This is a genomic window from Streptomyces aureoversilis, assembly GCF_042657885.1.
GTDB lineage: Bacteria > Actinomycetota > Actinomycetes > Streptomycetales > Streptomycetaceae > Streptomyces > Streptomyces aureoversilis.
Genome location: NZ_JBHSKJ010000007.1, coordinates 55,836 through 110,165, shown reverse-complemented (window position 1 = coordinate 110,165; position 54,330 = coordinate 55,836). Strand labels below are relative to the sequence as shown.

The following is a 54,330-nucleotide window of genomic DNA, read 5'->3' as shown; positions in this document are numbered from 1 at the left end:
GTCGGCTTTGCCGTCGTTGTTGATGTCGGCGAAACGGACCTTGCTCCCCGGAGCCCCGGTACCCGTGGCGATCACGCCACGGTTGGTCCAGTCGTCCTTACCAGGGGCAGTCTTGTTGATGTACGCCCGCACGGCACCCTTGTCATCCACGACGAGGTAATCCGTCTTGCGGTCGCCGTCGACGTCGGCGAAGCGGACCTTGCTCGCGGGTGCGCCGGTGCCGGTGGCGATGATGCCGCGGTCTTCCCATTTATCCTTGGCGTCGTCGCCCCTGTTGATCCAGGCGCGGACGGCGCCGCTGTCCTCGAGGACGATGTAGTCGGCCTTGCCGTCGCCGTCGATGTCGATGTGGGAATCGACGGGTGCTTCGGTGCTCACCGGCGGGGTGACGCGCTGACGAATCCAGTCGGCGATGTCGTCGGTGCGGGTGTCGACGGCGTTGGTCCGGGCTTCCTTGGGGTCGGTGCCGATGCATCCCCCCTGCCACGAACGGCTGTTGATGCCGACAAGTTCGAAGCGACCGCCGACGTCACGGAAGGCCGGTCCGCCGGTGTCGCCCTGGCAGATCGCGGCACCGTCGGACTTGGCGGCGAGGCCGATCGTCGTGGCCTTGATCCCTCCGATGGCGAACTTCGCGTAGTGCAGACGGTCGGGGACCCACTCGCTCTTGGTGCGGCCGTAGCCCGTGACCCACACGTCCTGGCCCTCCACGGGGGCGTTCGCGGGGAGGCTGACCGGAGCGATGCCCGTGACGGGCTTGTCCAGCTTGGCGAGCACCAGGTCGCGGTCCTCGCGGGGGACGAGTTCGACGACGTCGGCGGTGGTGCCGGCGCCACGGCTGAGGTCGGGGCGGCCGATGACGGCAGCCGCTTTGAGACTCGAGCCAAGAGGACCGGCAGGAACCTTTACGCCCTGAGCAGGGTTGTCGACGAAGCAGCTGGCGGCTGTTGCCAGCCACTGCGGCGCAACGAGGGCGGCCGAGCAACTGTGCTTGAGGCTCTGTCCGGTGCCGTCGGTGGTGTCGGCGATGGTGATGTCGAGCTTGGCCGTGAAGGCGAATGAATCATTGACGGGCTGGCCCACGACGGCATGGGCGGGAGCGGCCGTCAACGTGCCCGCAGCGGTGGCGGTTATGAGCAGTCCGGCGACCCACGCAGCGCGTGGACGTCTGGCAGACATGTCGTTATTCCTTCCTGGGAATGTGCGGCTCGGTCGGCGTCACTCCGATGAGCCCGGCCCCTTGTGCTGGGGTGCCGTACGCGCGGAGGCACGCGTGCTGTACGGGTTGGTGAGGGATTCGAGCGCCGAGAGCTTGCCCGCGATGTTGTAGCTGTCCGGGTGGCTGTACATGCGTACTTCTTCGAGGCTCGCCTTGAGTTTCTTACGCATCCACAGCCCCAGCGGGCGTTCGACATAGCGATGGACGAGCCATGAAGCGATCAGCAACACCGTGAGCAGAATCGCCAGGATGACGTAGGGGTGGAGACGGCGTTCCGTGTGCCGTATGAAGATCCAGCCTATGTCTTCGTGGAGCAGGTAGAGCGGGTAGGTGAGGGTCCCGGCAGTGGGCAGCCAACCCCAGGTGATCCAATTGGTGAGACCGGTTGCGACTGCCGCCATGACGGCGAAGATGACGGCGAGGAGGATCAGGGCGGGCCACACTGGTGCCTTGAATCCCGCGTAGTACTGATTCGCCTTGTGGGCGGCGACCAGGAAGTGCTGGCCGAGCAGGAAGCAGCCGAGCACGATGGACCACAGCAGTGCGTTCGGCTTAAACCGGTAGATGAGGTAGAGCGCGATGCCGGCGATGAAGTACCAGCAGTTCTCGGGCATGACGACGGCATCGAGCAGGTTGTTGTGGACCTTGGAGGCGAAGAGCCCGGCCACGACCCAGACGAGGCAGAAGATCACCAGGCGCCGGTAGGTGAGCCCCTTGCGAGCGACAAGGATGAAGAGGAGGTAGAACCGCACCTCCACCCACAGGGACCAGTAGACGCTGTCCACGCGGTCGACGTTCAGCGGGTCCTGGAGCATCGTCAGGTTGACGGCGAGGTTGCTGAGGGTGGGCACGTCCCGCACGCCCGGAGACAACCAGAGTGCGAAGGCGGTGGCCAGGACGGCGAACCAGTAGGCGGGGTAGAGGCGCGTCATCCGCGAGATCGCGAAGTCGCCCACGCTCTTGCCCCAGCAGCTCATGCATATGACGAAGCCGCTGATGAGGAAGAAGAGCTGGACCCCGAGCCATCCGTAGTAGCTGAAGAGATAAGTGCTCGGGAAGTGTTCCTTTACCGAGGTCGTCCAGCCGGTGCCGTCATAGGCAAGGAGATGGAAGGCGACCACCATCAGAGCCGCGATAAGACGCAGCCCGTCCAGGGCGTAAAGCCTGGACTTCGCCCGCGGGTCCTCTGCCGGCCCGCGATCGGGTTCGCCTCGTCTGGCGAAAAACATGCGTTCCTACCTAGAGCTGACTTGAATCAGCAGTGTCTTGTCGATTGGGGAGACATCTGTTCACAGCGTTCTGTGGCAGGCATCAGATGCGGACCTTGCTGCCGGGCTCTCCGACGCCGGTGGCGAAGGTGCCGCGCTCGGTCCAGCTGCCCCGGCCGTCACCGAGGTCGTTGATCCAGGCTTGAATGACGCCGTCGTCCCGGAGGACGAGGTAGTCGGCTTTGCCGTCGGCGTTGATGTCGGCGAAGCGGACCTTGCTGCCGGCTTCGCCGACACCGCCGGCGAAGCCGTCGTATTCGCTCCAGCTGCCGCGCCCGTCGGTCCCCTTGTTGATCCAGGCCCTGACGGAGCTGTCGTCCTGGACGGCGAGGTAGTCGGCCTTGCCGTCGCCGTTGACGTCGGCGAAGCGGATCCTGTCCTCGGGTTCACCCACGCCGCCGGCGAAGGTGCCGCGTTCGAGCCAACTGCCCTGGCCCGTGCCGCCGTTGTTGAGCCAGGCCTTGACGACCCCGTACTTCTCGACCACGAGGTAGTCGGCTTTGCCGTCGGCGTTGATGTCGGCGAAGCGGACTCTGCTGCCGGGTTGGCCGACGCCGGTGGCGAAGGTGCCGCGCTTGATCCAGCCGCCGTGGTCGTTCCCGCCGTTGTTGATCCATGCCTGGACGGTTCCGTCGTCCTGGAGGACGAGGTAGTCGGCTTTGCCGTCGTTGTTGATGTCGGCGAAGCGGACCTTGCTGCCGGGCTCTCCGACGCCGCTGGCGAACACGCCGCGCTCGGTCCAGCTGCCGTGGCCGGTGCCGCCGTTGTTGATCCAGGCCTTGACGGAGCCGTTGTCCTGCACGACGAGGTAGTCGGCCCTGCCGTCGCCGTCGATGTCGACCCTGTAGTCACCGGGCGGGGGAGCCGGGCGGTCCGGGGCCGGCTTGATGTCCACGCGCTGCTGGATCCAGCCGTCCTCCGCCGCCCGGGCCACGCCGGCGGCGAAGGCGTCGGCCATCTTGGCGTAGCCGCTGTCCTTGGGGTGGAGGTCGTCGGCGAGGTCGTTCGTGGTGACCGCACCCATGTCGACGTATCCGACGTGCCGACCCTTGCTCTGCCGTTCGGCGACCAGCTGCGGGAGTGCGGCATTGAACCGCTCGATGTGCTTCTGCGCCCTGGCGTCCGTGGAGGGGACCAGGGAAGAAACCAGCACGGTCATGCCGGGAGCCTGCTCGGTGATTTTGTCCATGAGCTCGCCGAGGCGGCGGGGGGCCGTGTCCGGGCGATAGTCGTCGTGCAAATCGTTCGTGCCGATGTGCAGGAGCACCACGTTCGGCGCCGCCGCCGGCAACCACTGGTCGATGTTGGCGGTGAGGCCGCTGATCCTCCAGCCCCAGTGCCCCTCGTGGTCACCGTCGGGCAACGTGCCGTGCCGCTCGGAGCCCACGAAGTCCAGCTTGCCCGCGTGCGGGGCCAGCTGGTTCCACAGGTCGGCGCGGTATCCGGCCTCGTTGGAGCTGCGGGCACCGTGGGTGATCGAGTCGCCCAGGGGCATCACGGCGAGGCGCGGGACCTTCCAGTTCTTGGCGACGGCGGTGCCCGCGGAGGCGGCGGCCGGCGGCTGACTGGGAGCCTGCGGCCCCGGCGACGGCGACGGTGCCGCCGGCGGCGGTGGCGTGGAGGGCGCGGCGAAGGCGAGCTGTGTGCCTGCCGTGAGCACGCCCGCGGTCAGTAACGCAGTCAGCGCGCGGTGGGTTTTCGTGAGCAAGAAAATGGCTTTCTGTCGTCTGCTTCCCCGGCCGGAACAGCGGATTCTGGCGCGGGGACACGGGAGGACCCGTCCACACGAATTGGAGGGGGCTCCGGGTAAGGAGTGGGCCCGTTCGGCCGGGGGCTTGCCGCGGTACGAGCCGCGGCAAGCCCCACGGGCAAGCCGGCCGAGATCGTCGGCGGCCGAACAGGGAAGGTCTTGCTGGCATGACAGCCGGCGCGCTGTTCCGGCCGGCCGGGCGGAGGTCGTCGAGCCGTCCTACTTGAGGAGCTCGGCCTCGCCGTGCGTGCCGCTCGCGTCGACGGCCGGGTACAGGCTGAGGTTGCCGTCTTCCCAGCGGACGAGAACGTCGTTGGGACGGGCGTTGTCGACGAACGCTCCGCCGGCGAGGGCCTTGGTGAAGCGCCAGGCGGAGTTCTCCGGACGGATCTTGATCTCGTCGTCGAAGGGCTTGGTGGTGCTGACGCCGCGGTAGATGCTGGCGGAACCGTTCTCCCAGCGGACCAGGAGGTCTGCGGTGCCCTTGCCGGTGAACTCCCCGGCGGTCATCTGCATGATCTTCGTCGCGGCGGGGGTCGCCTTCAGCAGCTGGACCTCGCGCTTGAGGCCATTGGTGCCGACGTCGGTGTGGAGCGCGAAGGAGCCGTCCTTCCAGCGGATGAGCAGGTCATCCCGCTGGGCGTTGGCGGTGTACCGGCCGACCGTCATCTCCATGACGTTGTCCGCCCATGAAGCGCTGGCAGGCTTGAGTTCCTCTTCCTTGCTGAAGCCGTTCTGGTCGACGTGAGCGAACGACGTCACCTGTCCGGTCTTCCAGCGCACCACCAGGCCGTCCGAACCACTGCCGCTGAAGTTGCCTGCTGCGATGGACTTGGCGTAGAACCAGCTCTTCCCCGGCATCTTGTGCTCGGCGGTGAACGGGTGCTCCGGGTCCTTGCCATCGGCGCCCTGGAAGAGGCTGGCCGTGCCGTCCTCCCAGGTCACGAAGAGGTCCATGCGCCGGTTGCCACCGGGCGAGCCACCGGTGAAGTAGCCGGAGACCAGGTTCGTGGCCTTCTTCCAGTCCTTCCCGCGCAGAGGCGCGGGAGGGGAGGTGATGCCCTGGATCCACCCGGTGAGGTCGTCGGTGCGGGCGTCGATGGCGTTGGTCCGGGTCTCCTTGGCGTCGGTCCCCTGGCATCCCCCCTGCCAGGAGCGGCTGTTGACGCCGATGAGCTCGAAACGCCCGCCGACGTCGCGGAAGGCGGGTCCGCCGGTGTCGCCCTGGCATATCGCTGCGCCGTCGGTCTTGGCGGCGAGGCCGACCGTGGTGGGCTTGACCGCCCCGGTGGTGAACTTGGCGTAGTGGAGGCGGTCGGGGACCCATTCGTCCTTGGTACGGCCGTAGCCGGTGACCCAGACGTCCTGGCCCTCGATGGTGGTGTTCGCGGCGAGGCCGACGGGGGCGATGCCGGTGACCGTCTTGTCCAGCTTGGCGAGGACGAGGTCGCGGTCTTCGCGGGGGACGAGCTCGGTGACGTTGGCGGTGGTGCCGGCGTCGTCAGCCAGGTTGGGACGGCCGATGACGGCGGGCTTCGGCTTCTCGAGCTTGCCGGCCGGGGCCTTCGTGCCCTGAGCGGGGTTCTCGACGAAGCAGCTGGCCGCGGTGATCAGCCACTGCGGCGACACGAGCGCGGCGGAGCAGCTGCGCTGGCCGTCTATGTCGATCTTGGCCGTGAAGGCGAATGAATCATTGACGGGCTGGCCCACGACGGCGTGGGCGGGGGTGGCCGTCAGCGTGCTCGCCGCTACGGCTGTTAACAGCAGACCTGGTATCCACGTGGCGCGCGGACGTCTGGCAGACATGTCGTATTCCTTGGTCGTGATGCGCGGCTCGTCCTGCGGGACAGGCCGGAAGGAAGGCTTGCTCTGGCTGAGAATTTCTAGCCGTATGACGCCTGCCGGCGGGCACATCGTTTGTTGTCGGGCATGACGCGCACGGCTTGATGTCGGCGCCCGTCAGCCGGTGACGCGTAGCTCTAGCAGAAGGGCGCGCTGGCGGGTCTTGCCTGCCTGACCGAACGGCTGGAATTCGTTCTTCGCGACGTCGATGGAAGAGTCCTTGCCGTCAGACCTGATCGTGGCCTTGACGGGGTGGTCCTTTGTCCAGATGCCGAAGGCATCGGCGATCTCGACGGCGAGGTAGCCCTGGCGGCCCTTGACGCTGAAGCAGAAGTCCTTCTGGCCGACGAGAGAATCGATCTTGATGTCGTAGGCCGCACAGTCGGTGAGCAGGATGCGGCCATCGCCCTTGCCGAGGACGATGCCCTTTTCCTGGGAGATCTTTGCACCGTCGGGGTACTGGAACGTTTCGATTGCGAATGGCATCTCATCGTCGCCGGCTGCCGTGGGTGCGGTCCGGGGAGGCGCAGGTTGTGCGACCGATATTGGTGCAAATCCGGCACATGAGGCAATTAGTGCAATGGTGCTGGCGGTGAGGATCTTTCGGGCATGGGGTATTGCCATGATTACCTTCCGGTTCGGGAGTGATGCTGATGTTACGCCCCGTGACGCCCGCGAGTAAAGTGTATGTATGATGCCGTCAACATAGCGTCAGTTGGCGTTACAACGGGGGGAGTTGTGGCGGGATGGGGGCAGGCGGTCTACCTGGTGGACACCTGCCGATTCGTGACTGCGCTCAACTGTGTGCCAGCTGCGCCGAGCCCGAATCGATGAGAGAGGGACCGCCTGGATGAGGCGAAGACTGAGCTCCGGTGTCGGAGCACCAGGAGACGGTGGGGGCGCGCGGGCCGGGGGAAAGAAGTCGTTACGGCTGCGTGAAGCCTGTGCCGCGGCGCTTCCCATTGCGCTTCTTGTTGGCCTTCTCGGCAGTACTCCGGCCGTTGCGGCTGATGACACAGACGAATCACAGTGGCGTCGGTTATGGGAACGCGGTCTGACGGTCAGTCTGTGGACGACTGGTGGCGTCGGCATCAAGAGGGCAGCTGAGGATGCGCTGCTGGGCACGGACGAGGACGTCAAGAAGTTTCTCGCGGCCAAGGACGGCATCGAGCACGATGATGACCGCATCGATGTAAGCCGCGTCTTCGGTGTGGGTGGGCCCGCAGTGCGCGAGGCTGCGAAGAAGGCACTGCAAGGCACCCCGGAAGACTTGCGGGCGTTCTTGAAGGACGGCTGGAAAGCCCCTCTGGAGGACGACCAGAAGGTGGAGGCCGCTCGGGTCATCTACTTCGGGGGCTATGGGGTCAAGGAGGCCGGTAAGGCTGCGCTGAATGGGACCCCTGCCGACATCGCCAAGTTTTTGGAAGTCGGGCAGTACGAGGCCCGCGAGACGGACGATAAGGTGCTCGTCGCGTCGATCATCGGTGAGGGCGGACCGAATGTGAAGGCTGCGGGCAAGCTCGCGATGCAGGGCACGCCTGAGGACAGGGTCGAGTTCCTTGAGGTGGGCCAGTTCACGGCCCGTAACCGGGATCAGGAGCACGCCACCATCGCGGATCTCACCAAGCAGGCTGAGCAGGCGGGGCTGCGGGCTGAGCAGGCGACTGAGGCGTCCCAGAAGGCGTCTGCACGCGCGGTGACGGCTTCCGAACAGGCAAAGGAGTCCGCACAGACGGCAGCCAGGGAAACCAAGGCGGCTAAAAATGACTCTAAAAAGGCCGCCGTCAAGGCCCAGCAGGCCGCGGACGCGGCACGGGCCGCCGCCGCCGCTGCCCAGCAGGCCATCGGCGCGGCCAGTGCTGCCAACCGCTCCGCCCGTGTTGCTGCCCTTGCCGCAGCCCAGACCGCGAGCGCGGCCAACGCCGCGGCTGAGGCTGCTACCCGGGCGTACAACGCCTCGATTGCCGCGGCCGGCGACGCCGGCAAGGCCGAGGACGCCAAGAACTACGCAAAGCAGGCACGTGAAGCGTCTGGCCTTGCGAAGAAATCGGCTGATGCTGCTCAGCAGGCCGGTAAGGCGTCCTGGGCTGCCGGGGAAGCGGCGAAGGCGTCACGGAGCGCCAGCGCCAATGCCGATGCCGCAGCCGATGCCGCCGATGAGGCGAGTGGATATGCGGACGCGGCAGGTGTTCACTCGGGTGAGGCGAAGGCGGCGGCCGCGGAGACTCGCCGGCATGCGCGGGAGGCCAACCGCGCCGCCAGTGCTGCTGAGTCACTGGCCCGCAAGTCCGCTAACGCCGCCTATGCGGCTCGGGACGCTGCCAACTCGGCGGCGGGCCATGCAAACAAGGCCGCGGATGCTGCAGAAGATGCCGCCAAGCATGCGGGTGAGGCTAAGGACGCGGCCACTGAGTCCGCCAAACAGGCCGATGCGGCGAAGGAAGCAGCGGAGGCCGCCGCTACGGCAGTCGCCACTGCTAAGAACGTCTTCGCGATCGCGCGGGAAGTCGAAGCGGAAGACCTCGCCACCCGCACCGCGGCTGCCATCGAGCGCGCCAAGTCCGACAAGGAACAGGCGCAGAAGTTCACATCTGCCGTCGCTGCCCAGGCGGTGGAGGCCAGGGGGCTTGATGTCACAGCCAAGGCCTTGGCCGCGGAAGCGGGCAAGCCGGATGTCGATGTCAAGGCGACTGTGGCCAAGGGCCGGGAGCTCGCTCTGCAGGCGCTGAAGACCCGTGGCCCCTTTATGCAAGAGGCTGCCAGCTCCGCCTTGGCCGGCAGTGATGCCGGCGTCCTGGAATACCTGAGGAGCGGTTGGGAGAAGGCGGGTGAGGACGAAACTCGTCAGCAGGTCGTTGACCTGTCCCTCCAGAGCCCCTACCAATCCGTCCGCACGGCTGCCCAGGAAGCGCTCAAGGGCAGCGATCAGCAGATCAGGGACTTCTACACCACCGGCCAGTACACGGCGGGATTTACGGACTACAGAGTCCGTGTCGCCCAGATCAACTCCGCCGGTGGGCCTGTAGTGAAGGAGGCATCGAAGACTGCTCTCGGCAGCAAGGACCCTAAGGATCTGCTCGCCTTTATCGCCAACGGCCAGTACGTGGCCCAGAACGACGACGAGCGCGTCCTGGCCGCCGGGCTCTTCAACGACAGTGGCCCTGAGGTGAAGGCCGCTGCCAAGATCGCACTGTCAGGACCGGCGGATCAGCTGCACTATTTCGTCCAGGCCGGCCAATACATGGCCGACCGCAAGGATCAGCTGGCTGCCACCCATATTGCGCAGCTCCAGGTCCTGATCGACCAGGGCTCCAGGGTCGCGGCAAAGGCCCAGGAGAACCGTTGGATCGCGGCCAAGGCTGCAGCCGTCGCCAAGGGTGCGTCCGCCGACGCGCAGAAGGCCGCCGAACAGGCTCAGAAGTCGGCCGATGATGCTAAGGGCTATGCCGCAGACGCTGACAGGTCGGCCCGTCAGGCGGAGAACTACGCTGCCAGGGCAGCGAAATCCGCCACCACCGCACGCAACGCCGCGGACGCTGCTGACCGTGACGCAGTCGCGGCGACTGAGTCCGCAACACAGGCGGAGTTCTCTGCCAACTACGCCAGGGACTCGGCCAGAGAGGCGACGGGGTATGCCAACGACGCTCGCGACTCTGCCTTGGATGCTGGGAAGGACGCCGAGCAAGCCAAAACCTTTGCTTCCGAGGCGTGGAAAGACGTCCTGAAGAAACGGCAAGCAGAGCAGGCCGAAGCGCAGCGTCTGGCCGAAGAGAAGCGCAAGCAGCTGGAGAAAGAACGGAAAGAAAGAGAGAAGAGGGTATGTCACACGACCCCGCTCCGCGCCGGTAACGAGCTGAGCGGCCTTGCCTGTATGCGTGGGCCGGGTGAATGGACCGTGGACAAGGAGCTGCCTGACCCGACGCTGACTAAAGTCGTCTGGACGGTCACCGGTCTCAACGACATCAAAGACTGCATCGAGAATCCATCGCTGGGTAAGTGTGCGACGGCCGTCGCTATGGCCCTGCCTATGGGCAAGGCATTGAAGGCTGAGAAGATTGCCGCTGAGGGGGTCGAAGGTGTCGTCAAGGCATCGCGGGCTGGGAAGAGTAATGGTGGACTTGGCGCGTTGGTCGGCGTGACCAAGCCGGACCCTGCCGCTGATGCTCTTGCCCAACGACTTGGGGGTGTGTCGCGAGTCCGCTTTGCGAACGATCCATCCGGGAGGGAGTATGACGCGATCAGTGACCTGTATGTTGCGCAGTCGAAGCCGACAGGCTTCCGCATGGGAAGCGCGTTTCGAAACCAGGCAAAGGCGACCTTTGAGGCGGCCCTTCAGTCCAACCGGAAGCCTTACTTCCACTTTGAAGGGCCTCCAGAGGCCGGCGTCATCGGCAAACTGCAGGAGTACGGGCGTCGCTATGGCGTTGAGCCTGTAATTGACGTGGAACCGCTGGGGTGATGGGAATGTACGAATTTCATGGGTGGTTCGGTATTGCCGAGTCGCCCGAAGAGGCTGATGCGGGTTCGCTCTCGGAGGGTTTGGCTGATCTGCGGGATCGCATCTCTGGGATTCGCTGGGTGACGGGTGAGGTCAAGCTGGCTGCCTATAATGGGCAGTATTTTCTCGCTGTCGATGGCCTGGTTAATCGTCGCAGGGACGAAGCTCAGGAGCTGGATGCCCTTTTGGGGTATGTCGCCGATCGATTCCGGGGTGCGTGGGGTCTCCTCTATGAGCGTTCGGACGATTTTACCGACCCGCCTGGGCCTGGGGCTTTCCGTGTTCGTGTCATGGCAAGAGGTGTAGTGCAGTATCGCCTCGATCCTTTCCTTTCCCCGTGTCGACCGGTAATCGAAGACTGATCTCCTCGCCGAGGTAAGATCCAATTGCCGGATTCAAATTCTGACGCTTCGGCCCGCCGGGATACCCGGCGGGCCGAAGCGTCTCCTCGAACGTCTCCCGCAACAGGCGCGTGCCGTTGGCTCTGGTCTACTCGAGGCCGTGGGTCTCTGGTGGGGTGTCGTCAGGCGCTCTCCATACGATGCGGCCTCGATGTGGTTCGAGGTCTTGACGGGGGATCCGCCTGGCGGCTCAGCTTAGAGTTCATATGTTGTATGGATGGCCGGGCTCCAGGGTTGTGGTCCGGTTGAGGGGACGGCCGGCGTGCCGTGTCCGGCTAGGCGGGAGTGGATGGGCGTGGAGACTCCGGGGTCGCAGTCGTCGCTGCACCGGGCCAACCTCGAGCGGGTCGTGCGCGCGGTGCGCAGGGCGGGGTCGCTCACGCAGGCGGAGATCGCCCGGGCTACCGGGCTGTCGGCCGCTACCGTCTCCAACATCGTTCGGGAGCTGAAGGACGGCGGGACCGTCGAGGTCACGCCCACCTCTTCCGGGGGGCGGCGGGCGCGGAGTGTGTCCCTGTCCGGGGATGCCGGGATCGTCGTCGGTGTTGATTTCGGGCACACCCACCTGCGGGTCGCGGTCGGGAACCTTGCCCAGCGCGTGCTTGCCGAGGATGCCGAGCCCCTTGATGTGGATGCCTCCGCCGCCCAGGGGCTCGACCGGGCTGAGCAGCTGGTCAGGCGGTTGATCGACGACGTCGGGATCGATCCTCGGAAGATCATTGGCGTGGGGCTCGGCGTGCCCGGGCCCATCGACGTCGAGACCGGCACCCTGGGGTCCACCGCCATTCTGCCGGGGTGGGCCGGGACCAATCCGCGGGATGAGCTCGCGGAGCGGCTCAGCGTGCCCGTTCACGTGGACAATGATGCGAATCTCGGGGCCCTCGGCGAGCTCGTGTGGGGTGCCGGGCGCGGGGCCGCCGATCTTGCTTACATCAAGGTCGCCAGTGGTGTCGGGGCGGGCCTCGTCATCAACGGGCAGATTTACCGCGGGCCTGGGGGCACTGCGGGTGAAATCGGGCATATTACGCTGGACGAGTCCGGGCCCGTCTGTCGCTGCGGCAACCGTGGGTGTCTTGAGACCTTTACGGCTGCCCGCTACGTGCTGCCGCTCCTCCATTCGGCCCACGGCACCGACCTCACCGTCACCCGCATGGTCCAGCTCGCCCGCGAAGGCGACCCCGGCTGCCGACGGGTGATCTCGGACGTCGGGCGGCATATTGGTAGTGGTGTCGCCAACCTCTGCAACCTCCTCAACCCCCGCCGCGTCGTGCTCGGCGGCGATCTCGCCGACTCCGGCGAGCTCGTCCTCGCGCCCATCCGCGAATCCGTCTCGCGCTACGCGATCCCCAGCGCCGCACGGCAGTTGGAGGTCGTCCCCGGTGCGCTCGGCGGTCGCGCCGAGGTGCTCGGTGCGCTCGCCCTCGTGCTGAGCGAGATGGGTGATTCCACCCTGCTGGAGGGGCATGCTCCGGTGGGTGCTCCGCTGTCCGCCTGAGGCCCCGCCCGAGGCCCGCCCGAGTTCGGTTCCAGCAGTTCCAGCAGTTCCAGCAGCTCCAACAGTTCCAGTCGTTCCAGCCGGTTCCTGGTGGCTTCATCCCGCTTTTGGGTCAAGCTCCCTCCTTGAGTTCACGTAGATAACGAATGGCACCGTTGCCATCTCGTTAAGGATTTACTTCTTGACGGCCCCTTTGCGGCCGAGTTGACTTCCAGCCACCTCGGCCGCAACGACGCGGCCTCGTCAGGGAGGTTTCTGCAAGTGAACACGCATCTGCGTCGTGCAGCCGTGGCCGTGGCGGCCATGTCGATGGCGGCCGGTCTCGCCGCCTGTGGCAGTGCCAAGGAGGCCGGCGGCGGGGATACCAAGAAGGACAAGAAGGGCCCGCTCACCATCGGGCTCCTCCTTCCGGAGAACCAGACCGCGCGCTACGAGCGCTTCGACAAGCCGCTGATCGAGAAGAAGATCAAGGAATTGGCGGGCGCCGACACCGTCGTCCTTTACGAGAACGCCAAGCAGGACGCCTCCGTCCAGCAGCAGCAGGTCGACACGATGATCACCAAGAAGGTCGACGCGCTGATCGTCGATTCCGTGGACGCGAAGTCGATAGCTTCCTCGGTGAAGAAGGCGAACGACAAGGGCATTCCCGTCGTCGCGTACGACCGCCTGGCCGAGGGCCCCATCAAGGCGTACACCTCCGTCGACAACGAGCGCGTCGGCAAGATCCAGGGCGAGTCGCTGCTCAAGGAGCTCGGCGACAAGGCTTCCGAGGGCCAGATCGTCATGATGAACGGGTCGGTCACCGACCCGAACGCCAAGATGTACAAGGACGGCGCCCACTCCGTGCTCGACGGCAAGGTCAAGGTCGGCAAGGAGTACGACACCAAGGAGTGGAAGCCGGAGAACGCCAACGAGAACATGAAGGGCGCGATCTCCTCGCTGGGCAAGGAGAACATCGTCGGCGTCTACTCCGCCAACGACGGCATGGCCGGCGGCATCATCACCGCCCTCAAGAGCGCGGGCTTCGACAAGCTCCCGCCCGTCACCGGCCAGGACGCCGAGCTCTCCGCCGTCCAGCGGATCCTCTCCGACGAGCAGTTCATGAGCGTTTACAAGCCGTACAAGCCCGAGGCCGACGCTGCTGCCGAGATGGCTGTCGCGCTCGCCAAGGGGAAGTCGCTCGACGGCATCGCCAAGTCCACCGTCGACAGCGGCACCCAGAAGAAGATTCCTTCCATCATCGTCACCCCCTTCGCGCTGACCAAGGCTGACATCGGGAAGTACGTCGGTCAGGAAGGCTTCTTCAACCGCGACGAGATCTGCACTGAGAAGTACAAGGCTCAGTGCGACTCCGCCGGGATCAAGTAGGGATTCCGCAGATGTCCGCCACCACCGCCACAACGGCCGCAACGGCCGGATCCGGCGCCGCCCCCGTCCTCGCCCTGCGCGGGATCTCCAAGCGCTTCGGTGCCGTCCAGGCGCTCACCGACGTCGACCTGGAGATCCACGCCGGCGAGGTGGTCGCCCTCGTCGGCGACAACGGCGCCGGCAAGTCCACCCTCGTCAAGACGATCGCCGGCGTCGGCCCCGCCGACGACGGGGTCATCGAGTGGGAGGGGCGGCCGGTCACCGTGGACCGGCCGCACGCCGCCCAGGGGCTCGGCATCGCGACCGTCTACCAGGACCTCGCGCTCTGCGACAACCTCGACGTCGTCGGCAATCTCTTCCTCGGACGCGAGATCACCCGCGCCGGGGTGCTCGACGAGGTCGAGATGGAGCGCCGCGCACGTGAGCTGCTCTCCACCCTGTCCATCCGGATCCCCAGCGTCCGTATCCCCATCGCGTCGCTCTCCGGCGGGCAGCGGCAGACCGTCGCCATCGCCCGCTCGCTGCTCGGCGAGCCCAAGATCGTCATCCTGGACGAGCCGACCGCGGCGCTCGGGGTCGAGCAGACCGCGCAGGTCCTGGACCTGGTCGAGCGGCTGCGCGAGCGCGGCCTCGGCGTCATCCTCATCAGCCACAACATGGCCGACGTGAAGGCCGTCGCCGACCGCGTCGCCGTCCTGCGCCTCGGCCGCAACAACGGCACGTTCGAGGTGGCGAGCACCACCCAGGAAGAGATCATTTCCGCCATCACGGGTGCCACCGACAACGCTGTCACCCGGCGCCGGGCCCGCTCCGCGGAGGCCGCGTCGGCCGCGGAGGCGGCGAAGGCCGCCGGTGGTGTCGATGCCGCCGGTGCCGCCGGTGCCGCCGATGTCCCCCAGGCCGCTCCGGCTGCTCCGGCTGCCGAGGCCGGCCAGGCCGATCATGCCGATCACGCTGATCACGCCGACCGCGCCGATCACGCCGACGAGCCCGAGAAGGAGGCGGGCGCATGAGTACCGAGCTGCCCACGTCCACGTCGCCCACAGAGCCGGCCGCCAACGGCAATGGCAACGCCAACGGCAATGGCAACGGCCAGGCCCCCGCCCACGACGCCGTCCCCGCCGTCGACCCCCGCCTCCTCGTCCGCGAGGAAGGCTTCGCCGGCTACTGGGGCGAGTTCCTCCGCAAGCTCCGCAGCGGCGAGCTCGGCTCCCTCCCCGTGATCGTCGGCCTGATCGTCATCGCGCTGGTCTTCCAGCTGCGGGACCCGGCCTTCCTCGGCGCGGAGAACCTCAACAACCTCTTCGTCACCGCCGCCGGCACCGGCCTGATCGCCGTCGGCATCGTCTTCGTCCTGATCCTCGGCGAGATCGACCTCTCCGTGGGCTCGGTCAGCGGGCTCGCGGCCGCCGTCTTCGCCGTGCTCAACGTGAGCCACGGCATGCCGGAGTGGCTGGCGCTCGTCCTCGCGATCCTCTCGGGCACCCTCATCGGCGCCCTGCACGGCTTCTTCTTCGCCCGGATCGGCGTACCCGCCTTCGTCGTCACCCTGGCCGGCCTGCTCGGCTGGAACGGCCTCATGCTCCAGGTGCTCGGCTCCAACGGCACCATCAACCTCGACGACTCCGGCATCGTCGCCGGCCTCACCAACCACTACTTCACCGACATCTCCGCCGCGTACGGGCTGGCAACGCTCGCCGTGGCCGCGTTCTTCCTGGTGTCCTTCCGGGACAGCAGGCGCCGCGAGGCCGCGGGCGTGCCCAGCAGGCCGCTCAGCGAGATCGTGCTGCGCACGGTGGCGCTGGCCGTGCCCGCCTACGTGGTGGCCTGGCTGCTCAACCAGTACAAGGGCCTGCCGCTGGCCGTGGTGATCTTCCTCGGGGTCGTCGTGGCGCTCGACCTCGTGCTGCGCCGCACGGCGTACGGGCGGAAGGTCTTCGCCCTCGGCGGCAGCGTGGAGGCGGCCAGCCGCGCCGGCATCAACGTCGCCGCGGTCCGGATCTCGGTCTTCGCCCTCTCCGGGACGATGGCCGCCGTCGGCGGCATGTTCCTGGCGTCGCAGATCAACGCCGCGAACCAGTCCTCCGGGGCCGGCAGCCTGCTGATGAACGCGATCGCCGCGGCCGTCATCGGCGGCACCAGCCTCTTCGGCGGCCGCGGCAAGACCTGGTCCGCGCTGCTGGGCGTGCTGGTGATCCAGTCGATCGCGTCGGGCATGGCGCTGCTGGGCATCGCCTCCGCGGTCCAGTACATGATCACGGGCGCGGTGCTGCTGGCCGCCGTGGTGATCGACTCGGTCTCCCGGAAGACCCAGAAGACCGCCGGCCGGGCGTAGGCCCTGCGCCTGCGGGCTGCTCTCCCGCGGGGCACCGCCGCCCGCCGGCCCGAGTGGGCGGCGGGCGGCGGTGCCCTTGCGTACGTGCACGCCCGCCGTACGGGTGTACCCGTACGTATGAGCCTCCCCGTCGTACGGGCGTGCACGGGCCGTGCACGCCCGCCGTCGCCGTCTGCCTGCGCGTCGTGGCTGGTCGCGCAGTTCCCCGCGCCCCTTTCGGAGCGCGGCATGGCGCAGTCATACAGTCGTACGTACGAGTCACGTCCTATAGGGCGTTTTGTCGTGTCGCCGGTCGCTCATGCGTCCGGTCGGGTGACTCAGGTCGCATCACCCGTTCATCGCCACCGCGGGCGGAACATTAGACTCGACGGATCTAGAGGTTTCTCAAGACTTCTACATGTTTCTACAAGCCGACAGCTCGACGAAGAGGAGGCACGGGTGGCCCTGCTGACCCGCATCAGGGAACCGCGCGACCTGGACCGGCTCAGCCCGGAGCAGCTCGACCGGCTCGCCGCGGAGATCCGCACCTTCCTCGTCGACGCCGTCGCCAAGACCGGCGGACACCTCGGGCCCAACCTCGGCGTGGTCGAGCTCACCATCGCCCTCCACCGGGTCTTCGACTCGCCGAAGGACAAGGTCCTCTTCGACACCGGGCACCAGGCCTACGTCCACAAGCTGCTCACCGGCCGCCAGGACTTCTCGAAGCTGCGCGCCAAGGACGGCCTGTCGGGCTACCCCTCGCGCGCCGAGTCGCCGCACGACGTCATCGAGAACAGCCACGCCTCGACCGTCCTCGGCTGGGCCGACGGCCTCGCCAAGGCCAACCAGGTCCTGGGCAAGGACGACCACGTCGTCGCGGTCATCGGTGACGGCGCGCTCACCGGCGGCATGGCCTGGGAGGCGCTGAACAACATCGCCGTCGCCAAGGACCGCCCGCTCGTGATCGTCGTCAACGACAACGAGCGCTCCTACGAGCCCACCATCGGCGGCCTCGCCAACCACCTGGCCACGCTGCGCACCACGGACGGCTACGAGCGCTTTCTGGCCCGCGGCAAGGACATCCTCGAGCGCACCCCGGTCGTCGGCAAGCCGCTGTACGAGACGCTGCACGGCGCGAAGAAGGGCCTGAAGGACTTCATCGCCCCGCAGGGCATGTTCGAGGACCTGGGCCTGAAGTACGTCGGCCCGATCGACGGCCACGACATCGAGGCCCTGGAGTCCGCCCTGCAGCGCGCCAAGCGCTTCGGCGGCCCCGTCCTCGTGCACTGCCTGACCCAGAAGGGCCGCGGCTACAAGCACGCCGAGCAGAACGAGGCGGACCGCTTCCACGGCATCGGCGCGATCCACCCCGACACCGGCCTGCCCCTCGCCTCCTCCGGCGCCAGCTGGACCTCCGTCTTCGCCGACGAGATGGTGAAGCTCGGCAAGGAACGCGAGGACATCGTCGCCATCACGGCGGCCATGATGCAGCCGGTCGGCCTCGGCAAGTTCGCCAAGGCCTTCCCCGAGCGCGTCTACGACGTCGGCATCGCCGAGCAGCACGCGGCCACCTCCGCGGCCGGCCTGGCCACCGGCGGGCTGCACCCGGTCTTCGCCGTCTACGCCACGTTCCTCAACCGCGCCTTCGACCAGGTGCTGATGGACGTCGCCCTGCACAAGTGCGGCGTGACCTTCGTCCTGGACCGCGCCGGCGTCACCGGCGACGACGGCGCCTCGCACAACGGCATGTGGGACATGTCGATCCTGCAGGTCGTCCCCGGCCTGCGGATCGCCGCCCCGCGCGACGCCGACCAGGTCCGCGCCCAGCTGCGCGAGGCCGTCGAGGTCAAGGACGCCCCCACCGTCGTCCGCTACTCCAAGGGCACCGTCGGCCCGGCCGTCGAGGCCGTCGGCACCATCGGCGGCATGGACGTGCTGCGCCGTCCCGCCGAGGACGTCGTACGGCCGGACGTGCTCCTCGTCTCGGTCGGCGCGCTCGCCCCGATGTGCCTGGAGATCGCCGACCTCCTCGACAAGCAGGGCATCTCCACGACCGTGGTCGACCCGCGCTGGGTCAAGCCCGTCGACGAGGCGCTGCCCGGCCTGGCCGCCGAGCACCGCGTCGTCGTCACCGTCGAGGACAACGGCCGCGTCGGCGGTGTCGGCTCGGCGGTCGCGCAGGCGCTGCGCGACGCCGGCGTGGACCTGCCGCTGCGTGACTTCGGCATCCCGCCGCGCTTCCTCGACCACGCCTCCCGCAAGGAGGTCATGGCCGAGATCGGGCTGACCGCGCCGGACATTGCGCGCCAGGTCACCGGGCTTGTCGCCAAGCTCGACGGGCGGCTTGAGGACGCGCCCGAGGCGTCCGAGGCGCCCGAGGTGACGGCGGTCTCCGATGCGGCTCCCGAGGCCGCGGCGGAGCCGGCGCGCGACTAGGCTGCGCCTTCGCCTTCGTCGCGCCGCGGTTCTTTTGCCGCTTGTCGGCCGTTGGTCGGCTGCCGGTTGTGTGTGGCTGGTCGCGCAGTTCCCCGCGCCCCTTATGGGCGCGCGGGCTGCGCCTTGGCCTGGTCGGCCGGTCTCCGGTCGTGTGTGGTGGCCGGTCGCGCAGTTCCTCGCGCCCCTATAGGCGTGCGAGCTGCGCCCTGCCCCGGTCGGTCGGCTGCCGGTCGTCTGTGGCCGGTCGCGCAGTTCCCCGCGCCCCCTATCGGGCGCGCGTCGTTCCCCGCGCTCCTCTTCCGGGCCGGTCGGGCCACCTATACGGGTGGTCCGGCCGGTCCGTCTGCATATGGACCGGTGCGTCCCATCGGGTGAATCCTGTTGGGGGTGGCCGGTCAGGCCCCTGCCCGGCCCGGATCATCGCGGACACTCGCTCAGTTCATGGTGAGCACGCGAGCAGGTGGACAGGTGGAGGTGGGCCGATGAGCACGAGCGAACAGCAACCTCTCGGGGAGCCCCGCGGCAAGCGCGGAGTCTTCCGGACCAAATCGGTGGAGCAGTCCATCCGGGACACCGAGGAGCCCGAGCACGCCCTCAAGAAGTCCCTGACGGCCCTCGACCTGACCGTCTTCGGCGTCGGCGTCGTCATCGGCACCGGCATCTTCGTCCTCACCGGCAAGGTCGCCAAGGAGAACGCCGGCCCGTCGGTGGCCCTGGCCTTCGTCCTCGCCGGCATCGTCTGCGGGCTCGCGGCGCTGTGCTACGCGGAGTTCGCCTCCACCGTGCCGGTCGCAGGCTCCGCGTACACCTTCTCCTACGCCTCCCTCGGCGAGCTGCCCGCCTGGATCATCGGCTGGGACCTGATCCTGGAGCTGGCGCTGGGCTGCGCCGTCGTCTCCGTCGGCTGGTCCGGCTACATCCGCTCCCTGATGGACAACGCGGGCTGGCACCTGCCCACCGTCCTGGAGGGCACGCACGAGGGCCGCTTCGGCTTCGACCTCCTCGCCTGCATCCTCGTCCTGGTGCTGACGGCGATCCTCGTCCTCGGCATGAAGCTGTCCTCGCGCGTGACGGCCGTCGTGGTCGCGATCAAGGTCACCGTCGTCCTGATCGTGATCATCGTCGGGGCCTTCTTCATCACCGGCTCCAACTACGACCCGTTCATCCCGGACTCCCAGGGCACCACGGCCGGCAGCGACATCAAGGCCCCGCTCATCCAGCTCATGTTCGGCTTCTCCCCGTCGAACTTCGGCGTCATGGGCATCTTCTCGGCCGCCGCCGTCGTCTTCTTCGCCTTCATCGGCTTCGACATCGTCGCCACCGCCGCCGAGGAGACCCGCAACCCCCAGCGCGACGTGCCGCGCGGCATCCTCGGCTCCCTCGCCATCTGCACGCTGCTCTACGTGGCCGTGTCCGTCGTCGTCACCGGCATGCAGAAGTACACCGAGCTGTCCACGGACGCGCCCCTCGCCGACGCCTTCAAGGCCACCGGGCACCCGTTCTGGGCCGGGCTCATCAGCTTCGGCGCGGCCGTCGGCCTCACGACCGTCTGCATGATCCTGCTGCTCGGGCAGAGCCGCGTGTTCTTCGCGATGAGCCGCGACGGGCTGCTGCCGAGGATCTTCTCGCGCGTGCACCCGCACTACGGCACGCCGTACCGGTCGACGATCCTGCTCGGCGTGGTCGTGGCCGTGCTCGCGGGCTTCACCTCGATCGACGTCCTCGCCGAACTCGTCAACATCGGCACGCTCTTCGCGTTCGTCGTCGTGGCCCTCGGCGTCGTCATCCTCCGCCGCACGCGGCCGGACCTGCCCCGGGCCTTCCGCACCCCGCTCGTGCCCGTGGTGCCCGTCCTGTCGGTCCTGGCCTCGCTGTGGCTGATGCTCAACCTGACGGCCGAGACGTGGCTGCGGTTCGCCGCGTGGATGGTCCTAGGCGTCGTCGTCTACTTCGTGTACGGGCGGCAGCACAGCCGCGTCCCGTAGCCCGCTCGCCGTCCACGCTCACTACGGACGTACGGCCACGATGGACGTACCGCCACTGCGGACGTACCACCACTACGGACGTACCGCGCTCGGGCCCGCCACCTCCGCGCCGCAGGAGGTCACGCGGGCCCGCAGCTCGCGGTCGGCGGTGACGACCACGCACCGGCGGCCCGGCTCCCGGGCCGCCACGAGCTCCACGATCCGGTCGTCACCGCTCCCCGCGGCCTCCTCGATCCGCACGCCCGGCACCGGGCCGGCACCCCGTGCCTTTCCCTCCACCACGAGGACGACCTCGGGGGCGTCCGTGAACAGCTCCCCCTCGCCCCGCGCCGCGCGGTCCGCGAGGTGGTCCCGGAGCCTTTCGGTGGCCGCACGGCGGTCGCGCCACCACCCGTCCGGCACCGAGCCGACGACGTTCGCGGAGTCCACGACCAGGAGAACGGGGAGGAGGGCGCTCATGCCCACAGCCTCGCACGCCAACCGCGGGCGGAGGCCCTGACCGGCCACGATGTTATTGTCGAGGGTCGACAAACGGGCTCCGAGCGCAGCGCGACCGAGGCCGAATGCGAGAGCCGCATGCGAGAAAGGCTGGCAGCGAGTCATGGCAGTGCGTACGGCCACCCCGGTCACCGGCTGGCTACTGAGGGGGAGCGACGGCCGCCTGACGGCCTACGCACCGGCCGAGGGCGGTGTCGTGCGCTGGACCGAGACCCGGCCCGGCGGCCCGGAGTGGACGGGCCCGGAGCTGCTCGCGGTGCCCGGCCTGGAGGCCTGCCTGTCCATAGCGCAGAGTCCGCAGGGCTACGTGTACCTCGTCGGCGTGCGGCAGCGCGAGACCGATGCGGGCGAGGTCGACACCGACATCGTCTACGCCACCCAGTTCCAGCCCGGCCGCCCGCCCACGAACTGGCGGTCGATCGGCTCTCCCCACGGCCCGGACCGGCAGCGCTCCGCCCAGCTCGGCGTCCCCACCGCCGCCGTCGACTCCACCGGCCTGCAGGTCTTCGTCCGCAACTCCGGCGGCGGCGTCTGCGGCCGCCGGCAGGACGCCCGCGGCATCTGGGGCCCCTGGACCGACATGAAGGGCAGTCACGTCCTCGACGGCCTGACCGCCGCCGCGACCCCCTCCGGCCGCATCGAACTGCTCGCCCCCGCGTCCGAGTTCGTGCTGCGCTGGCGCCAGGAGCAGCCGGGCGGCCCGGTGCGGCGCGTGCGCAACGTCCCCGCCAAGCCGGGGGCTTGCTCGGCGACGGCCGGAGTGACGGGGGAGGACCGCATCACGCACTTCTGGCGTGACGCCGTCGACGGCGAACTGCACACGCTGGCGCCGGAGGCTGTGGCTGACGAGGCCGCTGCCGACGCCGAGCCCGCCACAGCCTCGGTCGGCGGCACCGGCAGCGGGGCGGTCGCCGTGCTGCACGCCGTCCTCGACGGGCACGAGTGCACGGTCCTCGCCCAGCGCGCGGCTTCCGGCCTCCCGGCCGTCGCCGTATGCCCCAGCGGGGACGAGGTGCTGGCCGCGCAGTGGTCCGAGACCGGCGAGGAGTTCGCGGGCGCCCCGGCGCTGGCGGTCGACGGGAACGACCGGGTGACGGTCGCGGTGCTGGGCGTTGACGGGCACCTGCGCGTGGCCCGCCAGCGCACAGGCGAGCGGGGGCTCGCCCTAGGCGAGTGGCGGCGGGTGTAAATACGTTCGCCTATGTCGGGACGCCGACCAACCTGCTCAATGCCGAAGGGCCGCCGGGATGTACAGGAACTGCCTGTCCACCCCGGCGGCCTCTTTGCTTCAGGTTGAGGAAACAGCAGATGTAGCGCTCTTGGGCTGTCCCCGGCCCGAATCCGCCTGCCGACTTGCACGGCCCTGGTCCGCTGACATTGCTGTCGACTGCTGCCGTAGCCCATTCCAGGCAGGAGTCCCGCCGGACCAAGGCCGACGGGACTCCTCATTTACTGACGCGAAGATCTCATGCGTCATTGGTGAGAGATTTGGAAGCCGCGGTAAAGGCTTCCCTCAAGGAATCCACGATCTTCGGAACAGGCAAGCGGACATTCTCCACGCGGTAGGATCCTCCGGAAAGTGGAGTGATGCAAACTTCCTGAGCCTTCTGCAATCGTTGCGCTGAACTCAGCCGCAGCGTTCCGTGACTCAGCGTCGGGAAGAGGCCATCGAATCTGCCGTCCACATAGGCTGCTTCAACGAGTGAACGTTCCTCGGAGAACTCCTCGGCAGTCCGCAGCCAATTCCACTGGGTCAATGCTGGATCGCCCGACTCGTGGGCTCTTGCCAGACGTCCTGGCGTCATGTAGGGGAACCTTCCGGCAAAATCATCCACCGAAATGCCGGCCCGCCAAGATGTCAATGCCTCAATAAGATTGTCGAGATCATCGGTGGCGCCCTCGGCCCAAGTGAATCCTTGTCCCTGGATTGCCACATAGAAGGTCCTGCTCTGGCTGCCGATCTGAATGGAGATCCTTCCGCGGCTCGAATCCAGCTCGGCCGTGGTGACCTGGCCAGGTCCCGAAGCGTAGTGACTGTAGACTCGCCCCAGGTCTAGGTTCTTCTTGCCGGCAGTCAGTTCCATGACCGAGATAAGGCTGCCTGTCGCAACAATGTCTGGGTAGAGGCCGGTCTCAAGCGGATCCATTCGCGAACCCCTTTCAGGGTGTTTCACTAACAGCCACAGAACTTCCGTGCATCGGATAGGAAGGGTCGGAGTCTTCCGAAGCCTGCCCAGTCCGGTTCCGGGACATCAACTCTTTCGAGGGAGCCTTTTGCGTTAGGTCGATAGAAATTGACCGAGGACCAAGAGCGTTCGCCATTAGCTACAGCCCTGGCGATCCATCCCATTTCTGTATCAGTGGCGTGTGCGCCCGGCTGGAGTCCGGCTTTTGCTGAATCGGTGAAGTTGCCCAGGCCGCGGAGATTTACGTGAAGCGTCACCGATGAGTCCCTGATCGCATTCTCTACCGGGCCCTGCCATGCATCAGGGCCGTAGTCACCGAAGTGCTTGAACCCCTCTTTATTTGCCCACGAATAGGTCCCCTCGGCCTTCTGCCCCAGCGCCACGTTGCAGTTGTGAACCAGAACGGGCTTGGTTCCCGCCTGCACATAGTACGTATGGATCGAGCTGACCGACAGGTTGAACACCTGCTGGACCGCGGTCCACGCGCGCGTCGCCGTGACCTTGACCCACGTGCCTGTCGACGTGCGGAGCATTGCTCCCGGCTTGATCTTGCCGGCTTCGGCCCAGGTCTTCTGGTCTTCCAGCCAGAACGGATGGCCTTCGGTCGCGGTGATGGTCTCGGTGGCGTCGCCCTTGTCGCCGTCCGTGTCAACCGTCAGCTTGACGAGGTGCTTCTCGCCGTTGCCGACGATGACATCGCCCACCGTCTGGGCTTCCGTCTTTCCGGTTGTCGGATTGGTCGCCAGGACCTTGTCGCCGACCTTCACATCCTTGATGGGCTTGGTCGTGCCGTCGGCCATCAGGACAGGGGTTTCCGGAGTGAAGCTGTTCGGGACCCTGCAGGTGGCGCCGCCCAGGTCTTCGGCGTTGTCGACGAACTTGGAACTCTTCTCCGCCACCTTCTCGGCGCGGCCCATCTTGGCGCCGACTCGTGCCGTCTTGGCCCCGCGAACCGCCGCCGTCGACCCCGGTACGAAGATGCTGCCGACCGTCACCACGGTCCACAGGCACGCTTCCGCGTCGCCCTTCGTGGCGCAGGCGATGGCGTCGTTGACGCCCGTGACCTCGGCGGCGAATTCGAGTGCCGCCTTCAGGTACGGCGCCGCCGTCTGGGCGAATTCCGAGACCGCGGTGATCGCGGTGTCGATCGCCGAGACCATCTTGGCGCTCACGTCGGCGACGATCTTCGTGACCTCGGTCGCGACCTTGGCCACGTCCTGGATGACTTGCTTGGTCTCCTGGACGAGGAGCGCCGGGGCGTGGGCCGCGGCCGAGACGACCATCTTCATGCCGGCGTAGACCGGGCGAAGTGCCTTGGCCAGGACGGGGACGGGGTTGTGGGTGGCGACGTACTTCTTCGCCGCCCGTGCCGTGTCGCTGATGTAGCGCTTGCTCTCGCGGTAGATCTGGGCTGCGGATTTGTAGACCCGCGCGCCCTGGTTGCGTATGTACCGCGCTCCGGACGAGATCTTGTTGCCCAGCCAGCGGGCGCCGGACGAGATCTTCCGGGAGATGTAGTGGACGGCCGAGGAGACCTTCCGCTCGATGTAGTGGTAGGCCCGTGAGACCTGCCGTTCCACGTAGTGGTAGGCCTGCGAGACCTTCTGTTCCACGTAGTTGTAAACCTGCGCGGCCTTGTGCTGTATGGAGCGGCCGGCGGACGCCACCTTCCGTCCGAGCTTCTTCAGACCGCCTCGGAAGCTGAAGTGCCCCGTCGGGTCGACGTTGTCCACCGGGTCGCCGTCACCGTAGGTGTAGCCGTTGGCGCGGACGGACGCGGGGGTCGGGTCGAGGTTGTAGCTGTCGCGGGAGGTGAAGGAACCGCCGTCGGCGTCGTACCAGCGGGCGGCCATGGAGACCTGCTGGGTGGACGGGTCGGTCCAGTCGCCCTGGTAGCCGATGGAGACCGGGTCGCCCTGGGTGGCCGTGGTGCGGCCGAAGGGGTCGAAGCCCGTCGACGACGTGAGCTTCTTGGGGTCGGCGTCCTTGGCGTCCAGCGTGCCGACGACGTCGCCGTGACGGTCGCTCATCGCCAGGCGCGTGGCACCGCCCTGGGTGATGGAGACCAGCTCGCCGTTGAGCCCGCGGCTGTAGACGCCGCGGCCGTCGGTGACGACCTCGTCGTCGAGGCCGGCGTAGGTGTGCTGGGTGCCGTCCCGGTCGACCAGGCGGCCGAGGGCGTCGTACTGGTAGGAGATCTCGCCCTGCTTGGCCAGCTGGCCGAAGGCGTCGAAGCGGCTCTCCTCGGTCAGGCCGGACGTGGTGGAGGACTTCCGGGTGCCGCGCGGGGTGTAGGTGTAGGTGGCCTCACCGTTGGTCAGCATCCGGTTGCGCGCGTCGTACGTCGCCTTGCGCTCGCCCGCCTGGATGCGGTTTCCGGCGTCGTCCCACGCGTAACCCGTGGTCTTGCCGTCCTTGTCGGTCCAGGAGGTCAGGCGCCCGGCGTCGTCGTACGTGTACTTCTGCTCGCCCGCGTCGGCCGTGCCGCCGGTCTTCTTCGAGATCACCCGGTCGTTGTCGTCGAAGGCGTACTCGAAGGAGGTCAGTGTCGTCCCGCCGGCGGACTTGGTCACGTCGGAGACCTGACGGCCCAGCGCGTCGTACCCGAAGGTGCGGTTCAGACCGGGGGAGTCGACGCCTTCCAGCGCGCCGGACTTGTCGTAGCGGTAGGTGAAGACCCGCTGCGACTGGGGATCCTTGAGGGTCTTCAGGCGTCCCTTCTCGTAGCCGAATACGGCCGTGCCGGCGGCGTCGGCCTTGGTGATCAGGCGACCGTCCTCGTCGTAGCCGAACGTGGCTTCGCCGGAACCGCCCTTGGCGGAGGTCAGCAGGCCGCGGTCGTTGTACTCGAAGACGTTCGTCCCCTTGGGGGCGCCGGCCGAGGTCATCCGGCCGACCGCGTCGTACTCGTAGACGCGGGACGGGGTCGAGGCCTCGGCCCCGGAGCCGGTCTCCTGCAGCAGCAGGCCGCTGGGGTCGAAGGTGCGCTGACGCTCCACCTTGCCGGGCTCGGTGAGCCGGACCGGGTTGCCCTCGGCGTCGTAGGAGGTGGTCCAGGTGCGATCGGCCGGTGCCGGGTGCTCCTTGGTCTCCGACTCGATCACCGACTCGGGCAGGCCGAGGGCGTTGAAGGTGTAGCGCGTGGTGTTGCCGCGGCCGTCGGTGAAACGGGTGCGGTTGCCGTTGACGTCGTAGCCGAAGCTGGTCGTGATCGTCTTTTCCGTGCTCACCGGCTCGACCTGCTTCACCAGCTGGTTCTGCGGGTCGAAGGTGAAGCGGGTGCTCTTGCCCTTGGCGTCGGTGGACGTCGAGAGGTTGCCCGCCTGGTCGTAGCGGAAGCTGCGGTTGCGCAGCGGGCGGTCGTCCTTGTCCAGCCAGAGCTGACCGGTCATCCGGCCGGCCTGGTCGTAGTCCTGCCGCACGGTGCGGCCCAGGGCGTCGCTGTTGCGGATGACACGGCCGGCCATGTCGAAGCCGGTCTGCGTCTTCACACCGGCGGCGTCCTCGGTGCCGGTGAGCTGGCCGAGCGCGTCGTAGCTGAAGCGCGCGGTGTCTCCGCCGGGCGTGGTCTGTGCCACCAGGCGGTCGGCGTCGTCGTAGGTGAAGGTGGTGGTGAAGTAGCGGGTCTGGTCGGACTTGCGCTCCACCGTCGTCGCCGTGCGCTGACGGCCGAGGTCGTCGTAGGTGCTCTCGGTGCGGGCCCCGGTCGGGTCCGTCACCGACAGCGTCTCGCCCGTGCGGGAGTAGGTGTACGACCACACGGCGCCGGCACCCGCCGGAACGTTTTTGCCGGGCTCGGTCACCAGGCCCAGCAGCTTCGAGGAACGGGGCTCCTCACGCTGGACCATCCGGCCGAGCTGGTCGTAGCGGAAGCGCTTGGTGTTGCCGAGCGCGTCCGTGGTCGCGGTGACCCGGCCCGCCGCGTCGTACTCGTTGCGGCTCACCGGGGTGATCGGCTCGGACGCCCCGGGCGGGGTGTACGACGGCGAGGTGCTCACCGTGGGGCGGCCGGTCTTGTCGAAGGCGACGGAGGAGACCCGGCCCTGCGGGTCCTTGCTCTGGGTCGCCTCGTCGAAGGCGTTGTAGCCGGTGGTGGTGGCCGGACGGACCTTGACGGCCTGGGAGTCGCCGCCGTTCTCCGTGTCGGCGGCCGGCTCGGTGACGGTCACCTGACGGCCGAGCTCGTCGTAGGTGTAGGTGGTGGTGTAGGCCTCCGGGTCCGCGCCCTCGGCGTTGCCCCGGGGCTCGGTCTCCGCGAGCAGCAGACCGCGCTGGTCGCGCTTGAAGGTCGTGGTCAGCCGCTCCTTGCCGTTGAGCGTGGTCTCGCTGAGCTCACGGCCGGCGGCGTCGTAGGTGTAGTCGACGACCTCGGAGCTGCTGCTGGAGAACTGGACGTTGGAGCTCTTGCCGGTGTGCACGACGCGCGTCACGTTGTCGGCGTCGTCGTACGTGTAGCTGACCTTGCGGTCGAGCCGGCCCGGGTCCGTGGTGATCGTCTGGGTCCGGCCCGAGACGTCGTAGGCGTAGGCGGTGACGGTGGTGCCGTTGCCGGTGGTCTTGCGCGTCAGGTTGCCGAGGGCGTCGTAGACGTTCTTCTCGAGCTCGATGTCGCGGGTGGACCCGTCCGGCTGGCGCACGCCGAGGGCGCGCACGGACTTGCTGAGGCCGTCGTCGTAGTAGCTGAACGCGCGTATCCGGCCCATGGCGTCGGCGTGCCGGGTCAGGCGGCCGGCCATGTCGTAGGCGTAGGAGTCGATCACCAGGACCTTCTCGTCGCCGTCCTTGGGAGCGTCCTCCGGGTCGCCGCGCCAGTCGCGCACCCGCACTTCCGCCACCTTGTTGCGCGGGGTGTAGGTGTACTCGGTCCGGGTTCCGCTCGGGTCGACCTGCCAGGCGCGGTTGCCCAGCACGTCGTAGCCGTAGCTGGTCTCCGAGCCCTCGGCGTCCGTCACCCGTACCGGACGTCCGGAGGCGCGCCTCCCGCCCGCTCTTCGCACCCGCCCCGTCGCGGGCGGCGTGCTCGTTCTCAGTCCTCCAGGATGCGCCAGTGTCCGTCGGTGCGCTCCACCGTCACGGTGCTCTTCCTCGCGCCCTTCGGCCCGGAGCCGACCTCGACGCGGGCGACCTTGCCGCCGCCCTCGACCTGGGCCGCGTGGACGTCGATGTCGCCGATCCTGCCCCGCTCCTTGCCGCTGAGCCGGTCGCCGATCTGGGCGCGCATGGCCCCCGGGCAACCGCCGTCGGCCTCGGCCATGGAGGAGACCACCTTGGGGTGCATCAGACGGCACGCCTCGCGCATGTCGTCGTCGGCCAGCGCGTCGATGTACGCCATGACGAGCTTGCGAGCGCCCTTGGCCCCGGGCTCCGCTCCGGGGTCACTGTCCCGGAGGAGCAGGACCCCGGTGACGGCGGCCGCCACCAAGGCGGCCGACGTGCCGATCGTCGTCAGCCGGCGCCTGCGGGTCGACCACAGCCGCGTTCCGGCGCGGCGAGCCGTGCTCCTGATCCGTTCTCCTGCGCTCCGTTCGCCGGACGAGGACTTCACCTGCTCGGGCACGGTCTCCCACTTCTGTCGCGAATCACCTGTGAACCGGGCAAGTCTGACACGGAGTTCCGGCAAACAGAATATTTGGGCCCGGATGTGCCCGGGGCGGCATCACAACCGCTTCGCGCTCCGCAGCCCCGTCGCGTAGAAGCCGTTGCCGTCCAGGCGGGCCGTGCCGCCCTTGTCGCCGAAGGTGGGGCCGTTGGCTTCTTCGCGGCTGGAGATGAAGCGGGGTTTGCCGTCGGTGTCGAGGCCCATGTAGATGCCTACGTGGTCCAGGCGTTCGCCGGTGCGCTTGTCGATGTCGAAGAAGACCAGGTCGCCGGGCTGCAGCCGGTCCGTGGCGTCGGGGCGCTTGCCGGTCAGTTCCAGGACCGGTACGCCGGGGGAGAGCCGGGCCATGCCGTTGGCGGTGCGGGGGAGGCCGTCGCCCTTGACGTCCTTGGCCATCAGGGGATAGCGGGCGCGGTAGCCGAAGACGGTGCGGATGAAGCCCGAGCAGTCCATGGCCCGGAAGCGCGCCGGCTCGGGCCGTTCGACGGTGCCGTCGCGGAAGCGGTAGGGGATGCCGAGGTAGTCGTAGAAGTCGGACTGTTCCAGGCGCAGGTCGCCGGCCGCGGAGCCGCTGGGGTTCAGGGGGCCGAACTGGGCGTCGCCGGAGTAGGGGATGCCCTGCGCGTCCTTCTTCTGCGGGGCGCCTTCGATGTATTCCATCGCGAAGGCGAAGACGTCGGGCTCCTTGCTGCCCAGGGACTTGCTGAACCAGTCCTTGAACCAGGCGGACTTCTCGGAGCCCTCCTTCCAGGCCTCCGGCAGCAGCCGCACCCAGCTGTCCGTGGTCACCTTCGCCGAGGTGTGCTTGGGCTCGGTGAAGGTGCGGCTCGCGCCGGTGAGGACGGCGGTGCGGGCGCCGTCGGTGAAGGTGCCGAGCACTCCGCCGTCGGCCGCGCGCACGACGGTGCGGGCGGGGTTGGCCAGCCGTTCGAAGCGGCGTTCCCCGGAGGCCGGCTTGCTGCCGGTCGTCCCGCCGGCGCCCGCGACGGACTGCACCGGCGGCGCGTCGGCCTCCTGCTTCTCGCGCAGCTCCACCGTGAGGTACGCGCTGGTGCCGAGCAGGCCGAGGACGACCAGGGTGTGGAGGGCGCGGCGGCCGGTCAGGCCCTTCTTCGGTCCCTTCACCGGCCCCTTCTTCGGGCTCTTCTTCCGGCCCTTGCTCCGGTCCTTCGTCATGGGGCTGCGCTCCGTGGGGTCGGGTCGGGTCGAGTCGGGAAGGCTCAGGCGGTGGGCATGAAGCCCAGCAGGATGCCGGCGGTCAGGACGACGTAGTTGGCGAGCGAGACCGTGCCGGTGGCCAGCAGGGTCGCGCCGCGCGGCTGGCGCACGAGCTGGTAGGCGATCAGGCCGGGGACGATGAAGCCCAGCGTCTGGTTGGCGTACATCAGTGGGAACTGCTGCTGCAGGATCACGTGGAGCGTCGCCTGCAGCACCACGCCGGTCAGGACGACCGCCGCGAACAGGCGCTTGCCGTAGAGGATCACGTAGCGCTGCAGCAGCAGGGTGCACAGGTACGTCAGGACGGTGATGCCGACGACCATGGCGGCGCGCTGCAGGCTCTCGACGAGGGTGAGGGCCAGCCAGCCGGGGGTGATCATGCCGCCGGGGGAGAGGTTGGTGGTGAGGTAGCAGACCAGGGAGAACAGCAGGCCGAGGGCGATCCCGATGGCGGCGATCTCCGGGGTGAGGACGGCGGGGATCAACGGAAGTCTCCTGTGGGATCTATGTAGGTCGGCACGTACACCGGGGGCTCTTCCCGCTGCGGACTCGGCTCCTCCGGCCGCTGAGCCTGCGGCGTCTGCGGCGTCTGCGGTGTCTGCGGCGTCTCGTCCGCGGGCAGTTCCGCCAGCCGCTCCAGCAGCAGCTCGCCCTGGCCGTGGATGTTGCCGATGGCGATGAGCGAGGCGCCGGGGCCGAGCCGGTCCAGGATCTCCCGCTCCAGTTCGGCCGGGTCGCGGCGGTCGCCGCCGAGGTCGACGATCTTCGAGCGCCACTCGGCGGGGATCGCGTCGGCGGCGCTCTTCGTCGGGTGGCCGATCAGGAAGACCGATTCCGGTTCGAGGCGGGGGATCAGCTCGCCCATCTGCCCGTTGCGCTCGACGCGGTCGGGGCGGCAGTTGATGAGGACGTGCAGGGGGCGCTCGATCGCGCCCAGGCTCAGCAGCTGCTCGACGTTCATCAGCGTCGACTCGGGGTCGTTGGCCGCGAAGATGTTGGCGAAGCGGAACGGCTTGCCGTCGGGGGTGAGGTAGCGCTCGACGGAGAGCACGCCGGGGTCCGGCGGCGCGTCGTACATGCCCTGCAGCGCGGTGGCCCGGTCGACGCCGAGGAGCTCGGCGACGGCGAGGGCGATGGCCACGTTCTCCTTGAACGTGAACCAGCTGAAGCCCCGCAGCTCGGCGTCGGTGACGGTCTCCGGGTCCACGGCGATCAGCCGGCAGTCGCGTGCGGCGGCCTCCTCGCGCAGGATGTGCAGCCGGTCGCGCTCGGCGGTGACGCAGATGCCGCCGTGCGGCATGGACCGGCTCAGAGAGCGGGCCACGTCGTCCAGGGTGGGGCCCATCTCCGCCAGGTGGTCCTCGCGGACGTTGCAGAGCACGCCGATCGTGGAGCGGATCAGCTTGGTCTGGTTGACCTCCTGCAGGGCCGGCATGACGGCCATGCACTCGATGACGAGCGCGTGCGGCCGGTACGCGGCGGCGCGCCGCACGATGCCGATCTGCTCCACGACGTTCGCGATGCCGAACTTGCGGTAGACGGGCTCCTCGGTGGCGTCCGGGTGGATGAAGCGCGCCGCGGTGCCGGTGGTCTTGGCGACCGTGACCAGGCCGCCGCCGCGCAGCGCGCCCGCGCACAGCCGGGTGATGGAGCTCTTGCCGCGGATGCCGTTGATCAGCACCCGGGTGGGGATCATGTCCAGGTTGGTGAAGTGGCGGCGCTGCTCGACGACGCCCGCGACCAGGACGATCGCACAGCAGATCACCAGGACCGTGTAGAGGAAGAGCACCGGGTCAGTTCCTTCCGGAGGGGCGCGCCGGCTGCCTCTGGGCCAGTTGCTGCCGGATCAGTTCGAGGTTGCGGACGACCGCGCCCGCCTCGTCGTGGTGCTGCGGGAACAGCACGGTCCTGCGGTCGCCGCCGGCCAGCGCCTCGGCCTGGCCGGCGAGCGTGCGCAGCGGGCGGATGACGAGGATGTGCAGCCAGCCCAGGCAGGCCACGGCGGCGGTGACGCCGAGCAGCCCGGCGAGCATGGTGTGCCGCTGCGCGGTGTACTCGGGCAGCTCCAGCCAGGACGCCGGCTGCTCGCTGACGACCTGCCAGCCGAGGTCGCGGACCGCTCCGCCGCCGGTGAAGGGCGCGGCGGCCGCGAGGGAGGAGCCGCCTGCGGTGCGGTGCAGCAGCGCGGTGCCGTTGGTGGCCTTGCGCGCCTTGACCGCGAGGGTGTCCAGGTGCCGGCCGGGAAGCTTCGAGAAGGCGCGGAAGCCGTGCTGCCGGTCGGCGGCGAGGATGCGGTGCTTGTCGTCCACCAGCCAGACCTGGCCGAGGCCGGGCCGGGTGACCATGGAGATCAGGAACTGCGGGTCGTACTCGCCGACGACGGTGCGGCCCTTGCCGCCGGGCACGGCCGCGTACGCGGCGACCGCCGGTTCCTTGCCCGAGGTGTTGAGCTGGGCGACGGAGTCCGCGTACGGCTTCCGGCCGCCCGGGTGGCGCGGGGCGGCCCCGGCGCGGGTGAGGACCTTGCCGTCGGCGTCGAGGACGTAGACGGAGCGGTAGCGGGGGTGCTCGCGCAGCGTCGTCTGCAGGACGGCCTTGTCTGCGGCGTCGTCCTTGCCGCCGCCCGCTCCGACGATCTGCGCGACGGAGGCGACGTCGGCCCAGCCCTCGTTGAGCGCCTTGCGGACGCGGTCGGCGGCGGTGTCGGTGCGCCGGCGCTGGTCCTCGACGAGCTGCTTGGGCACGGTCACGCCGCTGCCGGCGCGGTTGAGGAGCAGCAGGAGCGGCGCGGCCCAGGCGAGCAGGACGACGCCGCAGACGATGACGGTGGCGCGGGTGCCGAAGCCGCCGCGCGCCCGGCCGGTGCGGGTGGGCCGCCCGCCGAGCAGCTGGCCGCGCAGGCTCTCCAGGGCGGCGCCGATCCGGGCCGGCTCGCGGCCGCGGAACTTGCGCACCGGGCGGTCGAGCTCGCCGCGGCCGATCCTGCGGCTCTCCAGGTACAGCTGGATCAGCGGGCGCTGGACCGTGCGGACCAGGATCCAGGTGACGAGCACGGCGAGGACGAGCAGCACGGCGGCGGCCACCAGTCCGAAGGCCTGGGTGCGCACGGCCTTGGCGTCCTCGGTGACCTTGACGGACGTGAGGACCGACAGGCCGAGGCCGCCCGCGGGGCTGGTCTCACCGGGGGAGCGGCCCGCGGCCGCATAGCCCACGGCGGTGCGGTGCTTCTTGTCCGAGCCGCCCATGAGGTGGCCGCTGGCGCCCGGGTGGCCGCCGGGCTCGGGGGTCTTGCCGAAGGCCGCGGCGGCCGTCTTCGCGGCGCGCTTGGCCCACGCCGTGCGGGTGATCGAGGGGCCGTCCTTGGCGAGGACCGTGCCGGCGGAGTCGATCACGAGCAGGGAGCGGTTCTCGCCGGTGGAGATCCCCGGCACGTTGAGGGTGCCGGAGGCGACGAGCAGCCGCAGCTTGCCGCCGTCGCGCAGGGCGGCGGTGACGAGCATGCGGGTCTCGCCGGAGGGGAGCTTCACGAGCCGGGGCGCGAGATCGCCGTCCTTGCCGCCCTTGTTGTCCTTATCGCCCTTGTTCCCGTTTTCGGCAGTTTTGTTTGACCCGTCCTTGAGGACGTCGGCCAGAGGGATCGTTTCGCCGCGCGCGGCGAGGAGGCCTCCCCCGGCGGGGTCGATGACCGCGAGGCCGCGCCACTTGTTGTAGACCTTGCCGAGCTTGTCCAGGACGGTGTCGGCCGGTACGGCCTCGGGCCCGGCGAACAGCGCGGCGGCGCGCTGGAGATCGGTGACGCTCTCGTCCAGGGAGGCCCGCAGCGTGAGCGCGCCGTCCTCCGCCACCCGCTGCTGCGAGCTGAGCACGGCCTTGTCGACGGCGGCCCGGTCGTGGTCGCCCAGCACCAGTGCGGTCGCCCCCGCCACCAGCAGCAGCAGCGCCAGGAGCGCGGCGATCGGCGGGCGGGCGCCGCCGAGCAGGGGCATGTCGGCGCGCCGGCGTATCTTGCGCCGACGCGCGCCGCGCGGAGCGGTGGGCGGCATTCCTGGGTATTCCTTTCGGCCGCGGCACGGCATTGCTGCCCGGGACGGCGGAATACCTTGTTCTGCTTGCCGCTCATCAGGATGGGCTAAGGGGAACTGCAGAATCCTAAGTGGAAGCTAAAGTATTGACAAAATCTTGGCGGCATGTACCTCATGTGCGTGCGAATCGGGTGCAGTTGAAGTAGAGGCGGGAAAGCGTGCGGCTCCGGGGTACTTTTGCCGGCATGACGAGCCAGCCGGAGACCGCCCGCGGCGTGCGCGCGCGTACGGTGCGCGCCGCGCGTACGGCCCGTGCCGCCGGTACGGCCCGCGCCGCGCGGGCGCTGCTGCTCTGCGTGCTGCTCGGCGCGCCGGTCCTGGCCGGGGCGGCCGGCTGCGGAGGCCCGTCGGCCGCGGACGGGGACGGGGACGGCCGCAAGGACACGACCAGGTCCCGCAGGGCCGCGCCGCAGCCCACCGGCACCGTCGACCTCGCCCGGCGCATCACCGACTACACCGACGGCATCACCGCCGACGGCAGCTACCGCATCCCCACCGAGCGCGAGCGCCGCGCCGTCGCCGACGGCGTCCGCGCCCTCCTCGACGGGGACCGCACCGCGGCCGGGCACCGGCTGGGCGGCGTCGGCTACGCGGTGCGCACCCTCGTCGACAGCAGCGGCGGCACCCGGTACGCGGAGATCGCCGACGCCACGCGGGAGGGCGAGGTCCGGCGCGGCTGGGGCCGCGTCTACGTGGACCTGCGCGGCCCGGTCCGCTGGCAGGTCCAGGTCCCGCACCCCTCCGCCGACCAGCGCACCGAACAGCTCGGCATCGGGCTCCTGCGCGGCACCCCCGGCGGCGTGCTCGTCCTGGCCGGCGCCCACCGCGCGGCGGATTCCGGCGGCGGCCCCGACGCCGCGGACGTCGCCCACCGCCGCGACTCCGTCTTCGCCGCCGTCTCCGACGCCCTCGCCGACCGCCGCCTGCCCGCCGTCCAGGTCCACGGCTTCGCCGACAGCAGCCTCCCCGACCACGACGTCGTCGTCTCCCCGGGCAAGGGCGAGGAGGGCCTCCCCTCCGCGGTGCGTCTCGCCGCCGCCTACCGCGCCCAGGGCCTGCGCGTCTGCGAGGTCTGGGAGCGCTACTGCGGCCGCCTGGAGGGCCGCACGAACGTGGAGGGCGAGTACGCGGAGGAGGCGGGCGTGCCGTTCCTGCACGTGGAGCACAACCGGCTGATACGGGACGACGACGCGCTGGTCGCGAAGGCGGTGCGGGCGCTGGCGGAGGTGACCGGACGGTGGGGGACGGGGCGGGGCTGACGGGACGGGCCTGACGGCCCGCTCGGCGGCGGTTCGCGCGGACGGCGATCCGCGCTGACGGTGAGCCGCACTGCCCGCGATCCGCTCCGCCGGGCGGCCCCCGCGATCCGCTCCGCCGGGCGGCCCCGCGGTCGCTCTGCCGGGTGGCCTTCCCCTGTTTTCCGCCCCGGCCGCCGAGGGGAAGGGTTACCTGATTCCCGTGCCGGCCGGCGGCCGATCCGGGCCGTCGGTGCCGCCCACCCGGGGCGGGAGGGAACCGGATGCGAGGGTGGGAGCCTTATGGGGCTGGGGCCGGGGTCGGCGCTGCGCCGGACGCGCGTGCAACGGCGCATCGGGCTGGGGCTGGCCTGCACGGCCCTGGTCACGCTGGCCGTCGTGCTGTGGCGGGGCGACGTCGAGAGCCCCGGGACCGCGACGTGGATCTCCGTCGTCTCGGCCGTGGTCTCGGCGTGCGCCTTCGTCGCCGACCTCCTGAGCGGCCTCGGCGACGGCGACCCGCCGGACCCGGCCGACCGCCGGCGGCGCGCGGCCGACGCCCTCGCCGAAGCGGTGCGCAGCCAGTGGGCGGCGGAGGCGCAGCTGCGCCGGCTCCAGGACCCGGAACCGCTGAGCGTCCGCTGGTCCCGCGTCGGCCCGCCGCTCGCCGACCACCAGGGCAACATCCACCCCGGCCCGCTGCCCCCGCCGCGCGACGGCGACCAGCGGCTCGGCCGCGTCGTCGAGGCGTTCGCCGCGGTGCGGTCGCGCCGGATGGTGGTCCTGGGCGGCCCGGGGGCGGGGAAGAGCATCCTCGCAGTGCAGTTCGTCCTCGGGATGCTCGCCGCCCGGCAGCCGGGCGGCCCGGTGCCCGTCCTCTTCCCGCTGGCCGGGTGGAATCCGCGGGCCCTCACCCTGCGCGCGTGGCTGGCCGAGCGGCTGGCGGCGGAGTACCGGACGCTGGCCGCCCCGTCCGGCGACGGCACCCTGGCCGGGGAACTGCTGGACGCCGGACTCGTCCTGGCCGTCCTCGACGGCTTCGACGAGCTTCCCGCGCCCGCGCACGGCCAGGCGATGCGGCGGCTCAACGCGGACCTGGACGAACGGCTGCCCGTCCTGCTCACCTGCCGCACCACCGCCTGGACCCGCGCCGTGCGGGCCGGCGACGTCCTGACCGCCGCGGAAGTCGTCGAGCTGCGACGGCTCGACTTCGGCACGGCACGCACCTACCTGGAACGCACGGCGCGCCCGGACGGCCGGGGCTCGACCTCGTGGACGCCGGTGCTGCGGCCGGCGCCCCCGGGGCCGCTGGCCGAGGTGCTGGGCACGCCGCTGATGGTGGCCCTGGCCCGCACCGTCTACGGGGACACCTCCCGCGACCCGGCCGAACTCCTGGACGCGGCGCGCTTCCCCACGGCGGAGAGCATCGAGGAACACCTGCTGGACGCCTTCGTCCCGGCGGCCTTCGGCGACGCGCCCGGAAGCACCTGGCGGCCCGGCGCGGCCCACCGCTGGCTCCGCCGCCTCGCCCGCGACCTCGACGGCCACGACCGGCGGCGCGGCACGTGGCGGCTCGCGTGGTGGGAGCTGCCGGACGCGATGCCGAGGGCGCTGCGCCTGATCGGCCCCGCCCTGCTGGCCCTCCTCGCGACGGCCTCGCTGCTGGTGCCGCTGGCCTGGTACGGACGGGGAGTCGTCGGCAACTGGGACAGCCCGTTGTCGATGGTCCTCCACCTGACGGGCATCCTCCTGGGCCTGTGCTGCGGGTTCGCCTGCCTGCTGCCCGCCACGGCGGGCACCCCGCAAGGGCCGCGCCGGCTGGCCCGCATGGCGGTGACGCTGACCGCCGTCGCCGCGCCCCTCGCCGCGGTGGCCGGCCACCTGGCGCCGCCGCTCTTCGGCCTGCGGCTGGGGGACGCGATCACGCCCCGGCCCATCTGGTTCTTCAACGGGTGCGCCTTCGGGCTGATCCTGTCGATGCTCTTCGCCGTCGCCGGGCTGCCCCGGCGCCCGCCGCCGCTGGGCCTGCCGTGGGCCGGCAGCGCGAGCGGCCTCGGGGCCGTCCGCGCGCTGGCGATCGGCCTCGCCGCCGCCGGACCGGTCCTCCTGGCCCTCCGGCTCGTCGTACCGGCCCCGATCTGCTTTGTGGCGGGCCTGCTCCTGTGCCTGCCCGGACAGCGTCACGGGGAACGGGCCGCAACACCGTTCACGGGCCCCGTCGCCGTCCTCCGCGGCTTCGGAAGCGGCCTCCTGCGCGGATTCGTCGTCTGCTCGCTCATCGGCGTGTCCGCTTGCGCGGTCGTCGGAGGCATCGTGGGCGCGTTCGCGGCGTACGAGATCCGATCGGCTCCCTCACTCGCGGACGCCGGGCCGACCGACGGCTGGCGCGCCCGGGTGTCACCCGACGGCGTCCGCACCGTCGACTCCTCGAAGCCGTACGCGGGCGAGCTGCTGCCCCGCGGCGCGCACACCAAGCCGCTCGCCGTACCGAGCCAATCCGGCATCGCCTACAACGGGCGCACGCCCGAGGCATTCCACCAGCCGGTCCGCATCCGCATGGAGCGCGACGGGCCGGTGCTCATCACCGCGGGCCACCCCCCTGCCGACGCCTGGAACGTGGTGTCCGAACTGCCGCGCCCCGTACAGCTGTGGCTCGCGTACCGCAGCACGCCGGCCGTCATCGGTGACGTCGTGGTCCCGCTCGCCGAGTTCGGCGTCCTGATCGGTGCCATCGGAGGCTGCGCCTCGGGCGTCTACCGCGCCCTGAGCACCCCTTCCGACATCCTCCGGGCCGCAGGCCCGCAGAGCACCCTGCGCACCGACCGCGCCGCCACCGCGGCGCGCAGCGCCATCGCCGCCGTGCTCGCGGGCGGGGTCTGCCTGGCGCTCATCCCGGTGGTCGGCAGCGGCGGCGCGCTGGGCACCATGCACACCGAACTGTGGGTGCCCCTCGGCACGTCCGCGCTCGCGCTGAGCGCCTGGGGCCGCCTCGGTACGGCCCGGATCTGGCTGGCCGTCACCGGCCGTGCGCCCTGGCGGCTCATGACCTTCCTCGAAGAGGCCCACCGGCGCGGGGTGCTGCGCCAGTCGGGCGCCCACTACGAGTTCCGCCACCTGCGGCTCCAGCAGCGCCTCGCGGGGGCGGCCGAAGAGGATGAGCGCCGGGCGGCTCCGGCGCCGGTGCCGTGAAATGCGGCGGGCCGTGAATGCGGCGGTGCCGTAAACGCAGCGGTGCGCTGCGAGCGGAAGTCCCGCTCGCAGCGCACCGGGTGTCAAACCGTCAGCCGGAGGCTGCCGGTCGTCAGCGCCACTGCTTGATGCACGCGGTGGGGACCCAGCCCTCGTGCCCCGCGTAGCTCAGGAGCACCCAGCTGTTGTCCTTCTTCCCGCAGAGGTTGTAGGACTGGCCGCTCTGGCCGGTGCCGGTGGAGTCGCAGCCGCGGCCCGACCTGCCCTTGGGGAGCAGGCCGACGGCGGTGGCGTTCAGCTTGGTCGTCGTACGGATCTTCACGCTCTCCACTGCCGTGAGCGTGCCGTAGCTGCAGGACGAGGCGGCGGCGGCCCGTGCGTCGGCCGTGGCGACGCCGCCGGTCAGGGCGGTGGCCCCGGCCAGGGTGGCGGCGGTGATGGCCGTGGCGGCCAACTTCCTCATGTTCATGCGTCGTTCCCCGTCGTGGTCGATGACGTTCCCCGGTGCCCGGACGGGCGCACCGAGATGATCACCACGCTAGCTGGGCATGCGCATGACATGCAAAGCGGTTGCCCCGTCCTTCCCTTCAGCTGAAGTCCAGGCCGCCCGTACGGGTGCGCTTGAGCTCGAAGAAGTTCGGGTAACCGGCCAGCAGCCGCACACCGTCGAAGATCCGGGCGGCTTCCTCGCCCCGCGGGATCGCGGTCAGGACGGGCCCGAAGAAGGCGACCCCGTCGATGTGCATCGTGGGCGTGCCGACGTCCTCGCCGACCGGGTCCATGCCCTCGTGGTGGCTCGCACGCAGCGCCTCGTCGTACTCCGCCGTGCGGGCCGCGTCCGCGAGTGACTCCGGGAGTCCGGCGTCGGCCAGCGCCTTCCTGATCAGGTCGTCGGACGGCTCGCCGCCGCTGTTGTGAATCCGCGTGCCGAGAGCCGTGTACAGGTCGCGCAGCACCCCCTCCCCGTGCTCCTGCGCCGCGGCGGTGCACACCCGCACCGGGCCCCAGCCCACGTCGAGCAGTCTGCGGTAGCGCTCCGGCAGGTCGGCGCGGCCCTCGTTGAGCACGGACAGGCTCATGACGCGGAACCGCAGATCGAGGTCGCGGTGGCGCTCCACCTCCAGGATCCAGCGGGAGGTGATCCAGGCGAACGGGCAGATGGGGTCGAAGTAGAAGTCCACTTTGTGTGTCATGACCATGAGCCTACGAGGGGAGGTGGACCGACCGGCAGGTCCACTTCCCCGCGCAGATCGTGGGCCAATGCCTACTGCTTGCACCCCTGCTGGAGATGCTCCCTGCGCCGCCTCTCGACCTCCTCGACCGCGGCGGGCCCCTGCCGGAGGGCGACGGCACGCCTCATGATGAGGACCGCGCACGTCAGGCACGAGGTGTCCGTGCGGCTGCCCTCTTCTTCGTGCGGGTGGGCATTCGCACGCGCGTTCATCATGTCCGGCCTCCGTTGTGTCTTGCTCGTTGCCGGCGGGCAACTCACCTTCAGGTAACTAGGGTTGCCGGGCAGAGGCCTCGACCACCAGGACTTGATGTCCCCGGCGCACGCAGGGGAGATGGGAGGTAGGTGCATGCCCGCACGACCACGTCCACTGACGCCGGACCGGTCCGCCCGGCACCTGTTCGGCGCGAAGATGCGCGCGTACCGCGGCAGCATGAGCCTGGAGCGGCTCGCCGAGATCGTGAACTTCAGCAAGAGCCACTTGGCGCGGGTGGAGACGGCGGAGTCCATGCCGCCGCCGGAACTTCCGCCGTTGCTGGACGCCGCGTTCGACACGGACGGCATTTTCGCCGAGCTGTACCAGGTGGCACGGAGGGAAATCCACCCGGACCAGTTCCGGAGGCGGATGGAGATCGAGGCGAAGGCGCGCGTCATCGCTGAGTACACGGGTCAGCTGATGCCGGGCCTCGCGCAAACGGAGGAGTACTCCCGCGTCCTGTTCCGGACGCACAACCCGAGGGCGACAGAAGCTGAGATCGAGGACTTGGTGGTGGCGCGGTCGAGTCGGCAGACGCTGTTCCAGACCGACGATCCGCCGGACTTCTCCGTGATCGTCGACGAGGCGGTTCTCTGCCGTGGATTCGGCGGGCCCGCTGTCATGCGACCGCAGTTGGCCCGGCTGATCGATCTGAATCAGAGCCCCACGAGCGTGATGCAGGTTCTGCCGTTCTCCCACGGAGGACATGCACTGATGGGTGGATCGCTGGCGTTGTTCACCCTCGCCGACGGCACTCAAGTGGCCTGGGAGGAGGGCAGCGACAGCGGGACGCTGATGGAGGATAGCGACAGGGTCGCCAAGCGTCAGCGTGCCTACGATCTCCTCAGATCCTGCGCTTTGTCGCCGGCAGACTCGTCGGCATTCGTACGGTCCGTCATGGAGGCTTTACCCGATGAGCACCAACCCTGACATATCCGCCGCGGAATGGATCAAGTCCAGCTACAGCGGCAGCGGAGCAGGCAACTGTCTGGAATGGGCCCCCACAGCGTGGGCCAAATCCAGCTATAGCGGTGACGGCGGTGACAACTGCCTGGAATGGGCAAGGTCCGGACCTCCGGGCATCATCCCCATCCGCGACAGCAAAACCCCGGACGGCCCCGTCCTCACCTTTTCCCCAGCGGCCTGGGCCGCCTTTGTCAGCGCCGTCTGACGCAACGCAAACGAGGGCCGTACGGGGAAACCCCGTACGGCCCTCAGGCCTACTTACGTCCCGCTACGCGGGAACGGAAGCCACACCCACCGGCAGGAACCGCTTGCCGTTCGCCTTCTCGGAGATGCCGGACCGGTCCAGGTACGGCGTGATGCCGCCCAGGTGGAAGGGCCAGCCGGCGCCGGTGATCAGGCACAGGTCGATGTCCTGCGCCTCGGCGACGACGCCCTCGTCCAGCATGAGGCCGATCTCCTGGGCCACGGCCTCCAGGACGCGGGCCCGGACCTGCTCCTCGGTCAGGACGGAGTCGCCCTGCACCAGAAGGGCTGCGACCTCGGGGTCCAGCTCCGGCTTGCCGGAGTCGTAGACGTAGAAGCCGCGCTTGCCGGCCTTCACCACGGCGGCGAGGTTCGGGGAGACCTTGAAGCGGTCGGGGAACGCGCCGGCCAGCGTCTCGGAGACGTGGAGGCCGATCGCGGGGCCGACGAGCTCCAGGAGCACCAGCGGGGACATCGGCAGGCCGAGCGGCTCGACGGCCTTCTCCGCCACCGCGACCGGCGTGCCCTCGTCGATGACGTTCTGGATCTCGCCCATGAAGCGGGTGAGGATGCGGTTGACGACGAACGCCGGGGCGTCCTTCACCAGGACCGCGCTCTTCTTGAGCTTCTTGGCGACGGCGAAGGCCGTGGCCAGGGAGGCGTCGTCCGTCTTCTCGCCGCGGACGATCTCCAGCAGCGGGAGGATGGCGACCGGGTTGAAGAAGTGGAAGCCGACGACCCGCTCGGGGTGCTTGAGCTTCGACGCCATCTCGGTGACGGACAGCGAGGAGGTGTTCGTGGCGAGGATGGTGTGCGCGGGCACGACCGCCTCGACCTCGGCGAACACCTGCTGCTTGACGCCCATCTCCTCGAAGACGGCCTCGATGACGAAGTCCGCGTCGCCGAAGCCGGCGGCCTTGTCGAGGGAGCCGGTGACGGCGGCCTTGAGGCGGTTGGCCTTGTCGTTGCCGATGCGGCCCTTGGCGAGGAGCTTGTCGATCTCGCCGTGGACGTAGCCGACGCCCTTGTCGATGCGCTCCTGGTCGATGTCGGTGAGGACGACCTGGACCTCCAGGCGGCGCGCGAAGAGGAGCGCGAGCTGGGAGGCCATCAGGCCGGCGCCGACGACGCCCACCTTGGTGACGGGGCGGGCCAGCGAGCGGTCGGGGGCACCGGCCGGGCGCTTGGCGCGCTTCTGCACCAGGTTGAAGGAGTAGATGCCGCTGCGCAGCTCCTCGCCCATGATCAGGTCCGCGAGGGCCTGGTCCTCGGCGTCGAAGCCCTGGCGCAGGTCGCCGTTCTTCGCCGCGGAGATGATGTCCAGGGCGCGGTAGGCGGCCGGGGCGGCGCCGTGCACCTTGGAGTCGGCGATGAAGCGGCCGCGCTCGACGGCCTGGTCCCAGGCCTCGCCGCGGTCGATCTCGGCGCGGTCGACCTGGACGTCGCCCTTGAGGACGGAGGCCGTCCACACGAGGGACTGCTCCAGGAAGTCGGCGCCCTCGAAGAGGGCGTCGGCGATGCCGAGCTCGAAGACCTGCTTGCCCTTGAGCTGGCGGTTCTGGTTGAGCGAGTTCTCGATGATGACCGAGACCGCGCGGTCGGCGCCGATGAGGTTCGGCAGCAGGGTGCAGCCGCCCCAGCCGGGGACCAGGCCGAGGAAGACCTCGGGGAGGGAGAAGGCCGGGATGGCCTTCGAGACGGTGCGGTAGGTGCAGTGCAGACCGGCCTCGACGCCGCCGCCCATGGCCGCGCCGTTGTAGTACGCGAAGGTCGGCACGGCGAGGGACGACAGGCGCTTGAAGACGTCGTGGCCGCCCTTGCCGATGGCGAGCGCGTCCTCGTGGCGCTTGAGGAGCTCGACGCCCTTGAGGTCGGCGCCGACGGCGAAGATGAACGGCTTGCCGGTGAGGCCGACGCCGGTGATCGCGCCCTCGGCGGCCTCCTTCTCGACCTGGTCGATCGCGGCGTTGAGGTTCGCGAGCGACTGCGGGCCGAAGGTGGTCGGCTTGGTGTGGTCCAGGCCGTTGTCCAGCGTGATGAGCGCGAAGCGCCCGGCGCCGAAGGGAAGGTCGAAGTGGCGGACGTGCGCCTGGGTCACGACCTCGTCGGGGAACAGCTCCGCCGCGCCCTTGAGAAGTTCAGCGGTGGTGCTCACTTGTTGCCTCCGTCGAAGTGCGGGTTCTCCCAGATGACCGTGCCGCCCATGCCGAGGCCGACACACATCGAGGTGAGGCCGTAGCGGACGTGCGGCTGCTCCTCGAACTGGCGGGCCAGCTGGGTCATCAGGCGCACGCCGGACGAGGCCAGCGGGTGGCCGAAGGCGATGGCGCCGCCGTACTGGTTGACGCGCGGGTCGTCGTCCGCGATGCCGTAGTGGTCCAGGAGCGCGAGCACCTGCACGGCGTAGGCCTCGTTCAGCTCGAACAGGCCGATGTCGTCGATGGTCAGGCCCGCCTTGGCGAGGGCCTTCTCGGTGGCCGGGATCGGGCCGTAGCCCATGACCTCGGGCTCGACGCCTACGAAGGCGTACGAGACGAGGCGCATCCGGACCGGCAGGCCCAGCTCGCGCGCGACGTCCTCGGAGGCGATCAGCGAGGCGGTGGCGCCGTCGTTGAGGCCCGAGGCGTTGCCCGGGGTGACCCGGCCGTGCGGGCGGAACGGCGTCTTGAGGCCCGCCAGGCCCTCCATGGTGGTGCCCGGGCGCATCGGCTCGTCGGCCGTGACCAGGCCCCAGCCCAGCTCCCCGCCCTCGGGGGTGGTGCGGCGCACGGAGATCGGCACCAGGTCGGCCTGGATCTTGCCGTCGGCGTAGGCCTTGGCGGCCTTCTCCTGGCTGCGGACGGCGTAGGCGTCCGCGCGCTCCTTGGTCAGCTGCGGGTAGCGGTCGTGCAGGTTCTCCGCGGTCATGCCCATGACGAGGGCGGACTCGTCGACGAGCTTCTCGGAGAGGAAGCGCGGGTTGGGGTCGACGCCCTCGCCCATGGGGTGGCGGCCCATGTGCTCGACGCCGCCCGCGAGGGCGATGTCGTAGGCACCGAAGGCGACGCCGCCGGCGACGGTCGTCACGGCGGTCATGGCGCCGGCGCACATGCGGTCGATGGACATGCCGGGCACGGTCTGGGGCAGGCCCGCGAGCATGCCGGCCGTACGGCCCAGGGTCAGGCCCTGGTCGCCGATCTGCGTGGTCGCGGCGATGGCGACCTCGTCGATCTTGGCGGGGTCCAGGTTCGGGTTCCGGCGCAGCAGCTCACGGATGCACTTGATGACGAGGTCGTCGGCGCGGGTCTCGTGGTAGATGCCCTTCGGGCCCGCCTTGCCGAACGGGGTGCGGACGCCGTCGACGAAAACGACGTCCCTAGCGGTACGAGGCACTTGGCTCTCCTCCTGTGCGGGATCGCTGCGCGCGGGCATGCCGGGACGGCTCCGCCGCGGTGCGGGCTGACACCGGTCATGCTACTTGCGGGTAACCAAGCTGCACAGACCCCTCGGCGGGAGCGGCGAAGGTCACATTCCGTGTGTGGCGGCACGGAGGCGGCTGCGGCGCAAGGGAGAGGCCCCGGTCCCGCCCCCTCCCGTTTCCCGGGGCTGTGCCCGGCCCCCTTGGGGGCTGGGGGCCTGCCCCCAGGAAACGGTGAAAGGGGTGGGACCGGGGCCTTCTCCCCGCCGCAACGGGGCTCAGCCCACCGCGAGGTGCCCGGCGGTGCCGAACCGCCTCATCGCGGGCATTCCGTTCAGGCCACGGCCTCCGTGAGGGCCTTCACCAGGGCCGGGGTCACCTGTTCCACCTGCCACGGGCGCGCCCCGTGCGCGGAGAGGATCTCCGCCACCGCCTCCGGCGTGGGATGCGCGGGCGGCTCCCAGCACAGCCTCCGCACCGTGTCCGGAGTGATCAGGTTCTCCTGCGGCATGGTGAGGCGCTCGGCGAGCTCGGAGACGGCCGTGCGGGCCGCGGTGAGCCGGGCCGCGGCCTCCGGGTCCTTGTCCGCCCAGGCGCGCGGCGGCGGAGGGCCGGTCAGCGGCTGGCCGGGCTGCGGCAGTTCGGCGTCCGGGATCGCGCGGGCGCGGTCGATCGCCGCCTGCCACTGCTCCAGCTGCTTGCGGCTCATGCGGTGCCCGTAGCCGGGCAGCGCCGCCAGGGCGTGGGCGTTCGGCGGCATGTTGAGCGCGGCCTCGACGATCGCGGCGTCGCCCAGCACCTTGCCGGGGGAGACGTCGCGCCGCTGCGCCACGTGGTCACGGGCGGTCCACAGCTCGCGCACCACCGCCATCTGGCGGCGCCTGCGCACCTTGTGCATCCCGGACGTGCGGCGCCAGGGGTCCTTGCGCGGCGGGGCGGGCGGGGCGGAGGCGATGGCGTCGAACTCCTGCCGGGCCCACTCCAGCTTGCCCTGGCGGTCCAGCTCCTCCTCCAGCGCGTCGCGCAGGTCGACGAGGAGCTCCACGTCGAGGGCGGCGTAGCGCAGCCAGGGGTCGGGCAGGGGGCGGGTCGACCAGTCGACGGCGGAGTGCCCCTTCTCCAGGGCGTACCCCAGGACGTTCTCCACCATGGCTCCGAGACCCACCCGTGCGAACCCGGCGAGCCGTCCGGCCAGCTCGGTGTCGAACAGCCGCGTCGGCGTCATCCCTATCTCGCGCAGGCACGGCAGGTCCTGGGTGGCTGCGTGCAGCACCCACTCGGCGTCGGCGATGGCGTCGCCGAGCGCGGACAGGTCGGGGCAGCCGACCGGGTCGATGAGCGCGCTCCCGGCGCCTTCACGGCGCAGCTGGACGAGGTAGGCGCGCTGGCCGTAGCGGTATCCGGAGGCGCGCTCGGCGTCGACGGCGACGGGGCCGGTGCCGGCGGCGAACGCGGCGACGACCCGCTCCAGGGCATCGTTGTCAGCGACGACCGGCGGGATGCCCTCGCGTGGCTCCAGTAGGGGGATCGGCGCCGAAACGACGTCGTCCGGGGGAGCGCCCCCGGTGGTTCGCAGTGGTGTGTCTGCTGCGGTTTCTTGGGCGTCGGTCACCGGTCAAGGGTATCTGTGTATGGCAAGCGCCCGTCGACGGAACGTCCCGTCGACGGGCGCGGCGTGTGGGTCCGGCGGGTGGGAGGGGGTGTGTACGGGCGTGTGTACGGGCGTGCGCCCGTGGCTGCCCGCGGGGGTGCCGTCCGGGTGATCCTCCGGCTTCGGGGGAGCCGTGGTGGATCTTTGTGTCGGTGGATCCGGTGGATCCAGTGGAGTCAGTGGATGATGCCGGTGCGCAGCGCCACGGCGACCATGCCGGCCCGGTCCCCGGTGCCGAGCTTGCGGGCGATACGGGCGAGGTGGCTCTTCACGGTGAGTGCGGACAGCCCCATGGAGACGCCGATGGCCTTGTTGGACTGGCCCTCCGCGACCAGCCGCAGCACCTCGACCTCGCGGCCGGAGAGCTCGCGGTAGCCGCCGGGGTGGCCGGGGGCGCCGGGCGGGCGGCGGTGCAGCCGGGCAGCGGCCGCGGAACCGATGGGGGCGGCGCCGGGGCGGCCCGGGACGCCGAGGTTGGTGCGGGTGCCGGTGACGACGTAGCCCTTGACGCCGCCCGCGAGGGCGTTGCGCACGGCGCCGATGTCGTCGGCGGCGGACAGGGCCAGACCGTTGGGCCAGCCCGCGGCACGGGTCTCGGACAGGAGGGTGAGTCCGGAGCCGTCGGGGAGGTGGACGTCGGCCACGCAGATGTCGCGCGGGTTGCCGACGCGGGGGCGGGCCTCCGCGATGGACGACGCCTCGATCACATCTCGCACCCCCAGCGCCCACAGGTGCCGGGTGACGGTGGAGCGGACGCGGGGGTCGGCGACGACGACCATGGCCGTCGGTTTATTGGGGCGGTAGGCGAGGCTCGCAGGTTGCTCGAGGAGAACGGACACCAAGCCTCCAGGGGGGAGTGGCGGGGGGACGGGTGCCGGCTATTCGGGGTAAGCCGGGGCGATCCGTATGGGAAGGGTCACAAGCCTCTTCGGCACCGAAGCGTTCCGGCTTTAGGGAATGATCACGAATTGATGAGTAACAATTCGGGCAATTCGGATGCGATCGATCAACAACCGATCAAATTACCGATCGAAACATTGCCCGTGACCGGCAGAAACCGATCACGGGTACGGCATCCGGGTGACCGTTCCGCGGCTGGGGGCTCGGGGACGACGGGGTTCGCCCGTCGTCCCCGCGAACGCGGCGGGCCGGTGCAGAGGCCGGCCCTTCGATCCCGCCGCGCCGTCGCCGGCGGTGAAGGGCCCGGCCCTTCACATCCGCCGCCGCGGCGAGCAATCACAGCGGTCCTGTCCGGCGGTGCCGGGCCCGCCTGGGCTCGTACGGCACCGCCGGTCTTCGCCGTCGTGGCTGGTCGCCGTCGTGGCGGGTTCAAGGATGCGGGGCATCCTTGACCGGCCCGGTCAGTAGCGGTGAAGGGGGCTGCCCCTTCAAGACCGCCGCCGCGGCGCTCAGCCACAGCGGCGGTGTCCGGCGGTGCCGGGCGCAGCTGGGCCCGTACCGCCGCCGTCAGCGGCTTTGCGGGTCTCTTCGCTGGGGGAGGGTTACTACCCCGGCGTCCGTGCCGCCGCCCGGTGGGAGGCCCGCGATCTGGCACAGGAGGTCGCACCACGCGGCCAGGTGGGCCGCCGTGTCCGGGACTCCGGCGGCGCCCTCGGCCGCGTCCCCGTCCGCGGTCGCGCCCGCGCTGCCGCCGCGGACCGCCCGTACGGGCTTCCCCGCGGGGGGCACGGGCGACCACGAGGCCCGGATCTCGATGCGCGTCGACGGCTCGCGCTCCCGCAGGCCGCCGAAGTAGTGCGACCCCGCACGCGTCACCGTCCCGCTCGGCGCCTCGTAGGGCACGCGGCGCGCCTCCAGGGCGCCGGTCAGCCAGGACCAGCACACCTCGGGCAGCAGCGGGTCGGCCGCCATCTCCGGCTCCAGGTCCGCGTGGACGAGGGTCACCAGCCGGAAGGTGCCGCCCCAGGCCTCGTGGCCGGCCGGGTCGTGGAGCAGGATCAGCCGCCCGTCGGCCAGTTCCTGGTCGTCGACGACGACCGCGGCCTCCAGCGCGTACGAGTAGGGGGCGAGCCGCTGGGGCGGCGGGGTCGCGTCGAGTTCGATCTCCGGCCGCAGGCGCACCCCTTGCAGCCCGGCGACCGCTTGCCGGAAGACGGACGGGGAGTCCTCCCCATCCGCGTCGTCCGGACCGTCCGAGAGGTGTCCCTGCGCCGCAGCCATGCCCGGAAGACTAGGCGGAAGGGAGCGCGGTTCCGGGTAGGGACACCCACATGGGCGGGTCACTCGTTCGGCCCGTGCGAAGATTTGGGGCATGAGTGAGCGCAGGGATGCCGGCCAGCCCGCCGGCCAGCAGCAGACCGGCCGCACGGCGGCGTACGACTCGGCGTTCCTGCGGGCGTGCCGGCGCGAGCCGGTGCCGCACACGCCGGTGTGGTTCATGCGGCAGGCCGGGCGGTCCCTGCCGGAGTACCGCAAGGTGCGCGAGGGCATCCCGATGCTGGAGTCCTGCATGCGGCCCGAGCTGGTCACCGAGATCACCCTGCAGCCCGTGCGCCGGCACAACGTGGACGCCGCGATCTTCTTCAGCGACATCGTGGTGCCGCTGAAGGCCGTCGGCATCGACCTCGACATCAAGCCGGGCGTGGGCCCGGTCGTCGCCGAGCCGGTCCGCACGCGCGCCGACCTGGACCGGCTCCGCCCGCTGGACGCCTCCGACGTCTCCTACGTCACCGAGGCCGTGCGCATGCTGACGGCCGAGCTCGGCACGACCCCGCTCATCGGCTTCGCCGGTGCGCCGTTCACGCTCGCGAGCTACCTCATCGAGGGCGGCCCGTCGCGGACGTACGAGAACACCAAGGCCATGATGTACGGCGACCCGGAGCTGTGGGCCGACCTCGTCGACCGCCTCGCCGGCATCACGTCCGCCTTCCTCGACGTCCAGATCGCGGCCGGCGCCTCCGCCGTCCAGCTCTTCGACTCCTGGGCCGGCGCCCTCGCCCCGGCCGAGTACCGCAAGTACGTCATGCCGGCCTCGGCCAAGGTCTTCGACGCGGTCGCCCACCACGGCGTGCCCCGCATCCACTTCGGCGTGGGCACCGGCGAGCTCCTCGGCCTCATGGGCGAGGCCGGCGCGGACGTCGTCGGCGTCGACTGGCGCGTCCCGATGGACGAGGCCGCCCGCCGCATCGGCCCCGGCAAGGCCCTGCAGGGCAACCTCGACCCGGCCGTCCTCTTCGCCGGTCACGAGGCGGTGGAGCTGAAGGCCCGTGAGGTCCTGGACGCGGCGTCCGGCCTGGAGGGCCACGTCTTCAACCTGGGCCACGGCGTCCTGCCGAACACCGACCCGGAAGCGCTGACGCGGCTCGTGGAGTACGTGCACGAGCAGACGGCCCGCTAGCGGCAGCTGCGGCAGCGGGACCGGGCATACGAGAGCGGGCGGCCACTTCGGCCGCCCGCTTGGTCGTGTCCCTCGCTCCGGCTCAGCCGTTCAGCGCCGGGTAGTCGGTGTAGCCCTTGGCGCCCTCGCCGCCGTAGAACGTCGCGCGGTCCGCGGCGTTGAACGGGCCGCCGGCCTCGAGGCGGGCGGGCAGGTCGGGGTTGGAGATGAACAGCTGCCCGTAGCTGATGATGTCGGCGGTGCCGTCCTCGACGAGCGAGAGGGCGTCCGGCCCGGTCGGGCCGTCGGTGAAGGCGTTGAGGACCAGGACCCCGGAGAACCGCTTGCGCAGCTCCAGGGTGAGCTCGCGGATGTCGAGGCCCTCCATGATGTGCAGGTAGGCCAGGCCCAGCGGTTCGAGGGCGTCGACGAGCGCGGTGTAGGTGGCCGCGGCGTCGGGCTCCTCGATCGAGTGCAGCGGGTTCGCGGGGGAGATCCGCAGGGCGGTCCTGGCGGCCCCGATCTCGGCGACGACGGCCTTGACGGTCTCGACGGCGAAGCGGATGCGGTTCTCCACGCCGCCGCCCCACTCGTCGGTGCGCCGGTTGGAGCCGGGCGCGAGGAACTGGTGGATCAGGTAGCCGTTGGCGCCGTGCAGCTCCACGCCGTCGAAGCCGGCCTCGATCGCGTTGCGCGCGGCGGTGGCGTAGTCGGCGATGGTGGCGCGGACCTCCTCGCCGGTCAGCTCGCGGGGCGTGACGAAGTCCTTCATGCCCTCGGGGGTGAAGGTGCTGCCCTGGGCGGCGACCGCGGAGGGGCCCACCGGCGTCAGGCCCCCGGGCAGCAGCACCGGGTGCCCGATGCGGCCGGTGTGCATGAGCTGCGCGAAGATCCGGCCGCCCTCGGCGTGCACGGCATCGGTGACCTTGCGCCAGGCGGCGACCTGCTCGGCGCTGTGCAGTCCGGGGGTCCAGGGGTAGCCCTGGCCGACGACGGAGGGCTGGACGCCCTCCGTGATGATCAGGCCGGCGGAGGCGCGCTGCGCGTAGTACTCGGCGGTCAGATCGGTGGCCGTGCCGCCCTGACCGGCGCGGCTGCGGGTCATCGGCGCCATCGCTATGCGGTTGGCGAGGCGGAGGCCGGCGAGGTCGATCGGGTCGAAAGCGGTGGTCATGGCTGTCCCCTCGATGGATCAACGGCAGGTTGTAGATGCTTGGCCGACCATTATTGGTCGGCCAAGCTTTGGGCTCGGGCGTCACTGTAGCGCATTACTTGGCCGGCCAACATAATGGAGGTGAGAGGATCTCCCACCGCCCCTTCAGACACGAAGACCACCGGACCGCCAGACCACCGGACCGCCGCCCCGCGGACCCGCCGCCCTCAGCCCCGCCCCCACCGAAGGAGGCCCGCACATGCCCGGCCCCACCCCGCCGATCTGTCCCGACCCAGCCGCCGGCCTCCCGCCGTGTTCCGAGGGCGGTGGCCAGGTCAGCCACGCCATCGCCCGCGTCGCCCGGGCCCACCGCATCACCGCCGGCAATCTGCTGCGCAAGCTCGGGCTCTACGCCGGGCAGGAGCTGCTGATGATGCGGCTGTGGGAGGCCGGCCCGCAGCGCCAGGCCGAGCTGATCAAGCTGATGGGGCTCGACCCCTCGACCGTGACCCGCATGGTCCAGCGGCTGGAGCAGGCCGGCCTGGTCACCCGGAACCCCTGCCCCGGCGACCGCCGCGCCGTCCTGGTGGAGACCACGGCCGCGGGCGAGGCCTTGCGCAAGGAGGTGGAGCAGGTGTGGCGGGAGCTGGAGGAACGCACCCTCGCCGGACTCCCCGAGGACGACCGCAAGGAGCTGACCCGGCTCCTGTCGCACCTGGAGGGCAACCTCACGGGCTGCTGAGGGCACGTCCCTCCCCGCGGCCCCTCCCCGCGCGCCCCTCCCGCGCATGCGCCTCTCCCCGCGCGCTACGGGACCGGCGGGAGCGCTACGGGACCGGCGGGAAGGGGACCCCGGCCAGGAGCGGCAGGAGCGTCTCCTCCTCGTGGTCGAGGTGTGCCGTCAGCTCCGCCGACATCCGCTCCAGCTCCGCGCGGAACCGCTCGGGGTCGGCGCCGGCGACGTCGGCCAGGAGACCGCTCAGCTCCTGCTGGATGCGGGCGACCGTGCGGTGCTCGGCGCGCAGCCGGGCGAAGGCGCCGGCGAGGTGGGGGTGGTGGGCCTCCATGGCCGGGAACATGTGCCGGTCCTCGCTGACGTGGTGAAATTCCAGCGACTGGCAGAACGCCAGGCAGTGCTGGCGGATCTGCAGCCCGAGGCCCGGCGCCGGCGGCTCGCCCGGCCCCTGGTGCGCCGCCCGCGCGGCGAAGTGGGCGTCGGTCTCCTCGCGCACGTGCCGCAGCTGCGCGCGGAGCCAGACGTGCACCTCCAGGAGCTTGTCGGCGAGGGTCGTCACCGGGGCGGGGGCAACGGCCCCCGTCCCGGCGTCGGCCGCGGCACGCTCCAGGACCACGACCGGCAGGATGCGGGTGGTCTTCTCCTGGTACGCGCCGTAGCCGGGCTCGGCGTTCACCACGTGCGCGAACAGCCGGTCGCGGCGCTCCCCTTCGGCGGGCACCGCGACCGCCTCGTACCGCTCGGTGCCGATCTCCACCCGGACGACGGGGTGGGCCAGCAGGTTGTGGTACCAGTCCGGGTGCCGGGGGGCGCCGAGGTCGGACCCGACGACCATGAGCAGGCCGCCGTGGCGCACGTAGCCGAGCGGCGTGGTGCGCTCCACGCCGGACCGGGCACCGGTCGTGGTCAGCAACAGCAGGTCGCCGCCCTCGAAGGGGCCGCCGACCTTTCCGCCGTTGGCCCGGAACTCGTCGATGACGGACTGGTTGAAGGAAGACGCGCTGGACATACGGGTGGGCTCTCCGAAAGGACATGCAGGACCGGCCGCGGCGCATGGCGCGACGCGGGGTTCCTGAAAGACGGGAATCCGCACGGGGCGGAGGGAAGCAGAGGAAAGAAGGGCGCACGGAGCGCCGGGGCGCGCGAACGGGCGCGCCTGCGTCAGGCTCAGCCTGCGAAGCGTGAATTCATGGGAAGGCCCCTGCACAACGGGTGGTCGCCCGGCTGCCGGCCGGCCCACATCTCTTTGGCCGGCGCCACGCGCCACGCGCTCATTACATTCGACCGGACCGGCTCGCGTCAACGCCGAAGATCACCGGATGTGCGGTCACTCCGGCGGCGGCAGGGCGCAGCGCGCCGCCGTCCCGTCTCCGCGAGGAGTATCGCGCAGACGATCAGTGCGGCGCCGCAGAGGTTGACGGCGGTGAAGGTGTCTCCGGAGAGCCAGTAGCCGGAGACGCCGGCGAAGACCGGTTCCATCGCCATGATCAGGGCGATGCGATGGGGGGACGAGGTCGCGAAGGCCTTGGTCTTGACGAAGAAGGCGAGGGCCGAGCCGGGGACCGCGGTCACGGCCAGGGCCAGCCAGACGCTTCGCCCGGAGGGGGCGGCGAGGGATCCGGTGGCGAGGGACCACAGGAGCCCCGCCAGGCCCACCACGGCCAGTTGGACGAGGGTGAGGGGCCCGGTGCGGGTACCGGGGCCGAGGTGCGCGAGGAGGACGTTCTGCACCGTGAAGGACAGGGCGCAGGCCAGCATCAGGACGTCGCCGCGGTTCACCGACAGCCCTTTGAGGGTGAGCAGTGACAGCCCGGCCAGCGCCAGGGCGGCGCCCGCGGCCTGGTGCGCGCGGGGTGGTGTGCGGAGGACGAGCGCCCCGAGCAGCGGGGTGAAGACCACGGCGAGGCCGGTGATGAAGGCGGCGTTCGACACGGTGGTGTCCTTGAGGCCGACGGTCTGCAGCGCGTACGCCGTGAAGAGCACACCGCCCGCGACGGTTCCGCCCAGTGCTTCACGCGCCGTGATCCGCCCCGGTGCACGGGCCTGGAAGAGGCCGACGACGGCCGCCGCACCCAGGAAGCGGTAGGCGAGGAACGCCGGGACGGGCAGGAGGGCCACGGCGTCCTGGACGACGACGTAGCTCCAGCCCCACAGTGCCGTGACCCCCAGCATGGCCAGCGCCCACCCGGTGGCGTGAGGTTCGCGCCGCGGCCTTTCCCGTAACCGCAATCGGATACCCCTCCAAGGATGGCGAGGAAGGTAACGGGTGCGGTAACGGGAGTCAACTCCCTTGCCCGGTCGGCTGAAATCCGCTCCTGAAATTTCCGTATGCAAGTGGGTGCCGAGCGTGGATGTACCGGCAGCGCCCGCCCGGGATACTGGGCAATCGGAGATCCCTGCGGAGATCCTGTGGAGGTGGACAAGGCGTGAGTTCGGCAGGCAGTTCGGGCCCGGCCATACCCACGGTGGACCTGTCATCGGAAAAGGCGGTCGCCGAGATCGGCGAAGTGTGCCGGCGGAGCGGGTTCTTCTCCGTGCGCGGTCACGGCATTCCGGCCGCCCTGGTCACGTCGGCTTTCGAGGAGACGGCGCGGTTCTACGCACGTCCGCTCCGGGAGAAGACCGAGTTCAACGCCGGTGTGCGCTCCCAGTTCCTGGGCTACCGGAGCGTGGGCCAGGAGAAGAGCACTTCGCACGCCGGTGGCGAGGCCTGCGAGCAGTACCGGATCGGGAGGACGACCGGTGCCCTCGCGTCGGGGCGGCCGGCCGATTTCTAT

Annotated in this window: 39 protein-coding genes and 1 pseudogene (1 of these 40 cut by a window edge); 16 read left to right on the top strand and 24 right to left on the bottom strand. The window is 70.1% G+C overall.

The window, feature by feature from the left end; genetic code table 11:
- From ACFPP6_RS14305 to ACFPP6_RS14285, 5 genes are all read right to left on the bottom strand, one after another.
- Nucleotides 1-1,179 (bottom strand): trypsin-like serine protease (locus ACFPP6_RS14305; RefSeq protein WP_382041260.1); only part of this gene is annotated, 1,179 nt, incomplete at its 3' end.
- 39 nt (nucleotides 1,180-1,218) lie between these two features.
- A complete protein-coding gene (locus ACFPP6_RS14300) occupies nucleotides 1,219-2,448 on the bottom strand; it encodes an acyltransferase family protein (protein ID WP_382041257.1) in 1,230 nt (409 codons plus the stop codon).
- 82 nt (nucleotides 2,449-2,530) lie between these two features.
- The gene (locus ACFPP6_RS14295; protein ID WP_382041255.1) at nucleotides 2,531-4,195 is read right to left on the bottom strand and encodes an FG-GAP-like repeat-containing protein; all 1,665 of its coding nucleotides are present in this window, start codon (nucleotides 4,193-4,195) and stop codon (nucleotides 2,531-2,533) included.
- A gap of 261 nt (nucleotides 4,196-4,456) precedes the next feature.
- A complete protein-coding gene (locus ACFPP6_RS14290) occupies nucleotides 4,457-6,043 on the bottom strand; it encodes a S1 family peptidase (protein WP_382041252.1) in 1,587 nt (528 codons plus the stop codon).
- 153 nt (nucleotides 6,044-6,196) lie between these two features.
- Nucleotides 6,197-6,703, bottom strand: a complete 507-nt coding sequence (locus ACFPP6_RS14285) for a hypothetical protein (RefSeq protein WP_382041249.1) — start codon at nucleotides 6,701-6,703, stop codon at nucleotides 6,197-6,199.
- Nucleotides 6,704-6,929: 226 nt separating this feature from the next.
- Between ACFPP6_RS14285 and ACFPP6_RS14280 the strand changes: the two genes are divergently transcribed.
- The 8 genes and pseudogenes from ACFPP6_RS14280 (at nucleotide 6,930) to ACFPP6_RS14245 (ending at nucleotide 20,576) form a co-directional block, all read left to right on the top strand.
- On the top strand, nucleotides 6,930-10,538 hold the full coding sequence (locus tag ACFPP6_RS14280) for a restriction endonuclease fold toxin (protein WP_382041246.1): 3,609 nt from the start codon (nucleotides 6,930-6,932) through the stop codon (nucleotides 10,536-10,538).
- Nucleotides 10,538-10,939, top strand: coding sequence for an Imm7 family immunity protein (locus tag ACFPP6_RS14275; protein WP_382041243.1), 402 nt, complete (start codon nucleotides 10,538-10,540; stop codon nucleotides 10,937-10,939). Before ACFPP6_RS14280 ends, ACFPP6_RS14275 begins: the two co-directional genes overlap by 1 nt.
- A 334-nt stretch (nucleotides 10,940-11,273) precedes the next feature.
- Entirely contained in the window at nucleotides 11,274-12,473 is a 1,200-nt protein-coding gene (locus tag ACFPP6_RS14270; RefSeq protein ID WP_382041779.1) for an ROK family transcriptional regulator, read from the top strand.
- Nucleotides 12,474-12,734: 261 nt separating this feature from the next.
- Nucleotides 12,735-13,841 (top strand): substrate-binding domain-containing protein, encoded by a 1,107-nt coding sequence (locus ACFPP6_RS14265; protein WP_382041241.1) that lies wholly within the window; start codon nucleotides 12,735-12,737, stop codon nucleotides 13,839-13,841.
- Nucleotides 13,842-13,852: 11 nt separating this feature from the next.
- A pseudogene (locus tag ACFPP6_RS14260) lies at nucleotides 13,853-14,662 on the top strand (ATP-binding cassette domain-containing protein); the annotation flags it as partial.
- 188 nt (nucleotides 14,663-14,850) lie between these two features.
- Complete coding sequence (locus ACFPP6_RS14255) at nucleotides 14,851-16,176, top strand: sugar ABC transporter permease (RefSeq protein ID WP_382041238.1); 1,326 nt, start codon at nucleotides 14,851-14,853, stop codon at nucleotides 16,174-16,176.
- Between the two features lie 438 nt (nucleotides 16,177-16,614).
- Nucleotides 16,615-18,591 (top strand): 1-deoxy-D-xylulose-5-phosphate synthase, encoded by a 1,977-nt coding sequence (gene dxs / locus ACFPP6_RS14250; protein WP_382041235.1) that lies wholly within the window; start codon nucleotides 16,615-16,617, stop codon nucleotides 18,589-18,591.
- 482 nt (nucleotides 18,592-19,073) lie between these two features.
- Entirely contained in the window at nucleotides 19,074-20,576 is a 1,503-nt protein-coding gene (locus ACFPP6_RS14245) for an amino acid permease (protein ID WP_382041232.1), read from the top strand.
- Between the two features lie 72 nt (nucleotides 20,577-20,648).
- On the opposite strand, the gene ACFPP6_RS14240 is transcribed toward ACFPP6_RS14245, so the two are convergent.
- Complete coding sequence (locus ACFPP6_RS14240) at nucleotides 20,649-21,035, bottom strand: PIN domain-containing protein (protein WP_382041229.1); 387 nt, start codon at nucleotides 21,033-21,035, stop codon at nucleotides 20,649-20,651.
- A 142-nt stretch (nucleotides 21,036-21,177) separates the two neighbouring features.
- Between ACFPP6_RS14240 and ACFPP6_RS14235 the strand changes: the two genes are divergently transcribed.
- Nucleotides 21,178-22,263, top strand: a complete 1,086-nt coding sequence (locus tag ACFPP6_RS14235) for a PLL family lectin (RefSeq protein ID WP_382041227.1) — start codon at nucleotides 21,178-21,180, stop codon at nucleotides 22,261-22,263.
- Nucleotides 22,264-22,540: 277 nt separating this feature from the next.
- Here the strand turns inward: ACFPP6_RS14235 and ACFPP6_RS14230 are convergent, their stop codons facing one another.
- The 7 genes from ACFPP6_RS14230 to ACFPP6_RS14200 form a co-directional block, all read right to left on the bottom strand.
- Nucleotides 22,541-23,221 carry a DUF6193 family natural product biosynthesis protein gene (locus tag ACFPP6_RS14230; protein ID WP_382041225.1) on the bottom strand — a complete coding sequence of 227 codons (681 nt, stop codon included), beginning with the start codon at nucleotides 23,219-23,221 and terminating at the stop codon, nucleotides 22,541-22,543.
- 26 nt (nucleotides 23,222-23,247) lie between these two features.
- Nucleotides 23,248-28,212 (bottom strand): polymorphic toxin-type HINT domain-containing protein, encoded by a 4,965-nt coding sequence (locus ACFPP6_RS14225; protein WP_417801536.1) that lies wholly within the window; start codon nucleotides 28,210-28,212, stop codon nucleotides 23,248-23,250.
- Between the two features lie 74 nt (nucleotides 28,213-28,286).
- Entirely contained in the window at nucleotides 28,287-28,817 is a 531-nt protein-coding gene (locus ACFPP6_RS14220; RefSeq protein ID WP_382041219.1) for a hypothetical protein, read from the bottom strand.
- A gap of 99 nt (nucleotides 28,818-28,916) precedes the next feature.
- On the bottom strand, nucleotides 28,917-30,035 hold the full coding sequence (locus ACFPP6_RS14215; RefSeq protein WP_382041216.1) for a C40 family peptidase: 1,119 nt from the start codon (nucleotides 30,033-30,035) through the stop codon (nucleotides 28,917-28,919).
- 44 nt (nucleotides 30,036-30,079) lie between these two features.
- Entirely contained in the window at nucleotides 30,080-30,562 is a 483-nt protein-coding gene (locus ACFPP6_RS14210) for a poly-gamma-glutamate biosynthesis protein PgsC/CapC (protein ID WP_335581444.1), read from the bottom strand.
- Nucleotides 30,559-31,866 carry a poly-gamma-glutamate synthase PgsB gene (pgsB, locus tag ACFPP6_RS14205; protein WP_382041214.1) on the bottom strand — a complete coding sequence of 436 codons (1,308 nt, stop codon included), beginning with the start codon at nucleotides 31,864-31,866 and terminating at the stop codon, nucleotides 30,559-30,561. Before pgsB ends, ACFPP6_RS14210 begins: the two co-directional genes overlap by 4 nt.
- Nucleotides 31,867-31,870: 4 nt before the next feature.
- Entirely contained in the window at nucleotides 31,871-34,120 is a 2,250-nt protein-coding gene (locus ACFPP6_RS14200; protein WP_382041212.1) for a HAMP domain-containing protein, read from the bottom strand.
- Nucleotides 34,121-34,344: 224 nt separating this feature from the next.
- On the opposite strand from ACFPP6_RS14200, the gene ACFPP6_RS14195 reads away from it, so the two are divergent.
- Nucleotides 34,345-35,418, top strand: coding sequence for a hypothetical protein (locus tag ACFPP6_RS14195; RefSeq protein WP_382041210.1), 1,074 nt, complete (start codon nucleotides 34,345-34,347; stop codon nucleotides 35,416-35,418).
- Nucleotides 35,419-35,697: 279 nt separating this feature from the next.
- Nucleotides 35,698-38,583 (top strand): NACHT domain-containing protein, encoded by a 2,886-nt coding sequence (locus tag ACFPP6_RS14190; RefSeq protein ID WP_382041208.1) that lies wholly within the window; start codon nucleotides 35,698-35,700, stop codon nucleotides 38,581-38,583.
- A gap of 112 nt (nucleotides 38,584-38,695) precedes the next feature.
- On the opposite strand, the gene ACFPP6_RS14185 is transcribed toward ACFPP6_RS14190, so the two are convergent.
- From ACFPP6_RS14185 to ACFPP6_RS14175, 3 genes are all read right to left on the bottom strand, one after another.
- Nucleotides 38,696-39,052, bottom strand: coding sequence for a hypothetical protein (locus tag ACFPP6_RS14185; protein ID WP_382041205.1), 357 nt, complete (start codon nucleotides 39,050-39,052; stop codon nucleotides 38,696-38,698).
- Between the two features lie 118 nt (nucleotides 39,053-39,170).
- Entirely contained in the window at nucleotides 39,171-39,776 is a 606-nt protein-coding gene (locus ACFPP6_RS14180) for a mycothiol-dependent nitroreductase Rv2466c family protein (RefSeq protein ID WP_382041203.1), read from the bottom strand.
- Nucleotides 39,777-39,847: 71 nt separating this feature from the next.
- Nucleotides 39,848-40,030: a hypothetical protein gene (locus ACFPP6_RS14175; RefSeq protein WP_058042325.1), complete on the bottom strand. Its 183-nt coding sequence runs from the start codon at nucleotides 40,028-40,030 to the stop codon at nucleotides 39,848-39,850.
- A 133-nt stretch (nucleotides 40,031-40,163) separates the two neighbouring features.
- Between ACFPP6_RS14175 and ACFPP6_RS14170 the strand changes: the two genes are divergently transcribed.
- Nucleotides 40,164-41,000: a DUF5753 domain-containing protein gene (locus ACFPP6_RS14170; RefSeq protein WP_382041200.1), complete on the top strand. Its 837-nt coding sequence runs from the start codon at nucleotides 40,164-40,166 to the stop codon at nucleotides 40,998-41,000.
- The gene (locus tag ACFPP6_RS14165) at nucleotides 40,984-41,241 is read left to right on the top strand and encodes a DUF397 domain-containing protein (protein WP_382041197.1); all 258 of its coding nucleotides are present in this window, start codon (nucleotides 40,984-40,986) and stop codon (nucleotides 41,239-41,241) included. Before ACFPP6_RS14170 ends, ACFPP6_RS14165 begins: the two co-directional genes overlap by 17 nt.
- Nucleotides 41,242-41,304: 63 nt before the next feature.
- Here ACFPP6_RS14165 and ACFPP6_RS14160 read toward each other — a convergent pair whose 3' ends face one another.
- The 5 genes from ACFPP6_RS14160 to ACFPP6_RS14140 all read right to left on the bottom strand — a co-directional run bounded on the left by ACFPP6_RS14160 (nucleotide 41,305) and on the right by ACFPP6_RS14140 (nucleotide 48,508).
- Nucleotides 41,305-43,434, bottom strand: coding sequence for a 3-hydroxyacyl-CoA dehydrogenase NAD-binding domain-containing protein (locus tag ACFPP6_RS14160; protein WP_382041194.1), 2,130 nt, complete (start codon nucleotides 43,432-43,434; stop codon nucleotides 41,305-41,307).
- Nucleotides 43,431-44,651, bottom strand: a complete 1,221-nt coding sequence (locus ACFPP6_RS14155) for a thiolase family protein (protein WP_382041193.1) — start codon at nucleotides 44,649-44,651, stop codon at nucleotides 43,431-43,433. Before ACFPP6_RS14155 ends, ACFPP6_RS14160 begins: the two co-directional genes overlap by 4 nt.
- Before the next feature lie 359 nt (nucleotides 44,652-45,010).
- A complete protein-coding gene (locus ACFPP6_RS14150; protein WP_382041190.1) occupies nucleotides 45,011-46,288 on the bottom strand; it encodes an HRDC domain-containing protein in 1,278 nt (425 codons plus the stop codon).
- A gap of 215 nt (nucleotides 46,289-46,503) precedes the next feature.
- Nucleotides 46,504-47,166: a response regulator transcription factor gene (locus ACFPP6_RS14145; protein WP_030369345.1), complete on the bottom strand. Its 663-nt coding sequence runs from the start codon at nucleotides 47,164-47,166 to the stop codon at nucleotides 46,504-46,506.
- 628 nt (nucleotides 47,167-47,794) lie between these two features.
- Complete coding sequence (locus ACFPP6_RS14140) at nucleotides 47,795-48,508, bottom strand: DUF3000 domain-containing protein (RefSeq protein ID WP_382041187.1); 714 nt, start codon at nucleotides 48,506-48,508, stop codon at nucleotides 47,795-47,797.
- A 91-nt stretch (nucleotides 48,509-48,599) separates the two neighbouring features.
- Between ACFPP6_RS14140 and hemE the strand changes: the two genes are divergently transcribed.
- Nucleotides 48,600-49,685 carry a uroporphyrinogen decarboxylase gene (gene hemE, locus ACFPP6_RS14135; RefSeq protein WP_382041184.1) on the top strand — a complete coding sequence of 362 codons (1,086 nt, stop codon included), beginning with the start codon at nucleotides 48,600-48,602 and terminating at the stop codon, nucleotides 49,683-49,685.
- Between the two features lie 82 nt (nucleotides 49,686-49,767).
- Here the strand turns inward: hemE and ACFPP6_RS14130 are convergent, their stop codons facing one another.
- Nucleotides 49,768-50,838 carry an alkene reductase gene (locus ACFPP6_RS14130; RefSeq protein WP_382041181.1) on the bottom strand — a complete coding sequence of 357 codons (1,071 nt, stop codon included), beginning with the start codon at nucleotides 50,836-50,838 and terminating at the stop codon, nucleotides 49,768-49,770.
- Nucleotides 50,839-51,076: 238 nt separating this feature from the next.
- Here ACFPP6_RS14130 and ACFPP6_RS14125 point away from each other — a divergent pair, with 238 nt between their 5' ends.
- Nucleotides 51,077-51,559, top strand: a complete 483-nt coding sequence (locus ACFPP6_RS14125) for a MarR family winged helix-turn-helix transcriptional regulator (protein WP_382041178.1) — start codon at nucleotides 51,077-51,079, stop codon at nucleotides 51,557-51,559.
- Between the two features lie 85 nt (nucleotides 51,560-51,644).
- Here ACFPP6_RS14125 and ACFPP6_RS14120 read toward each other — a convergent pair whose 3' ends face one another.
- Nucleotides 51,645-52,562: a nitroreductase/quinone reductase family protein gene (locus ACFPP6_RS14120; protein WP_382041175.1), complete on the bottom strand. Its 918-nt coding sequence runs from the start codon at nucleotides 52,560-52,562 to the stop codon at nucleotides 51,645-51,647.
- A gap of 290 nt (nucleotides 52,563-52,852) precedes the next feature.
- Nucleotides 52,853-53,725 (bottom strand): DMT family transporter, encoded by an 873-nt coding sequence (locus tag ACFPP6_RS14115; protein WP_382041172.1) that lies wholly within the window; start codon nucleotides 53,723-53,725, stop codon nucleotides 52,853-52,855.
- 254 nt (nucleotides 53,726-53,979) lie between these two features.
- Between ACFPP6_RS14115 and ACFPP6_RS14110 the strand changes: the two genes are divergently transcribed.
- Nucleotides 53,980-54,330, top strand: the start of a protein-coding gene (locus ACFPP6_RS14110; RefSeq protein ID WP_382041169.1) for a 2OG-Fe(II) oxygenase family protein. Its footprint extends 573 nt past the window's final position; the window shows 351 of its 924 coding nt (coding positions 1-351); the start codon lies at nucleotides 53,980-53,982; the stop codon falls past the right edge of the window.

Coding starts and splice junctions, on each gene's coding strand:
- ACFPP6_RS14300 (WP_382041257.1), bottom strand. CDS start 2,448: ATGTTTTTCGCCAGACGAGGCGAACCCGATCGCGGGCCGGCAGAGGAC.
- ACFPP6_RS14290 (WP_382041252.1), bottom strand. CDS start 6,043: ATGTCTGCCAGACGTCCGCGCGCCACGTGGATACCAGGTCTGCTGTTA.
- ACFPP6_RS14285 (WP_382041249.1), bottom strand. CDS start 6,703: ATGGCAATACCCCATGCCCGAAAGATCCTCACCGCCAGCACCATTGCA.
- ACFPP6_RS14280 (WP_382041246.1), top strand. CDS start 6,930: ATGAGGCGAAGACTGAGCTCCGGTGTCGGAGCACCAGGAGACGGTGGG.
- ACFPP6_RS14275 (WP_382041243.1), top strand. CDS start 10,538: ATGGGAATGTACGAATTTCATGGGTGGTTCGGTATTGCCGAGTCGCCC.
- ACFPP6_RS14255 (WP_382041238.1), top strand. CDS start 14,851: ATGAGTACCGAGCTGCCCACGTCCACGTCGCCCACAGAGCCGGCCGCC.
- ACFPP6_RS14245 (WP_382041232.1), top strand. CDS start 19,074: ATGAGCACGAGCGAACAGCAACCTCTCGGGGAGCCCCGCGGCAAGCGC.
- ACFPP6_RS14240 (WP_382041229.1), bottom strand. CDS start 21,035: ATGAGCGCCCTCCTCCCCGTTCTCCTGGTCGTGGACTCCGCGAACGTC.
- ACFPP6_RS14235 (WP_382041227.1), top strand. CDS start 21,178: ATGGCAGTGCGTACGGCCACCCCGGTCACCGGCTGGCTACTGAGGGGG.
- ACFPP6_RS14230 (WP_382041225.1), bottom strand. CDS start 23,221: ATGGATCCGCTTGAGACCGGCCTCTACCCAGACATTGTTGCGACAGGC.
- ACFPP6_RS14215 (WP_382041216.1), bottom strand. CDS start 30,035: ATGACGAAGGACCGGAGCAAGGGCCGGAAGAAGAGCCCGAAGAAGGGG.
- ACFPP6_RS14200 (WP_382041212.1), bottom strand. CDS start 34,120: ATGCCGCCCACCGCTCCGCGCGGCGCGCGTCGGCGCAAGATACGCCGG.
- ACFPP6_RS14195 (WP_382041210.1), top strand. CDS start 34,345: ATGACGAGCCAGCCGGAGACCGCCCGCGGCGTGCGCGCGCGTACGGTG.
- ACFPP6_RS14190 (WP_382041208.1), top strand. CDS start 35,698: ATGGGGCTGGGGCCGGGGTCGGCGCTGCGCCGGACGCGCGTGCAACGG.
- ACFPP6_RS14185 (WP_382041205.1), bottom strand. CDS start 39,052: ATGAACATGAGGAAGTTGGCCGCCACGGCCATCACCGCCGCCACCCTG.
- ACFPP6_RS14180 (WP_382041203.1), bottom strand. CDS start 39,776: ATGACACACAAAGTGGACTTCTACTTCGACCCCATCTGCCCGTTCGCC.
- ACFPP6_RS14175 (WP_058042325.1), bottom strand. CDS start 40,030: ATGATGAACGCGCGTGCGAATGCCCACCCGCACGAAGAAGAGGGCAGC.
- ACFPP6_RS14170 (WP_382041200.1), top strand. CDS start 40,164: ATGCCCGCACGACCACGTCCACTGACGCCGGACCGGTCCGCCCGGCAC.
- ACFPP6_RS14165 (WP_382041197.1), top strand. CDS start 40,984: ATGAGCACCAACCCTGACATATCCGCCGCGGAATGGATCAAGTCCAGC.
- ACFPP6_RS14140 (WP_382041187.1), bottom strand. CDS start 48,508: ATGGCTGCGGCGCAGGGACACCTCTCGGACGGTCCGGACGACGCGGAT.
- hemE (WP_382041184.1), top strand. CDS start 48,600: ATGAGTGAGCGCAGGGATGCCGGCCAGCCCGCCGGCCAGCAGCAGACC.
- ACFPP6_RS14130 (WP_382041181.1), bottom strand. CDS start 50,838: ATGACCACCGCTTTCGACCCGATCGACCTCGCCGGCCTCCGCCTCGCC.
- ACFPP6_RS14125 (WP_382041178.1), top strand. CDS start 51,077: ATGCCCGGCCCCACCCCGCCGATCTGTCCCGACCCAGCCGCCGGCCTC.
- ACFPP6_RS14120 (WP_382041175.1), bottom strand. CDS start 52,562: ATGTCCAGCGCGTCTTCCTTCAACCAGTCCGTCATCGACGAGTTCCGG.
- ACFPP6_RS14115 (WP_382041172.1), bottom strand. CDS start 53,725: ATGCTGGGGGTCACGGCACTGTGGGGCTGGAGCTACGTCGTCGTCCAG.